This window comes from Peptoniphilus lacrimalis DSM 7455, from assembly GCF_000378725.1.
Lineage (GTDB): Bacteria > Bacillota > Clostridia > Tissierellales > Peptoniphilaceae > Peptoniphilus_A > Peptoniphilus_A lacrimalis.
This window is the reverse complement of the sequence record NZ_KB900367.1, coordinates 230,687-288,357: the sequence shown is the minus strand read 5'-3', so window position 1 is coordinate 288,357 and position 57,671 is coordinate 230,687. Positions and strand designations below refer to the sequence as shown.

At 30.2% G+C, this 57,671-nt stretch carries 53 protein-coding genes, 3 pseudogenes and 1 riboswitch (2 of these 57 running past the window's edge); of the genes and pseudogenes, 16 read left to right on the top strand and 40 right to left on the bottom strand.

The genetic code is table 11. The annotated features are described in order from the left end of the window. Window positions 1–2,216: the 3' portion of a YhgE/Pip domain-containing protein gene (locus F594_RS0101385; protein WP_019034303.1), read on the top strand. 202 nt of this gene lie to the left of the window's left edge; the window shows 2,216 of its 2,418 coding nt (coding positions 203–2,418); the start codon falls outside the window, past its left edge; the stop codon is at window positions 2,214–2,216. A gap of 149 nt (window positions 2,217–2,365) precedes the next feature. Here the strand turns inward: F594_RS0101385 and F594_RS0101380 are convergent, their stop codons facing one another. The 3 genes from F594_RS0101380 to F594_RS0101370 form a co-directional block, all read right to left on the bottom strand. Next, complete coding sequence (locus tag F594_RS0101380) at window positions 2,366–3,676, bottom strand: NCS2 family permease (protein WP_019034302.1); 1,311 nt, start codon at window positions 3,674–3,676, stop codon at window positions 2,366–2,368. A 145-nt stretch (window positions 3,677–3,821) separates the two neighbouring features. After that, entirely contained in the window at window positions 3,822–6,401 is a 2,580-nt protein-coding gene (gene clpB, locus F594_RS0101375) for an ATP-dependent chaperone ClpB (RefSeq protein ID WP_019034301.1), read from the bottom strand. 10 nt (window positions 6,402–6,411) lie between these two features. After that, window positions 6,412–7,344, bottom strand: a complete 933-nt coding sequence (locus F594_RS0101370; protein ID WP_019034300.1) for a J domain-containing protein — start codon at window positions 7,342–7,344, stop codon at window positions 6,412–6,414. Between the two features lie 272 nt (window positions 7,345–7,616). Between F594_RS0101370 and F594_RS0101365 the strand changes: the two genes are divergently transcribed. Beyond that, window positions 7,617–9,176, top strand: coding sequence for an IS1182 family transposase (locus F594_RS0101365; protein ID WP_019034299.1), 1,560 nt, complete (start codon window positions 7,617–7,619; stop codon window positions 9,174–9,176). 231 nt (window positions 9,177–9,407) lie between these two features. Here the strand turns inward: F594_RS0101365 and F594_RS0101360 are convergent, their stop codons facing one another. Next, window positions 9,408–11,054, bottom strand: a complete 1,647-nt coding sequence (locus F594_RS0101360; protein WP_019034298.1) for a M20/M25/M40 family metallo-hydrolase — start codon at window positions 11,052–11,054, stop codon at window positions 9,408–9,410. Between the two features lie 78 nt (window positions 11,055–11,132). On the opposite strand from F594_RS0101360, the gene F594_RS0101355 reads away from it, so the two are divergent. Continuing rightward, window positions 11,133–11,780, top strand: a complete 648-nt coding sequence (locus tag F594_RS0101355) for a GntR family transcriptional regulator (RefSeq protein WP_019034297.1) — start codon at window positions 11,133–11,135, stop codon at window positions 11,778–11,780. On the opposite strand, the gene F594_RS09155 is transcribed toward F594_RS0101355, so the two are convergent. The 10 genes from F594_RS09155 to metK all read right to left on the bottom strand — a co-directional run bounded on the left by F594_RS09155 (window position 11,777) and on the right by metK (window position 23,794). Continuing rightward, window positions 11,777–13,252 (bottom strand): alanine/glycine:cation symporter family protein, encoded by a 1,476-nt coding sequence (locus F594_RS09155; RefSeq protein ID WP_019034296.1) that lies wholly within the window; start codon window positions 13,250–13,252, stop codon window positions 11,777–11,779. The two genes, F594_RS0101355 and F594_RS09155, sit on opposite strands and share 4 nt — an antisense overlap. Before the next feature lie 32 nt (window positions 13,253–13,284). After that, a complete protein-coding gene (locus F594_RS0101345) occupies window positions 13,285–14,160 on the bottom strand; it encodes a dimethylarginine dimethylaminohydrolase family protein (protein WP_019034295.1) in 876 nt (291 codons plus the stop codon). A gap of 498 nt (window positions 14,161–14,658) precedes the next feature. After that, complete coding sequence (locus tag F594_RS0101340) at window positions 14,659–16,521, bottom strand: copper amine oxidase N-terminal domain-containing protein (protein WP_019034294.1); 1,863 nt, start codon at window positions 16,519–16,521, stop codon at window positions 14,659–14,661. Next, window positions 16,511–16,867: a DUF3870 domain-containing protein gene (locus F594_RS0101335; RefSeq protein ID WP_019034293.1), complete on the bottom strand. Its 357-nt coding sequence runs from the start codon at window positions 16,865–16,867 to the stop codon at window positions 16,511–16,513. The genes F594_RS0101340 and F594_RS0101335 overlap by 11 nt, the downstream gene beginning before the upstream one ends. 2 nt (window positions 16,868–16,869) lie before the next feature. Continuing rightward, on the bottom strand, window positions 16,870–17,658 hold the full coding sequence (locus F594_RS0101330; protein ID WP_019034292.1) for a serine hydrolase: 789 nt from the start codon (window positions 17,656–17,658) through the stop codon (window positions 16,870–16,872). 50 nt (window positions 17,659–17,708) lie between these two features. After that, complete coding sequence (locus F594_RS0101325) at window positions 17,709–18,887, bottom strand: DUF819 family protein (protein ID WP_004823903.1); 1,179 nt, start codon at window positions 18,885–18,887, stop codon at window positions 17,709–17,711. 23 nt (window positions 18,888–18,910) lie between these two features. Next, window positions 18,911–20,002 (bottom strand): dipeptide epimerase, encoded by a 1,092-nt coding sequence (locus F594_RS0101320; RefSeq protein WP_019034291.1) that lies wholly within the window; start codon window positions 20,000–20,002, stop codon window positions 18,911–18,913. A 14-nt stretch (window positions 20,003–20,016) separates the two neighbouring features. Beyond that, window positions 20,017–21,459, bottom strand: coding sequence for a dipeptidase PepV (pepV, locus tag F594_RS0101315; protein WP_211208577.1), 1,443 nt, complete (start codon window positions 21,457–21,459; stop codon window positions 20,017–20,019). A 461-nt stretch (window positions 21,460–21,920) separates the two neighbouring features. Beyond that, entirely contained in the window at window positions 21,921–22,613 is a 693-nt protein-coding gene (locus tag F594_RS0101310) for a CPBP family intramembrane glutamic endopeptidase (protein WP_019034289.1), read from the bottom strand. Next, on the bottom strand, window positions 22,613–23,794 hold the full coding sequence (gene metK / locus F594_RS0101305) for a methionine adenosyltransferase (RefSeq protein ID WP_019034288.1): 1,182 nt from the start codon (window positions 23,792–23,794) through the stop codon (window positions 22,613–22,615). The genes F594_RS0101310 and metK overlap by 1 nt, the downstream gene beginning before the upstream one ends. Before the next feature lie 47 nt (window positions 23,795–23,841). After that, window positions 23,842–23,933: riboswitch (SAM riboswitch) on the bottom strand. Between the two features lie 317 nt (window positions 23,934–24,250). On the opposite strand from metK, the gene F594_RS0101295 reads away from it, so the two are divergent. The 3 genes from F594_RS0101295 to F594_RS0101285 all read left to right on the top strand — a co-directional run bounded on the left by F594_RS0101295 (window position 24,251) and on the right by F594_RS0101285 (window position 27,574). Further along, entirely contained in the window at window positions 24,251–24,469 is a 219-nt protein-coding gene (locus tag F594_RS0101295) for a DUF1858 domain-containing protein (protein ID WP_004823894.1), read from the top strand. A gap of 87 nt (window positions 24,470–24,556) precedes the next feature. Then, window positions 24,557–26,497 (top strand): YcdB/YcdC domain-containing protein, encoded by a 1,941-nt coding sequence (locus tag F594_RS0101290; RefSeq protein WP_019034286.1) that lies wholly within the window; start codon window positions 24,557–24,559, stop codon window positions 26,495–26,497. A 66-nt stretch (window positions 26,498–26,563) separates the two neighbouring features. Continuing rightward, complete coding sequence (locus F594_RS0101285; RefSeq protein WP_019034285.1) at window positions 26,564–27,574, top strand: polysaccharide deacetylase family protein; 1,011 nt, start codon at window positions 26,564–26,566, stop codon at window positions 27,572–27,574. A gap of 208 nt (window positions 27,575–27,782) precedes the next feature. Here F594_RS0101285 and F594_RS0101280 read toward each other — a convergent pair whose 3' ends face one another. The 4 genes from F594_RS0101280 to F594_RS0101265 form a co-directional block, all read right to left on the bottom strand. After that, window positions 27,783–28,634, bottom strand: a complete 852-nt coding sequence (locus tag F594_RS0101280; protein ID WP_019034284.1) for a MerR family transcriptional regulator — start codon at window positions 28,632–28,634, stop codon at window positions 27,783–27,785. Window positions 28,635–29,634: 1,000 nt separating this feature from the next. Then, window positions 29,635–30,924: a DUF2254 domain-containing protein gene (locus tag F594_RS0101275; RefSeq protein WP_019034283.1), complete on the bottom strand. Its 1,290-nt coding sequence runs from the start codon at window positions 30,922–30,924 to the stop codon at window positions 29,635–29,637. A 968-nt stretch (window positions 30,925–31,892) separates the two neighbouring features. Next, window positions 31,893–32,495: a PH domain-containing protein gene (locus F594_RS0101270; protein WP_019034282.1), complete on the bottom strand. Its 603-nt coding sequence runs from the start codon at window positions 32,493–32,495 to the stop codon at window positions 31,893–31,895. A gap of 186 nt (window positions 32,496–32,681) precedes the next feature. Next, on the bottom strand, window positions 32,682–33,044 hold the full coding sequence (locus tag F594_RS0101265) for a hypothetical protein (RefSeq protein WP_019034281.1): 363 nt from the start codon (window positions 33,042–33,044) through the stop codon (window positions 32,682–32,684). A 946-nt stretch (window positions 33,045–33,990) separates the two neighbouring features. Here F594_RS0101265 and F594_RS0101260 point away from each other — a divergent pair. Beyond that, the gene (locus tag F594_RS0101260; protein ID WP_019034280.1) at window positions 33,991–34,218 is read left to right on the top strand and encodes a helix-turn-helix domain-containing protein; all 228 of its coding nucleotides are present in this window, start codon (window positions 33,991–33,993) and stop codon (window positions 34,216–34,218) included. A gap of 126 nt (window positions 34,219–34,344) precedes the next feature. Further along, window positions 34,345–34,584 carry a hypothetical protein gene (locus F594_RS09870; protein WP_019034279.1) on the top strand — a complete coding sequence of 80 codons (240 nt, stop codon included), beginning with the start codon at window positions 34,345–34,347 and terminating at the stop codon, window positions 34,582–34,584. 206 nt (window positions 34,585–34,790) lie between these two features. On the opposite strand, the gene F594_RS0101250 is transcribed toward F594_RS09870, so the two are convergent. The 7 genes and pseudogenes from F594_RS0101250 to F594_RS09705 all read right to left on the bottom strand — a co-directional run bounded on the left by F594_RS0101250 (window position 34,791) and on the right by F594_RS09705 (window position 39,089). Next, window positions 34,791–36,911, bottom strand: coding sequence for a heavy metal translocating P-type ATPase (locus tag F594_RS0101250; RefSeq protein WP_019034278.1), 2,121 nt, complete (start codon window positions 36,909–36,911; stop codon window positions 34,791–34,793). Window positions 36,912–36,930: 19 nt separating this feature from the next. Next, window positions 36,931–37,380 (bottom strand): CopY/TcrY family copper transport repressor, encoded by a 450-nt coding sequence (locus F594_RS0101245; protein ID WP_008901865.1) that lies wholly within the window; start codon window positions 37,378–37,380, stop codon window positions 36,931–36,933. Between the two features lie 115 nt (window positions 37,381–37,495). After that, window positions 37,496–37,591 (bottom strand): annotated as a pseudogene (locus tag F594_RS09790) (relaxase); the annotation flags it as partial. A gap of 366 nt (window positions 37,592–37,957) precedes the next feature. After that, window positions 37,958–38,203, bottom strand: coding sequence for a transposase (locus tag F594_RS09145; protein WP_233428275.1), 246 nt, complete (start codon window positions 38,201–38,203; stop codon window positions 37,958–37,960). Between the two features lie 66 nt (window positions 38,204–38,269). After that, entirely contained in the window at window positions 38,270–38,398 is a 129-nt protein-coding gene (locus F594_RS09925; RefSeq protein ID WP_019034277.1) for an LDCC motif putative metal-binding protein, read from the bottom strand. Window positions 38,399–38,493: 95 nt separating this feature from the next. Then, a complete protein-coding gene (locus F594_RS09140) occupies window positions 38,494–38,733 on the bottom strand; it encodes a macro domain-containing protein (protein ID WP_019034276.1) in 240 nt (79 codons plus the stop codon). A gap of 209 nt (window positions 38,734–38,942) precedes the next feature. Then, window positions 38,943–39,089, bottom strand: coding sequence for a hypothetical protein (locus F594_RS09705; protein ID WP_169501862.1), 147 nt, complete (start codon window positions 39,087–39,089; stop codon window positions 38,943–38,945). Window positions 39,090–39,259: 170 nt separating this feature from the next. Here F594_RS09705 and F594_RS0101225 point away from each other — a divergent pair, with 170 nt between their 5' ends. The 5 genes from F594_RS0101225 (at window position 39,260) to F594_RS0101205 (ending at window position 44,359) form a co-directional block, all read left to right on the top strand. Then, window positions 39,260–39,475, top strand: coding sequence for a helix-turn-helix domain-containing protein (locus F594_RS0101225; protein WP_019034275.1), 216 nt, complete (start codon window positions 39,260–39,262; stop codon window positions 39,473–39,475). Next, window positions 39,456–40,115, top strand: a complete 660-nt coding sequence (locus F594_RS0101220) for a response regulator transcription factor (RefSeq protein ID WP_019034274.1) — start codon at window positions 39,456–39,458, stop codon at window positions 40,113–40,115. Before F594_RS0101225 ends, F594_RS0101220 begins: the two co-directional genes overlap by 20 nt. Next, the gene (locus F594_RS0101215) at window positions 40,108–41,085 is read left to right on the top strand and encodes a sensor histidine kinase (protein WP_019034273.1); all 978 of its coding nucleotides are present in this window, start codon (window positions 40,108–40,110) and stop codon (window positions 41,083–41,085) included. The genes F594_RS0101220 and F594_RS0101215 overlap by 8 nt, the downstream gene beginning before the upstream one ends. Before the next feature lie 99 nt (window positions 41,086–41,184). After that, window positions 41,185–41,874 carry an ABC transporter ATP-binding protein gene (locus F594_RS0101210; RefSeq protein WP_017644351.1) on the top strand — a complete coding sequence of 230 codons (690 nt, stop codon included), beginning with the start codon at window positions 41,185–41,187 and terminating at the stop codon, window positions 41,872–41,874. Then, window positions 41,861–44,359 carry an ABC transporter permease gene (locus F594_RS0101205; RefSeq protein ID WP_019034272.1) on the top strand — a complete coding sequence of 833 codons (2,499 nt, stop codon included), beginning with the start codon at window positions 41,861–41,863 and terminating at the stop codon, window positions 44,357–44,359. The genes F594_RS0101210 and F594_RS0101205 overlap by 14 nt, the downstream gene beginning before the upstream one ends. A 50-nt stretch (window positions 44,360–44,409) precedes the next feature. Here F594_RS0101205 and F594_RS0101200 read toward each other — a convergent pair. From F594_RS0101200 to F594_RS0101150, 11 genes and pseudogenes are all read right to left on the bottom strand, one after another. Then, a pseudogene (locus F594_RS0101200) lies at window positions 44,410–44,622 on the bottom strand (hypothetical protein); the annotation flags it as partial. A gap of 1 nt (window position 44,623) precedes the next feature. Continuing rightward, window positions 44,624–44,962, bottom strand: a pseudogene (locus F594_RS0101195) (plasmid mobilization protein); the annotation flags it as partial. Window positions 44,963–45,037: 75 nt separating this feature from the next. Then, window positions 45,038–45,226 carry a helix-turn-helix domain-containing protein gene (locus F594_RS09440; RefSeq protein WP_257877040.1) on the bottom strand — a complete coding sequence of 63 codons (189 nt, stop codon included), beginning with the start codon at window positions 45,224–45,226 and terminating at the stop codon, window positions 45,038–45,040. A gap of 73 nt (window positions 45,227–45,299) precedes the next feature. Further along, entirely contained in the window at window positions 45,300–46,742 is a 1,443-nt protein-coding gene (locus F594_RS0101185; RefSeq protein ID WP_019034270.1) for an ApeA N-terminal domain 1-containing protein, read from the bottom strand. A 9-nt stretch (window positions 46,743–46,751) separates the two neighbouring features. Further along, window positions 46,752–47,147 (bottom strand): DUF4275 family protein, encoded by a 396-nt coding sequence (locus tag F594_RS0101180; protein WP_081620937.1) that lies wholly within the window; start codon window positions 47,145–47,147, stop codon window positions 46,752–46,754. Window positions 47,148–47,233: 86 nt separating this feature from the next. Next, window positions 47,234–47,470 (bottom strand): hypothetical protein, encoded by a 237-nt coding sequence (locus tag F594_RS0101175; RefSeq protein ID WP_248612679.1) that lies wholly within the window; start codon window positions 47,468–47,470, stop codon window positions 47,234–47,236. 18 nt (window positions 47,471–47,488) lie between these two features. After that, window positions 47,489–47,851, bottom strand: coding sequence for a plasmid mobilization protein (locus tag F594_RS0101170; RefSeq protein ID WP_019034267.1), 363 nt, complete (start codon window positions 47,849–47,851; stop codon window positions 47,489–47,491). Window positions 47,852–48,179: 328 nt separating this feature from the next. After that, window positions 48,180–49,670: a VapE domain-containing protein gene (locus tag F594_RS0101165; RefSeq protein ID WP_019034266.1), complete on the bottom strand. Its 1,491-nt coding sequence runs from the start codon at window positions 49,668–49,670 to the stop codon at window positions 48,180–48,182. Between the two features lie 117 nt (window positions 49,671–49,787). Next, a complete protein-coding gene (locus tag F594_RS0101160; protein ID WP_019034265.1) occupies window positions 49,788–50,150 on the bottom strand; it encodes a plasmid mobilization protein in 363 nt (120 codons plus the stop codon). Next, the gene (locus F594_RS0101155; protein ID WP_019034264.1) at window positions 50,143–51,267 is read right to left on the bottom strand and encodes a site-specific integrase; all 1,125 of its coding nucleotides are present in this window, start codon (window positions 51,265–51,267) and stop codon (window positions 50,143–50,145) included. Before F594_RS0101155 ends, F594_RS0101160 begins: the two co-directional genes overlap by 8 nt. A gap of 1 nt (window position 51,268) precedes the next feature. Continuing rightward, window positions 51,269–51,463 (bottom strand): hypothetical protein, encoded by a 195-nt coding sequence (locus tag F594_RS0101150; RefSeq protein WP_019034263.1) that lies wholly within the window; start codon window positions 51,461–51,463, stop codon window positions 51,269–51,271. 262 nt (window positions 51,464–51,725) lie between these two features. On the opposite strand from F594_RS0101150, the gene F594_RS0101145 reads away from it, so the two are divergent. From F594_RS0101145 to F594_RS0101135, 3 genes are all read left to right on the top strand, one after another. Next, window positions 51,726–52,157, top strand: a complete 432-nt coding sequence (locus tag F594_RS0101145) for a helix-turn-helix domain-containing protein (RefSeq protein WP_019034262.1) — start codon at window positions 51,726–51,728, stop codon at window positions 52,155–52,157. 684 nt (window positions 52,158–52,841) lie between these two features. Next, a complete protein-coding gene (locus F594_RS0101140; RefSeq protein WP_019034261.1) occupies window positions 52,842–53,216 on the top strand; it encodes a hypothetical protein in 375 nt (124 codons plus the stop codon). Window position 53,217: 1 nt separating this feature from the next. After that, window positions 53,218–53,643 carry a MarR family winged helix-turn-helix transcriptional regulator gene (locus tag F594_RS0101135; protein ID WP_002840511.1) on the top strand — a complete coding sequence of 142 codons (426 nt, stop codon included), beginning with the start codon at window positions 53,218–53,220 and terminating at the stop codon, window positions 53,641–53,643. Window positions 53,644–53,971: 328 nt separating this feature from the next. On the opposite strand, the gene F594_RS09860 is transcribed toward F594_RS0101135, so the two are convergent. The 4 genes from F594_RS09860 to F594_RS0101115 form a co-directional block, all read right to left on the bottom strand. Then, window positions 53,972–54,223, bottom strand: a complete 252-nt coding sequence (locus F594_RS09860; RefSeq protein WP_072071454.1) for a mobilization protein — start codon at window positions 54,221–54,223, stop codon at window positions 53,972–53,974. A 210-nt stretch (window positions 54,224–54,433) separates the two neighbouring features. Further along, the gene (gene guaA / locus F594_RS0101125; RefSeq protein ID WP_019034259.1) at window positions 54,434–55,948 is read right to left on the bottom strand and encodes a glutamine-hydrolyzing GMP synthase; all 1,515 of its coding nucleotides are present in this window, start codon (window positions 55,946–55,948) and stop codon (window positions 54,434–54,436) included. A gap of 122 nt (window positions 55,949–56,070) precedes the next feature. Beyond that, the gene (locus F594_RS0101120) at window positions 56,071–56,763 is read right to left on the bottom strand and encodes a V-type ATP synthase subunit D (protein WP_004824194.1); all 693 of its coding nucleotides are present in this window, start codon (window positions 56,761–56,763) and stop codon (window positions 56,071–56,073) included. 78 nt (window positions 56,764–56,841) lie between these two features. Next, a protein-coding gene (locus tag F594_RS0101115; RefSeq protein WP_009344852.1) for a V-type ATP synthase subunit B crosses the window boundary here: on the bottom strand, window positions 56,842–57,671 show its 3' portion. Its footprint extends 565 nt past the window's final position; only the last 830 of its 1,395 coding nucleotides appear in the window; the start codon falls outside the window, past its right edge; it ends in the stop codon at window positions 56,842–56,844.

Genomic DNA, 57,671 nt, shown 5'->3' with positions numbered 1-57,671 from the left:
TAAAAAAAGTTAAAAATTTAAAAACGGATGAACAAATAAAAGATAATAACGGTTATATTTATTGGGATGAAAATGTCAAAGATATCTACTACCAAGGAAAGAGTGAAAAAGAAATCCCAGTTGATGTTAATGTTGAATATTATCTTGATGGTGAAAAGATACAAAATAGTCAATTAAAAGGAAAATCAGGACATTTAAAAATAGTTTTATCCGCAGAAAATTATAAGTACGTCATCAAAAAAATCAATGGAAAAAAAACAAAAATTTATGCACCTTACACTGTTGTAGTAGCCATGACTTTAGGACAAGAAATTGCTTCAAATATAGAATCTGATGATGCAAAAATTATAAAAGATGGAAAAAATCAGGTTATAACTTCCGTTTTAACACCAGGTCTAAAAGAAAATTTTGAAACAATACTTGATGACAGACAAATGGAAGAATTTAGGAATGAAGTCGAAATTGAAATGGATATAAAAGATTACGAACCTGCTGAAATATACGCTCTTATATCAAATGAGTTATTCCAAAATGAAGTTAATATTAAATCTATTGATAAATTGCGTAACGGCGTAAGAGAGCTTGAAGATAATTCCCAAAAATTAGTTGATGCATCTGAAAAATTATCAGATGCACAACATAAATTAAATGACGGTCTTTCAGAAATGGGAGGAGGAGTAAAAAAACTTCATGACGGATCTGATGAACTCTATGAAAAATCCGGAGAATTTGAAGATAAATTTGATGAAGTAATTGAAAAAGTAAAACCTGTACCGGGATATGCCGAAGAAATGTATGAAGGTGGAAATAAACTTACTAATGGTATAAATGACTACACATCTGCTGTTGGAAAGATGAATGAGAAAACAGGAGAAATGAAAGATGGTGCAAAAAAATTAAAGGATGGATCAGTTGAATTAGATGATGGCATTGGAAAATTAAAAGATGCTACAACTAAACTTAGAGAAGGGTCAAGTAAATTAAGTAAAGTTGATGAACTTAAAAATCAAGCAATGACTAAACTTCTTGAGCTAAAAGATGGAATAGGAAAAATTTCTGCAGGAGCCAATAAACTAAATGAAGGTGCATCAAAAGCATCTGCAAGTGTAGCTCAACTTGCAGAAGGAGAAAAACAGTTTGATGCCGGTTTACAAATGCTAAATTCTAAAGTTCAAGAAATGACTATTCCTGACTTATCAGGACTTGGAACTATTAACGTTGAAAGTGATCTTAAAAGTATAGGCAATAGTGCAGGACAAATTGGAGGATCAGTTCAAGAAATACAAAATGCTATAGCCATTTTAAGTAGAAGCCAAGATCCTGCGGCTCAACAAGCTGTTGCAAAGTTAGTAGGAGCTGCACAAAATATTGGACAAAATGCACAAAATATCGGAACAAAAACCCAAACAATTGGAAACAACCTTCAAGGGCTTAAACAATTAAGTGGAATGTCAGCACATTTGCAAGGTCTAAAAGACTTACCAAGAGGAATAGGACAATTAGCAGAAAATTCAAGTAAAATAAATGCAGGTTTGTCACAACTGCCTGAAGGTCTTCAAGCATTGCAAACTGGAACAGAAGAACTATATATTGGTGCAGATAAAATTAACTCTGAACTTGAAAAAGCAATGGATGAGGCCTCTTCAAAATTAGATACTTCACAAATCACAAAATTGTCAGATTCTCTTATAAAACTAGATGATGCAACTACTAAATTAAAAGAAGGATCAACTAAACTTAGACAAGGTACGGAACAAAGTGAAGATGGTGTAAGTAAATTTACCGATGCCATAGCTGAACTCGACTCAAATTCTTCAAAACTTAATTCAGGAGCAAATGAACTATCAAATGGTCTTTTAGAATTTAAAGATAAATCAAAAATGTTTAATGATTTTCCAAGATTAAAAACTGAAGGTATTGTTCCAATGAGAGATGGAATAAAAAAATTAAATGATGGAATTGTTGAGTTGAATTCAGGAACTACCGAACTAAAAAATGGCAGTAATCTTATTGATAATAATATGAGATTTTTTACAGAAAAACTTTTAGAATTCAAACAAAAAGGCATAGATGAACTTGATAGAAAAACCCAAGAACTTCCTGAATTTAAAGAAATTGTTGATACAATGTCAGACCTTGCCAGGGAGGAAAATTCTTTTACAGGAACAAGTGTTGGCTTTGATACAAAATCGAGAATAATTGAAAAAATAAAATAATTTATAAATGAATTTATATGGACTCCCATATTTTTCCAATATAAAATATAAGATACTTTGTAAATTTAAAAAGGTCGGAAAAATCCGACCTTTTTTTGATAAAATAATTTAATATTCTAAAAAACTATATATTTAAATATGAGTTCTTTTTAGAACATTCTTATATACCTAACAATAAATACTATAGCTAAAATATACATAACAGGTGAAACATCTTTGTATTTACCAGTTGTTACTTTTAAAAATACATAAGAAATCATTCCTATAGAAATACCTTCAGCTATTGAATATGCAAAAGGCATCATTATTATTGTCAAAAATGCTGGTAATGATTCAGTATAATCATCAAGGTCAATATTTTTGATAGGACTCATCATAAATAGACCGACAATAATAAGAGCTGCTGCTGTTGCTTGAGAAGGCACTATTGAAAATAATGGGAATAAGAATAGGGATAAGAAGAAGAAAAATGCAACAGATAAAGAAGTAAGTCCAGTTCTACCTCCATCAGTTACCCCACTTGCACTTTCAACAAAAGTTGTAATTGTACTTGTACCTAAAAGTGCACCTACAACTGTTCCGATTGCATCTGATAATAATGCTTTTCCTATACCTGGAAGATTACCCTTTTCATCAAGCATATTAGCCTTTGTTGCTACACCTGTAATGGTTCCTAAGGTATCGAAAATATCAACAAATAAGAATGTAAACATTACTGAAAACATATCTAAGGTAAAAATATTATCCCAATGAAGTTTAAAAGCTACTGGTTTTAAACTTGGTGGCAAAGATAAAATCCCTTGTGAAGGTAATTGAGTAACTCCCAAAATAAGTCCTAAAATTGTACCGCCAATAATTCCATATAAAAGTGCACCTTTAACTTTTTTTGCTGATAAAATACCCATAATTAATAGTGAGAAAAATGTAACTAATACTTCCTTACTTACTAAATTTCCCAAAGCAAGAAATGTTGATTCGTTAGCTACAACTATTCCAGAATTTGTGGCACCAATCATTGCAATAAAAAGTCCTATACCTACTGATACTGCATTTTTAAGTTGCAAAGGAATCGCTTTAAATAAAGCTTCACGAACCTTAAAAATAGATAAGAAAATAAAAATAATACCTTCTAAAAATACAGCCGTTAGTGCATAAGACCAATCATGACCCATACCGATAACAATGGAAAAAGTAAAGAATGCGTTAAGTCCCATCCCAGCAGAAAGAGCAAAGGGGAAATTTGCATAAAGACCCATAAATAACATTGCAATAACAGATGAAATTATTGTCGCGGTGAATACCCCACCTTGGTCCATTCCAGCCTTACCTAGCATTGTTGGATTAACAATTAAAATATATGACATTGTCATAAATGTTGTTAATCCTGCAAGAAATTCTGTTCTAGCATTTGTTCCTCGTTTTGTTAATGAAAATTTTCTTTCCAAAAAACTAGAATTCAAATTAATACTACCTCCTTATAAAACAATGAATATATTTTATCATAATTTTATAAAATAATGAATTAAATAAAATATGTTTTTAATATAAAAAATAGCTGTCCCAGCATTTTTTAGGCTGCTACAGCTATTAATTATTATTTATTATTTATTTTTTTACAGTTAAGTCTAATTCATTATTTTTAACATCAACAATTACAGTGCTATTTTCTGTAACTTCTCCCTTTATTAAAAGTAGTGAAAGTTTTGTTTCAATACTTTGGTTGATGTATCTTTTTACTGGTCTTGCTCCATAATTGATATCAAAAGATGCCTTTAAAATAAATTCTAAAGCTTCTTGTGTAACTTCAATTTTTATTTGTCTATCAGAAAGTTTTTCTTCTATATCTTTTATAGTTTGTTTAATAATTTTATAGATTTGGTCCTTAACTAAAGGCTTAAATAATACTATTTCATCAACCCTATTTAAAAATTCAGGTCTGAATCTACTTCTAAGTTCTTTATCAACTTCATTTCTTGCACTTTGAGAAATTTGACCATTTTCTTCTATTCCATCTATCAAGTATTGACTTCCGATATTAGATGTCATGATAATAACTGTGTTCTTGAAATCTACAGTTCTACCTTGATTATCTGTAAGTCTTCCATCATCTAGGACTTGAAGTAAAATATTAAATGCATCAGGATGAGCCTTTTCAATTTCATCGAATAATATTACGCTATAGGGTTTTCTTCTAACAGCTTCTGTTAGTTGACCTCCTTCTTCATAACCTACATATCCTGGAGGTGAACCTACAAGTCTTGATACGGAGAATTTTTCCATATATTCACTCATATCAATTCTAATCATATTTTTTTCATCATCAAATAAGGCTTCTGTCAAAGCTTTTGCTGTTTCTGTTTTTCCAACTCCTGTTGGTCCTAAAAATATAAAGGAACCTATGGGTCTATTTTCAGCTTTTAAGCCTGCTCTTGCACGAATAACTGCATCTGTAACAACTTGAACAGCTTCGTCTTGACCTATAACTCTTTTGTGGAGAATATTTCCTAAATCTAAAAGCTTATCTCTTTGACTTTGATTCAACTTTTCTACAGGAATACCAGTCCATCTTGAAACTACATAGGCAATTTCATCTTCGGTTACTTCTTCTTTAACCATGGTATCATCTTTTTTGTTGGTTTGAAGTTCTTTTAACTCTTCTTCTAATTTAGGAAGGGTTCCATATCTAAGTTCAGAAAGTTTTTCTAAATTATAAGACCTTTGTGCTTCTTCAATTTGATGATTTACATTTTCAATTTTTTCTTTAACAACTTTTTCTTTGTCTATTTCTTTCTTTTCACTTTCCCATCTTGATTTTAATCTGTCAAAATCAGATTTTTCTTCAGAAAGTTCTTTTTCCAAATTTTCAAGTCTTTTCTTTGATGCATCATCTTTTTCCTTTTTTAATGCTTCTCTTTCAATTTCAAGTTGTAAGATTTTTCTTCTCACATCATCAATTTCTGTAGGCATTGAATCAATTTCTGTTCTTAGCATTGCACAAGATTCATCCATTAAATCAATTGCCTTGTCTGGCAAAAATCTATCAGTAATATATCTATTTGATAGGGTTGCAGCAGCTATAACTGCTGAATCAGAAATTCTTATACCATGGAAAATTTCATATTTTGATTTCAAACCTCTTAAGATTGAGATAGTATCTTCAACACTTGGTTCATTTACAATAACTTTTTGAAATCTTCTTTCAAGAGCAGGATCCTTTTCAATATATTTTCTGTATTCATCAAGAGTGGTTGCACCAATTGCGTGGAGTTCTCCTCTTGCAAGCATTGGTTTTAAAAGATTTGAGGCATCCATTGCACCTTCAGTCTTTCCTGCACCCACAATATTATGAATTTCATCTATAAATAAAATAATATTGCCCTCTGATTTTTCTACTTCAGAAAGGACAGCTTTAAGTCTTTCTTCAAACTCGCCTCTATATTTTGCACCAGCGACTAAGGCACCCATATCAAGAGAGAAAACTGTTTTTCCTTTTAAGCCTTCAGGCACATCTTCATTTATGATTCTTTGGGCTAGTCCTTCAACAATTGCAGTTTTACCTACTCCTGGAGGACCAATAAGACAAGGATTATTTTTTGTCCTTCTAGACAAAATTCTAATAACATTTCTAACTTCTTCATCCCTACCTATAACTGGATCCATTTTAGCTTCTTTAGCTTCTTTAGTTAAATCTCTACCATACTTTTTTAAAGCATCATAGGTATCTTCAGGATTATCAGTTCTTACATTTTGGTTTCCTCTAATTTTTTGTAAAGCAGAAAGAAAATTATCACTATTTATACCATATTTTTTAAAAACAGAAGATGAGTCTGTTCCCTTTAAATTTAAAAGAGCCATATAAATATGTTCAACAGATAAATAATCATCTCCAAATTTTGTCATATTTTTTTCAGCTTGATCTAGAGCCCTAGTGTATGATTCATCAGCACTCAAAGAGCCTCCACTTTGGCGAGGAAGTCTTTGTATAACTCTTAAAAGCTCAGATTTCACGGCTTCTTTATTTACATCCATGTAATCTAGAACCCTCGGTATAAGCCCATCATTATCATTTAAAAGAGCATAATTTAAATGAATTTCCTTAACTTGAGGATTGCCATATTCTCTTGCAATATCTGTTGCATCTTTTATCGCTTGAAGAGATTTTTGCGTATATTTTTCAAAATTCATAACATACCTCCTAGCTAATTTCTTCTAACTTTTTATATAATTCTAATTGTTCCTTAGTTAAATTTGTCGGATTTGCAATAGTAAATTCAATATACAAATCACCTTTATTGTTTTTCATATCCTTAAAACCCTTGGCTGGTATTCTCAATTTTTTACCAGGACTCAAATTTTTAGGGATTTTTATCTTAATTTTTCCTTCAAAAGTATCAATAGTTTTTTCTCCACCTAAAAGAGCAGTCCAAGGTCTAACCTCAACATTTTTATAAATATCAATACCTTTTAGTCTTAGATTGTCAGAATCATTAATATTTATTTTAAAAAGCACATCGCCTGGTAAATCAAACTTTGAGCCTTTAACTTTTATTTTCTTACCACGAGTAATACCGCGTGGAATTTTTACATTAATTTCCTTTTGTTTTCCATTAATGGAAAGTCCAACTTTTTTATCTACACCCTTATAGGCATCTTCAATGGAAATAGAAAGTTCAGATTCATATTTAGGGCTATCAGCTTTAGCATAATTGTGATTAGTTCTATTTGAGTTTCTTCCAGAAAATAAATCATCAAGATTAAAAGAAAATTTTGAACCCTTTGCTGAAGAAGCTCTCCTTGCATTTGAACCAAAAATCATATCAAAGAAATCTGAAAAATCTTCAGAAGAACCGCCGGTAGTATAAGTGTAGCCATAAGCACTTGGGTCAAAATTATAACCACCTGAAAAATCATAATTTGAACCAAAAGCATCATACTTAGCCTTTTTATCCTTGTCAGATAAAACTTCATAGGCCTCGTTAATTTCCTTGAATTTTTCTTGAGCCTTTGGATCATTAGGATTAAGGTCTGGGTGATATTTTTTTGCAAGTTTCCTAAAAGCACTCTTTATCTCTTTAGGACTTGAATCCTTATCTACTCCAAGTATTTTATAATAATCTTTGTACTCCAAAATTAAGCACCTCCTGTCAAATAGTTTGACTATCTTTGACATTTATATTATACAATATAATTTCAACTAATACAATACCTTTAAAAATAAAATTTACCAACTTCTCTATACTCGTTGTAAGAATTTTAATTTTAAATATTTAAATAATATCCTATTAATTTTATACTATATTATTATAATTAATAAAATACAAAGGGCTGTTGCAAAAGTCCCATCATAGAAAAAAGACGAGGAAACATAAAAATCCTCGCCTTTTTTGATACAATGTATTTATGAAAACCGTTAAAAATACATCATCATTAACTAACTATACACTAGTTAATGATACAATTCAACTAAGATTAAACTTTAATACAGAAATATATATAAAAGATGATGTTAAACTAAGGCTTGTAAAAAATATAATTGAAAGGATGAATCTATCAGAACTAAAAAAAGTCTACTCATCATTTGGAAGAAAACCTACTGTAAACCCAGTAACCATGCTTCAAATAATAATATTCTGCTATTCAGAAGGAATATTTTCATCAAGAGAAATAGAAAAATCATGCAAATATGATTTAAGAATTAAGTACCTACTCGATACAGAACTACCGCCAGACCATAGCACAATAAACAGATTTAGAAAGAAAATACAAGACCTAACACCAGAACTACTAAATCAAATGGTACAAATACTGATAGAAGAAAAACAGATAGACCTATCAAGCATCTATATAGATGGAACAAAGATAGAAGCCTATGCCAACAGATATAGTTTTGTATGGAGAGGAAGTATAGAAAAGTGGCAAGAAAAATTAATAGAAAAAATAAAAGAAGAACTAGGACTAAGTAAAAGTCTAATTCCAGACCAAGTACTTCAAGCAGTAACAACAATCTTTAACCAATTGAGAAAATATTGCAAAGAGAAAAAAATAAAATTCGTTTACGGAAAAGGAAAAAGAAAAACAAAAGAACAAAGGGACTATGAACATTTAAAAGAATGGAAAGAAAAACTAGAAAGCTACAAGAAACATCTAGAAATAATGGGAGACCACAGAAACTCCTACTCAAAAACAGACCATGATGCAACCTTCATGAGAATGAAAGAAGACCACATGAAAAATGGTCAACTAAAACCAGCCTACAATATCCAATTAGCAAGTGCATCAGGCTTCATCATAGGAGAAAACATATCCCACCATCCATCTGATATGAACACCCTAAAACCATTCTTAAAAGACCTTCTAGAAAAAAATCCAAATAAGCTAAACAAGATAGTAGCAGATGCAGGATACGAAAGTGAAGAAAACTATGTATTTCTAGCAGAAAAAAATTTAACATCCTACATAAAACCATCAAACTATGAAAAGTCAAAAACACGAAAATATAAAAAAGAGCAAGAAATTAAGAAAAGCTTAAAATACGATGAAAAACAGGACAAATACATATCACAAGAAGGCAAAGAATTCATAAGATGCAATGACAGATACAGAAAAAGAAAAAGTGGATACGTAACAACAACAAAAGTCTACAGATGCTTCGATTGGAACAAAGAAGGACAAAAAACCAAAGGAATCTACATAGCAGAAACATTTCAAAAATATAGAGAAGAATCCTTAAAAAACATAAAATCCGACCAAGGAATAGAAGAAAGAATAAATAGATCAATCCAAGCCGAAGGAGCATTCTCCAAAATAAAGTCAGGCCTAAACTACAACAGATTCCACCACAGAGGAAAAGAAAATATAAAAAGTGAAATATGCCTCTTATCAATAGGGCTAAACTTAAATAAACTGGCATCAAAAATAGAAAATAAGAACTTAGAAATCATAAAATACAAAGCTTCCTAAGAAAAAAATATTCATTAAAGCCAGCTTTATTAAGTGTACCCATTTTATAGGAAACAAGATAAATCTATCTAGAAAATAATTTAAAAACAAAAAACACAATGGCTAAACTTAAATATTTGATAAAAAAATGATGTTGCAGAGTAGAATCATCTAATCTGCAACATCACCTTGTATTTTATCTCTTTTATTGATTTTAATTATATCATGAACATTTTTAATTTTTACAATGAACTATTTTGATTTTAAAAATTCTCGAATTGTGAAATCGATTAATTTTGGAGTTCTGTTTACAAGATCTTCCTCTAAAACTCTTTCGGTATACTTGTGAAAATCTTTACCCCAGGCTCCTATATTTAAAACAGGAGTTGAATATTTCTTTATAAGATTTAATGGTATATTGTAGCTTTTACCCCACATTATCATATTATTTTCAATATAATCAATATCCTCTTGAGCATACGGGAACATAGAATATGACAAATCGCAAATTCCAGTATAATAATTTTGAATATCTACACCAATAGAAAGTTGTTCTTTACCGAAAGACTGAATTTTTTTAACAAGCAAATTCATCTTATCTTTATTTTCTAAATCCATATTGTTATTACTTGGATAATAAGGTGCTGATATTCCTAAAACTATTATAGGTCCTCTATATTCATAAAAGTTTAAAAGAGCTTCCATCATTTTATAACAAGCTTCTGCTCTTGAATATTTACTAGACATAACATCCTCAGTTAAATTACTTTCTATTTTTTTAATTTGGGATATAATTCTATCATCTCCTGAACTTATTATCTCGTTATATAAATCGGCATAGTACATAACCTTTGGTTCATATATTATTGGCTCATATTTTTCACCTGATAATTGACAATATTTTTTATAAGATTCATTAGTTCTTTTGATTACTATGTTGAAAGATTCTTTGGAAATATTATAAAGTCTTTCCATCAATTCTTTAGGTGATCTTCTTAATGGTAATATAGACATATAACCACCTAAATAAATTGGCAAAGATACATCATAAACATATTTTCTATCTTTAAAATAAAGCCATGTACAGGGAGGAGCTACTGTATTTCCAGCTTTTTCTAAAAATTCAGGATTTAATTCTGTTCTTGTTACTATCTCAGAAAGAATATGAATAGGATTTAGACCTGAATAAACTTGACCAACATGGGCAAGCTTTCCTCTAACCAAGAAAATTGGCATTATTTTTCCTATTGTTCCATCGTATATCATCATATTTTTAGGGTTCTTTCTCTCATGAGGCTCCCCATTAAGAGTTAACTTATATTCTAAACCAAAATCATTATGAAGTTTATCTAACAAATATGCAGCCGCTCTCATACCTGCAGAAGAATTTTCTTCATCAGGCAATCCCAATAATAAAATAGAGCCTTGAAAATCGATGTCAGTCATGTATTCTTCAAAAAGTGCCATATGCATAACACCACCAGATTTCATATCTGTTGCACCTCTACCCAATATCCATCCACCTTCTTGTAAATCTTTCTTCGCATTTTTATTTAGGTCTACACTTCCACTTAAATAAGCTTTATTTAATGCAACTGGGTCATAAGCTATATCTTTTAAATTTCCATAATCTTCAACATCAACAGTATCAGTATGATGTATTAAAATTATTGTATTTTTGGATTTACCTATAATAAATGCATAGGGAATTTTCCTATTTAATTTATCATTTGGTACTGCAAAAAAACCACAATGCAAAGGGAGTTTAGAACTTTTTTCTATTTCATTAAACCATTCACTAAAAAATTTTTCATTGTTTTTTTCTAATTCTGTGCTTGTATGGGTCACAGTTGCCACATATTTTAATAATAATTCTTTAATTCTACTTGATCTATCCATAATTTTTCCTTTCTTCTTGATATCATCAAAAAAATACACTATAATATATACATGTTTCCAATAAATAAGAATGATTATATGCAAATTCCATCATTAAAAGATATTGTTTACAATTATATATCAGATTCAATTCAAAATGGCACACTAAAGGCTTACGATAAAATTAATGAGACGGATATAGTTAATACACTTAATATCTCAAGAACTCCGATTCGAGAAGCACTTATTCAATTAGCAGCAGAAGGTCTGTTGGAATCAAGACCTCGTAGAGGTTTTGTCGTAAAACCTCTAACAATAAGAGAAGCTAAAGATATATATGCAATAATAGGTCGCTTAGACGCTTTTGCTATAGAACTAGCACTACCTAAACTAACAGATAGCGACATTACCTTGATGTCAAATTTAATAAACAAGATGTATAATAGTATTAAATTAAGAGATTTTAAGGCATATTATCAACAACAATTAGACTTCCATAATGTATATATTTTAAAATCTGACAATTCCGAGTTGATTGAAACTCTATCTCGCCTTAGACGTCGTTTTGTACGCCAATCTTACGATTCCACGGATCTTGAAGAATTGTCTAAAGCTCTAAATAACAGTAATGATGAACATTCTCTAATTATAAAATTAATTAAGCAAAAAGACTTAATCGCTTTAAAAAAATTATTAATTGAAGAACATTGGTCTTTAAATTATGCCAGTAATGACACGGTATATTAACTTATAGGCTCATCTACACCATTCTGCACATCTGTTCCTTCGTAAAATACAGGTATTCCTTTATTTTCTCCAATTCCTTTGTATCTAAACATATAATCTTCATAAACCTTTTTGAAAGTTGGAAATAAAATTATTAGGGCTATAAGATTGGCAAAAATTGGTAAAGCTGTTGACATATCTGAGAATATCCATAATGAAGCTCCTGGAAGACCCCATTTAGTAGCAACCAATACCATTCCTAAGCTAGGAATTGGGTAAAACCATTTATAAAACGTTAACAATTTAAATTTTAATTTACTTTCACCCAAAACATATCTTAGAACAACTTCTATTTGTGTATAAACTCCACTTGAAGTAGTTAGCCCAAAAAAGAATACACCAAAAGCTAAAATCATTCTACCGACTGTTCCTACTCCTGTTTCAAATGCATGAAGTGTTAAGGTTGCGCCATCATACCCTAATTCCCATTGTTGTGAAAGTATTATTACAAGTGATGTTAAAGTACATATAACAAAAGTATCAAAGAATACTTCAAATATACCCAATAATCCTTGTTTGAATGGATGATTAACTTTCGCTGAAGCGTGAATCATTGGAGCTGTCCCCCATCCAGCTTCATTAGAAAAAACTGACCTACTCATACCTGATGTTATTGCCAGTTTAAATGATGCTCCCGCAAATCCGCCAACCGCAGCAGTACCTTTAAATGCCGAATTTACTATAAGTCTTACTGATGGCACTATTTGGTCATAATTCATAATTATTATATATCCACTACCCATAATATAAAATAAACACATTATCGGAACAATAATTGTTGCTATTTTACCTAATCTCTTCATTCCACCACTTATCATCATGTATAAAAAAATAGTATAAATAATCCCGACAACATTTAAATTTATATTAAATGTATTGCCCACAGCTTCTGAAACTGTATATGTTTGTATGTTTATAAAAACTCCCATAATAAATCCAAAAGCGAATATGAAATTTAATATTTTAGCAAGTATTTTTTTTTGCTTTTCTATTGCTATTCCATTATGAATATAATAATTGGGTCCACCATACGTTTCTCCATTTTCCATCCTTGTTCTATAGTATACTGCAAGCGTTATCTCCACCGTTTTAACTACAAGACCAAAGGTCGCCGCAACCCACATCCAAAACACAGCACCAGGACCTCCAACAGCTATGGCAGCTGCAACTCCACCAATATTTCCAACACCAATAGTAGTTCCTAAAGCCATACTCATAGCCTCAAATGATGATATAACCCCATTATGATTATCAACGCTACTGGTACTCTTAAATTGACTTATTGCTTTTTTTAAACCTGTTTTAAAAAATCTAAACTGTAAAAAACCTGAACGCAAAGTAAAATATAAACCTGTTGCTAAAACTAATATTATTAACGGTGTTCCCCATAAGTAATCATAGACAACAGTATATATTAATTTTTCAAGATTCATGTTTGTCCCCCCTTTAAGCATTAAATTTTTCACTATTTTCTACAAATCGGATGAGTTAAACAAGTTGGACCTCCCGTTCCTCTAAATGATAACTCCTTACCTGGATAAGTATAAACAGTACATCCTTCATCTTCTAATTTTTTTTGTATTTCTGGAACTCCTTCAATAATAATACATTTTCTTTTATCTAATGCTAAAACATTGCTTCCTAAATAAGCGTATTCTTTATCATTAACCTCAAGCAATTTAATACCTCTTTTTATTAAATACTCTCTAAAAAATACAGGCATGAATTTTGAATAAACCACAGCTAAATCATCATCAACTAATGAAATAACGCTCATTAAATGTAAACATTCATCCTTTCCTTCCCCATGTGGCATTGGGACAATAATATATTCATCAATAAAATCTTTTGTTAGTTTCTTAAATTGTTCTATTCCTTCTTTATTTGTTCTGTATCCTAAGCCAATTGCAACAGTTCTTTCATCTAACCAAACTATATCCCCACCTTCCATTTTTCCTGGTGCCTCAATCCTACCTAGCGTTGGCACGCCGTGTGATTTTAAAAATTCTTCAGTAACTAATGATTCTTTAGATCTTAAATTTTTTCCCATAGGAAAATATATGGCACCTTTCTTTGTAACTTTTAAAGAATCATGCGCATAAATAGAATCTAATCCTGTTCTATCATCTTTCGGCAAATAATAAACGTTTTCTACATTCTTCTTAATAATTCCTTCAAAAATTTCATACTCTTTTAAAGTTTTCTCATAATTAGGACAACCTATATAATTAAAAGCCTCATAATTTCTTTCTAGGTTTTCTTGACTGATAAAAGCATCCTTTGGACTTTTCAATAATATATCAGTTATCTTTCCTACCATTGATTGACATCCATAATTCATAATAAAACCTCCATTTAAATATATATTGTATATTGTATACAATATATATTATACATTAAATACTAATGTTGTCAATACTAAAAATAATTTTTTTCAAATTTTCCAGGTTTTATATTTTAATTATTTAATTAGAGATGACATTAAAGTTATTAATAATTCATGTACTTTTTAGTGTTTTTTAAAAATGCATTTACAAAATAGAACCGTTATAGTAATTTCGATAAAATCTATACTATTTTGAAGAAATAAAAAATATTTAAAATTTGAAAACTTATAGAATAGCTAAAAAACAGAAATATATAAATATCCAAGTATAGGTAGTGTGAAAAGTTTTGTGTATCAGCCCTCCTGATAGGATGTGGCAGATATTTTTTATTGAAAAATATATGGACCAAGCTTTATGACTTAGACCATATATTCATACCTTCCCATTCAACAATAATATTTGAAAATTAAATAAAAAATAGTCGGACAAAATCCGACTAAATTAAAAATTTTTTATTTAATTTTTACACTTACTGTTCTTAAACTTCCATCCCATTCTATATCTTGACTAATTCCATCATTGATATTTCCATTTGTCATCTTAAATAGTTTAGAAATATTAGTCAAAGACAATAAAATCCTATCATTTTTTATTAATACTTTATTTTGCAACTTATATTCTTGTCCATTTGACAAAAGAATTTTTCCAGTGTCGACCTGAACAGAAACTTTTTCATCATTTTTTATAAAAGTAGCTGTTCTTGTATTCTTATCCCAATTTATTTTTGCTCCTAAAGATTCTGCTAAGTATCTTATTGGTAACAAAGTTCTATCTTGTTTTATAATGGGAGCCACATCCATATTAAAAGAAGATTCTTTTCCATCAATAATTTTCTTATACTCATTTTTATCTATTGTGAAAATGACTTCTTGTGCAGAATTTTCTTTTTCATTAAATAAATCCTTTAATATTTCTTCAGGAGATTTTTCAGCATATTTATCAGGGTCAGATAATATACCATTTTTTAAGTTCCAAGAAAATTTACCTGCGTCTGTATCTTTTTTAATAGTTGTGTAATCTTTTATATTTTTTAAAACTGCTCCATATCTTTCATCCCATTCAGGATAATATTTTTTCATGTAATAATCTGCTAACTTATAAGCCTTCGCATTTTTATCGTAGCCAAGCCCAGAAATTTGAACTCCTCCACCTGGTTTTCCATTTTTAGAATCGCTTGGTGTTGAATGCATTATTACAATAGAACCATCGCTACAAGTTCCCAAGCAAATCCAAACATGTCCGTTCATAGAAAAAATATCTCCGACTTTAAAGTCTGAATTTTTATCATTAGTAGGTATAGAGTAATCATTAGTATAAGTTCCCCAAGACCTAGATGCAAAATTCTTTGCCATCTTTGTTGCACTCATCACATAACCTTCATTACCACTTTTATCATTAAGAGTGTTATAAACTGACCAAGCAACATATCCTGAACAATCTATTCCTGCATAATAATATTGGTTCCAAGAACCATTAGGATAATAATCTTTTGCATTATCTTTTTTATCCAAACTGTATGAATAGTTTTGATCTTGATATTGGAAAAAATCTAACCAAGATTCACTAAGACCGATTGTCCTAGCATTTAAACTTGAACCATCATCCTGCCAATCCCAAGTACCACCATAAACATATAGCGTAGTTCCAACTGGTTGTAAAGCACTTGATAAGAAGTTTTTCAATGTTTTCTTCCCTGGTTCATAGCTCACTGGCGCTTTATAATCTTTTCTGATAAAAGTAATATAAATATTTTTAGCATTTCCATCTTTATCTAGAGTGACTTTTACTGAAGCGTTTTTAGCTTTATCAAAATCTGTTTCTTCAACTAATGTTCCACCAGCTAGCCAATTAATTTTATAAATTTTTGAGTCATTATTTAATTTAATGCTTTTACCATCGACTTTTAATTCTTTCGCACTAATATCTGATAATTTTCCTTTTATCATATCTTTAGAATTAGAATTTAAAAGTTCTGCATCAACTATTTCGTTATTATCAATTTTTACTTTATAAATATATCCTTCCCACAATTTATTTTGTGTTTGAAATTTTGGCAATCCATCATTCTTTGTTTCATCACTTTTTATTTTGAAGTTCTTAATTTGACCATCAATAAAAAATTTGTGTTCAAAATTTTTTAATGATTTTTCATCCTTATCTTTTTTCAAATTACCATAATTTTCTACACCCAAATAAACTGCCTCTTTAACTTCACTATTAGAATTATCACTTGCAGCATATAAATTCACTGAAAGTAATAAGATAGTTAAAACTATTGTGCAAAAAATTTTAAATTTTAAAAATCTATTCTTCACTGTATTTCTCCTTACTATTTTTTTCAAGAATATCTTTTTTAACTTTTTTATATTTTTGTAAGGCATCTCTATAAGCTACTACTATCGCCCTTGTTGATGATGCGTAATATCTCTCTGATATTTCTTCTATTATTTTTTCTTCGTCATCATCAAAGATTTTGCCTTCAAAAATTCTATTTATAAAATCTTTAGTGAGTTTCATTGTTCCGTTGCAATCAGTTCTAATAATTTTACCATTAGAAGCATCTACCTCAAAAGCCATGTAAAATGTGCCATAGATTTTTGTTATAGCATTGTCCATTGTTGTTCTTGCTTCTCCTGTGAAATAAATACTTTTAGTTTTCATATTCATCGCCCCATTTCATCATAAATATATTTTGAAATTTTACCAATTGTTTCTTGTGCCATGGCATTTGTCACAGCGTCATCAATAAGCACGACTAGAATATAGTTTTTATTTTCCAAGAAAAATATTCCCCCGTCATTTTCAAGCTTATCTAAATCTCCGGTTTTACTGGCTATTTTAACTTCCTCATCTAAAAATCTACCCAGTCTTTGTCTTTCGTGTTGTCTTAAAAGTATATCTAGCATAAGTTCAGAAGATTTTTCATCTACTAGAGTTTTTCTGTAAATTTTTTCTAAAATTACTTTTACATCTATGGCACTTATATAATTATCTCTTCCCTTTTCAAGTGCTTTTATGTCCATCATTTTTCTTTGCAAACTTGAAGATTTCAAATTTAATCTTTTACCCATTAGATTTATATTATCCATTCCCACCAAGTCTATTAATATATTTGTAGCTTGATTATCTGATACTATAATCATAAGAGTCATAAGTTCTTTAATTGAAAATTCATGTTCACAGTCAAACTCTTTAAGTATTCCTGAACCACCAACTTTATCTTTTTTACCAACTTTTATTTTAGTATCTAGAGAGATTTTTCCATTTTTAGATTGATTCATTATTTCTGCCATTATTAATAATTTTATCATACTGGCTGAACGAACTTTTTTATCTTCATTTATGGAAAATCCCTCTTCATCATCTAAATCATAAAAGCTTAGGCAAATATTCCCAGAACTTTCTGATATTATTTTCTCAATATGTTTCTTAATTTTTAAATAATCACTCATATTATATCACCTTTCATAATCATTCTAGAAATATTTATCCTCATTAAAATCTAGAACATCCTTAATATTTGTCCCATTCCTATACCAAAGAAGTTTCCGACTGCTGCTCCTAATACTCCCATTAGAACACCTATGCCTGCATAAGAAGCATCATAAGCTGATGCAACAATTGGTGCTGAAGCTGAACCGCCTATATTGGCAAGGGAAGCTGTTGAAACCATGCATAAATCCCAGTGGAAAATTTTTGATAAAACAAACATTAAAACTACATGGATTACTAATATAAATATTCCATATACTACCCACATTGGTGCTGATAGTAAATCTACAACTGATGCTGTAGATGCAAGTAATGATACAACTGCATACAAATATACATTAGATAATTCTTCTACTGCTGGAAGTTTTCCTAGTGGTGATAGAGCACAAATTAAGCCAAGTATTGTTACAAATAAAGTTACAACTGTACCTTTATCAAACATTGCTAATCCCATATTTGTAAAGACATCTGAAAGTTTTGCTCCTACTGCTTGAGAAATTGCTGATACAATTAATGATAAACCAATTAAGAAAATCCAATCGGCTGATGATGCAGTTTTCTTGCCCTTAGCAACTTCAGCTTCTGCTGCATCTGCAACTTCTTGAAGTTTTGATGTGTCAGCTTTTGTAGCCTTATTCCATTTTGGTGCAAATCTAACTGCTAGTAATAATAGTGCTATCCATAATGAGTAACATACTGTGTCAAGAGCTAGGGCACATGAGTATGCACCTGCATCTACTGGAAGTGCTGCTTGCATTGCTGCCATGTTTGCTGAGCCTCCAACCCAAGATGCGTATAAAGCTGCTACTGCTCCCCATGTATCTGTACCAAGTGTTGATTTAAATAATGGGTATCCAACTAAAAATCCAACAAATAAAGTAAATGAGCATCCTAAAAAGATTGCAACCATTCTGCCGCCTAATTTTGCAAGCTTACGAAAATCGCAACGTAAAAGCATTACAAATATCATTGCATAAAGTAGATTATTCTTAAGACCTGAATATGCATTTGAGCATGCTTCAGAAGAATATAATCCCATTGTGCAAAATATCATATTGAATACATAAATAAATACTAATGGTGGAACAACATTAAAAATTTTCCACTTTGTGTACTTTTCTAATGCAAGCAAAGCTCCTGCCAAAAACATTAAGAAGGCAATGTAAGTAAATCCATTATTAATTACCATAAATCTCATCCTTTCTTTTTAATTTAATCTAAGTATTTTATACCATCAATGCCAGATATACCTAAACCATAAGCATCGGAAACTGTAATTTCTTTTTCATTAAATACAGCTCCTCCATTAATGGGGTCTTCTGAACATAAAACTGGGCCGTCTAAGTCTACACGGGTAATTACACCTTTACCACATGCTAAATGAACTGCAGCATTAACGCTGATTTTTGCTTCAAGCATACATCCTATCATACATTCAACTCCGCAAAGTTCAGCCATTGAAGTGATTTTTAAGGCATTATATATGCCACCACATTTCATAAGTTTTATATTTATTAAATCTGCTGCTTTCATTTGTAAAATTGTCATTGCATCTTCTGCTGAAAAGACTGCTTCATCAGCTAATACAGGAACATATGAATGATCTGTAACATATTTTAAACCTTCGTAATCGTGAGCTGCTACAGGTTGTTCAACAAGTTCAATGTCTAAATTATTTTCTTGCATTTGATTTAAAAGTCTAACTGCTTCTTTAGGCTTCCATGCTTGGTTGGCATCTATACGAATTTTTACATCTTTACCCACAACATCTCTAATTGCTTGCAATCTTTTTACATCAAGAGATGGGTCAATTCCAACTTTAACCTTTAAAGTGTCATAACCTCTTTTTATTGCATTTATTGCATCTCTTGCCATTTCTTCAGGAGGATTTACAGAAATTGTAATGTCAGTTACAATTTTCTTTCTAGAACCTCCCAATAATTTATATACAGGAATTTTATAAAGTTGTCCGTATAAATCCCAAAGTGCCATATCACAAGCCGCTTTTGCAGAAGTGTTTTTAACTATTGAAGAATTTAAAGCTTTCATATTTTCTTCAAAATCATCAATATCTCTTCCTACCATTGTTTTTGTAATATGGTCCTTGAAAGCACCTATAATTGAAGATGTAGTTTCTCCTGTTACAGCTCCAGTTGGTGGCGCTTCACCGTAACCAATCTCTCCTGTATCTGTGTGAATTTCTACAATAACATCTTCTACACTATTAACGCTTCTTAAAGCTGTTTTAAAAGGAACCCTCAAAGGTACAGAAATTTTTCCTAGTTTAATATCAGTAATTTTCATATAATACCTCCCCCTTACATATTAGCTAGCCTATACATAGCATCTGCATAAATTTCCATATTTAAGAAAATTTTTTCAACTTCCCAATATTCATTTGGAAGATGTTCTCTAATATCATCTCCTGGGAAAATCGGTCCAAAAGCAACAATATTTGGTAGAGCCTTAGCATAAGTTCCTCCACCTATTGACTTTGTATGAGGCTTAAAGTTTGTATGTTCTTTATAAACATCTAACAAAATTTTTATAAATTCAGTATTTTCATCTACGAAAAGTGAATTTTTATGCTTTTCAAAAATCTTCTTAAAGCCTACTTGGTCAAATTGCTTATCCAATATTGGTGCACATTCATCATAAGACCTTGTTACTGGATACCTATAATTAAGTTTAACTTCAAGAAAATTTTCATCTCCTTCAATTACACCCATATTTAATGAAAGTTTTCCGGAATTGTCATCATAAATATCAATTCCTAAAGATTGTCCAAAAGTTTCAAGACCAATTTTTTCAGCCAAAAAAACTACAGCTTTTTTAAGTTCTTTATCCATAGGAAAATCTTTTATAGCTATAAGTAAATTTCCTATTGCATTGTTACCTTTTTCTGGAGTTGAGGCATGAGCTTCAAGACCCTTTGCTTCAACTATAAAGCCCTCTTTAGTTTCTTCTATTTTAATTTTTTCAGAAAACTTTTTATCTGCTAAAATTTCTTTTTTTAGAGATTCTTGGCAAGTAAATTCTGCTTTTGCATGAGCAGGAACTACATTAAAAGCTGTTCCTCCGCTGATTTTTTTAAGTATTAAATCAGATTTTTGGTCTAAATCTTTTTTAAAAGTAGCATTAATTATGCCTTTTTCTCCATTAATAACTGGATATTCTCCATCAGGTGTAAAACCACAAAATGGAATTTCTCCCCCGTTTTCACGATAATATTTCATATCATCAGAACCAGTTTCTTCATTAGTACCAAATAAAATTCTAATTCTTCTTTTTAAAGGAAGTCCTGATTCTTTAATGGCTTTTAAAGCATAAAGACAAGCTACGGTAGGACCTTTATCATCCATTGTTCCACGACCATAAATATTTCCATTTTCAACTTGTCCAGAAAAGGGGTCTTTGTCCCAACCACTGCCTTCTGGTACAACATCTAAATGACCCATTACAGCAATCATTTCAGAGCCTTCGCCTAGTTCAGCCCAGCCCATATAGTTGTCCATATTTTTTGTCTTAAAACCTAATTCTTTAGCTTTTTCTAAAACAAAATTTAAACATTTTTTAGGACCTTCTCCAAAAGGAGCATCAGCTTTTTCTTCCCCTCTAACGCTATTAATGCTTACAACGTCAGACAAAGTTTTGAGCATATTATCCTTTTGTCCATCAACATAATTTTTTAAGTCCAACCTACTACCATCCCTTTCATAAAAATGTAACCACATAAGATTTATTCTAGGAATTTTAAGCATTATCTTAATAAAGTCTAAGATAATAAAAAAAATCCCAGAAAAAATCACAAACTCATTTGTAGATTTTACCGGGACTCAAAATGTTTCTTGAGTTAGTGTTAATAACTCACACAAATTGATGCAGCTAATCCTTATATTGATATACTAATCATAACTAAAATAGACGTTTTTGTCAATATTTTAATAGATTTTTGCATTAATATTAACTATAAGAAACTTATGGTTGAAATTTCAAAAATTTTATTTTCTATATTTAGTATAATAAAAAAATAATAAAAAACTTGCATTAAACTATTTACTGTGCTAATATACTATTAGATTATTTAAAACACTTTTAATTAATCTCCTTTTATTACCGAGAGTTAATCTCGGTTTTTTTATTTTAGTTAAGAGATATTCATATGGTAAATAAAATATAAAAAACCTCACAAAATATTTTGCATATTTTGTAAGGTCTATTATCACATAGGACTATATTTAATTGCCATTAAAATTATTATCCAATCATACAAGAAGTGAACAATATAAGAAACTGTTAAATTTTTCCTGAAAATATAAGTTATTGTTATCCCTGTTCTAACTATACCTATTAATACTAAGGCTTGAACAATATTAAAATTATAAGTTGGTATATGCAACGCTCCAAATAATAAGGATGATATTATCACAGCCAAAAAAACTCTAATTATTTTGGGTGTTTTTTTAAATTTATTTATCACGAATAAAAATGGTAGGACAAACATCAATTCTTCTCCAATAAATTGAATTGCAGAAGATATTAGAAACTCGCTTTTAGAAAATTTATCCAGCAAGCCGAATATAGGGTTTACTTCTCCTCCTATTTTAAAATAAGTTGCTGCAAAAGAGGCAAATATTATAAAAATAAAAGAAATTATTAACCCAACAAATACAAATATAACATCTTTGAAATTTAGAAATAAAAATAATTTTCTTAAAATATTTTTATCAATTATTAAAGCTCCCATTATTGATAAAAAACTCATAATAAGAGCTGGAATAATTAAGTTTTCTATGTTAAATAAAAATATTATTAATGAGCTTACAAGTAAAGACCCATAACATACAAATATTCCGAGTATCCATCTAAACAATGAAGCGTTGATTTCAGGATATTTTCTTTTTCCTTCAAGCATTATAAATTTAAATCTTTCCTAATCTCGTCAACCTTATCTAATTTTTCCCAAGAAAGGTCTAAATCATTACGACCAAAATGTCCATAAGATGCTACTTGCCTATAAATTGGTCTTAATAAATTTAAATTTTTAATTATAGCCGCAGGGCGTGGGTCAAAATGTCTATTGACAAGTTTTTCAATTTCGTTATCAGGAATTTTTCCTGTGCCGAAAGTTTCTACATATATGGATGTTGGTCTTGCTAAACCTATGGCATAGGCTAATCCTATTTCAACTTTATCGCAAACTCCAGATGCTACTAAATTTTTTGCAATATATCTTGCATAATAGGCTGCTGATCTATCAACTTTTGTTGGGTCTTTACCAGAAAATGCTCCACCACCATGTCTTGCATAGCCTCCATATGTGTCTACAATGATTTTTCTACCCGTTAAACCAGCATCTCCCATAGGTCCACCGACTACAAATCGTCCTGTGGGATTTATATAAAATGATGTATTTTCATCTACTAAATTTTTTGGAAGTATTGTATCTATAACTTCTTTTTTAATATCATTTCTCAAATCTTTAATTGATACATCAGGCGAATGTTGAGCTGAAATTACTACATTTTCTATTCTCTTTGGAATTCCATTTTCATATTCAACACTCACTTGGCTTTTGCCATCAGGTCTTAAATATTCCAAAGTATTATTTTTTCTTATTTCTGATAATTTCCTTGACAATTTATGAGCTAGGGATATTGGCAAGGGCATATATTCATCAGTTTCTTTACAAGCATAACCAAACATCATGCCTTGGTCTCCAGCTCCTATTGCATCAAATTCATCTTCATCAAAGTTTTTATCTTTAAACCTATCAACTCCCATAGCAATATCAGCGGATTGGTCTTTAATTGCAGATAAAACTGCACAAGTTGTTGCATCAAAACCAAACTTTGCTCTGTTGTAGCCTATATCCTCTAAAACTTCTCTTGCAATTTTTGTGAAATCTACATAAGTTTTTGTTGTTATTTCTCCTGTTATTAATATTAGTCCAGTTGTTGCCATTGTTTCACAAGCAACTCTGGCATCTTTATCATCTTTTAAAATCTCATCAACAATTGCATCTGAAATTTGATCACAAACTTTATCAGGATGGCCTTCAGTTACTGATTCTGAAGTAAAAATCCATTTTTTCATTTATTCCTCCTATAAAAAAATCCTCTCTAAAAGAGAGGTTACAAAAAACCTCATCTTTCAGAATAACTCTGTGGGATTTAGCACCAATTAGGTTGCCGGGTTTCAAAGTGCCCATTCACTCCACCACTCTTAATAAGGTGAAAATATATTATCACTTATGAGTTCACAAGTCAAATTTCTAGCTTATAAATTTTTATTTCTTTTACATAAGAGAGCTTAAAAAAGTATAAGTTTGTGCAAATTTTATAATAAAAATGACTCTATTATTTTAAAATCATAAAAATTAAGACAATTTCTTGCAGGATAAAAAAGTGAAGTAACTATTTTTATATTTCTACTAAAATTAATTGATATAATATTTTTTATTAAAAGAAAATAATTTCAGAAAATTATCACAATTAAATTACAGATAATTTATATCCTATTGGGTATAATAATATAAATGGAGGTGTTAGGATGAAATTAAGAAAAGATATGCTAATTGGAGAAATACTTTCCGTTAAGCCACAATCTATTGGAACATTGATGAGTTTTGGTATGGGATGCATTATGTGCCCTGCTTCTCAAATGGAAACTCTTGAAGAAGCCGCTATGGTTCATGGCATTGATCCTGATATGATTTTAAATGCTTTGAATGCTGAAGATGATAAAAATAAAGAAGAAAGTGAAATTTAAATATTTTTTTGGGCGGATAGGTCTGCCCTTTTTTTATACTTATTTACTTTTCCAAATTAACACAAAAAAACAAAAGAGAGGTATATTATGAAAAAACTATTGATTCCAATTTTAATTTTTGTACTTAGTTTTTCTTTTGTCTATGGACAAAACAAGGAAAAACAAGATGTTTTAAGACTAAAAAGCATCTTTAATATTGATAAGGAATATAGCGACTTCAATTTTTCTGAAGAAGCTTATGAAAAAGGTGATTTACCAAAATTTCTTAAAGATAGGGTGAAAAATAATAATCTTTTAAATTACTATTGGTCTGATGAAAATCTTGGCAATATAAGTATTACAACTTCCCAAGATGGTCAAATTTTTAACTATAGAGCTTATTCTAATAGAGAAAATAATAATACAGAAAATATCAGTATAGATAGAAAAAAGGCAAAAGAAGTTGCAGAAGATTTACTTAAAAAAATTGATCCTAACTTTTTTAATAAATATAAATTTCAAGACATAAGTATTGAAAATGAGAGAAAGAATATTACATTTACCTACATCAGATATATAAATGATATTGCTTTTTTTGAAGATAAAGCTCAGATAACTTATTCACCAAGTGAGAATAAGATTATTAATTTCAGTAAATATGACGGATACAACTACGGATTATCTTTACTAAAAGATGAAGATTTTAAGATAGAAGATAAGATAAGCCTTAAAAAAGCCATAGAAATATCAAAAAAATACCAACCTTTACAAGAAGCTTATATGGTAAACTCCAAAAATGTAAATAAAGTTTATAGTGCTTTAGATTTTAGAGCTATATCAGCTAAAAATGGTCAGTTGCTAAAAAAAGACGATGTAAATTATGTAACAACTTATAAGGGCGCTGATGAAGCAGTAGATAAAGCTTCCTTAACTGATGTAGAAGAAAAAACCCTTGATAACATAAAAAATCTAAAATCAAAGGAAGATGCTTTAAAAATAGCTAAAGAAATTCTTGGTAAAGATATAAAAATATCTCAAGTAAAACTAACTTCTCAAAATGATAACTATACTTATTTCATTGAAAACTATAGCAAAAATAAAGGCGGAGAAGTTTCTATTGACGCCAAAAACCTAAATCTTTTGTCTTTTTACACTTCCTCAGATGATAAAAGTGGGAAAATTGAGGATCCAAAAGAAGTTATTAAAATCGCCAAAGCTTTTACTGAAAAATATTATAAAGATTCAGAAATTTCTCTTGATAAGGCTCAAGTTAATGCAAATACTGTATTTTTCCCAAGATATGTAAATAATAGATATGTAATAGGTGAAGGAATTAATATTGAAATAAACGGCAAGACTAAAAAAGTTCAATATTTCATGAGTAATAAAAGTAGGGCGAATTTCCCCAAGGATAAATATAAATTAAGTGTAGATGAAGCTCAAGATATACTTTATTCTTCCAATTATTTTACAAAAAAATATGTATTAGACTCCAAGGGTATTGATTTAATTTACCATACAAAAACTTCAGATAATCCAACGATTTCAGAAGATGGATTTATAATATCATCTTATGGTGAAATTGTAGATTTTAAAGACCAAATTTCCTATCCAGATTTAGATAAGGCAAAAAATAAGGATATTATAAATAACCTAAAAGATATGGGTATTGGTCTTATCAATAAAAAACTTAAAGACCCTATAAGTACCAGAGATTTTATAAATCTTGTATCTTTTCAAAATAATCCTTTTGAAGTTGATAATTATTTACTTAAAAAGTATGATATAAATGAAGAGGATTTAGATAAAAAAATAAAAGAAAAAGACCTTATAAAACTTTTGATATCTATTAATTCTAATGAAGAATTTTTAAAATTAAAAGGAATTTTCAAAGAAGATTTGTTTGAAAATCAAAAATCTTTAAAGGATTATGAAATATATTACATTTATGCCAAGGGATATGGAATTTTTAACCAAGAACCTTCACCACAATCTCCTGTTAATTTAGAAGATGCCCTTTATATGATTTATGACTTTTACAACAAATAAAACTGTAACCTATTTGTTCTTGCAACTTTTGCCTTTGTGGGTTATAGTTACTAACGGAGGCTTATAATGGATGAAGTAAAAGACGAAAAATATTTAAGAAGAAGAAAAAGAGCAAAAAAAAGAAAAAGAAAAAGACAAATGGTTTCCGTTGGAACTCTGATTCTTCTTATTTTTCTTATAGTATCTTGTACAAACAGAAAGATTCATAATGCAAAACTTTCTAAAGTTGAGTTATCTCAAGACATGACCTGGTATATAGGAAAAAGTCAAGGTATAAGAACTAAAAAGAAAATGTTTGACAAAAAACAAGATTCAATAATTCCACTTTTAAAAATTGATTCATTGAAAGACCATTATTTAGTTAAAAATTCTAATCACTTAAAAATCGCAAGCTCCTACGCTTACGATGCAAAAAAAATTAATTCCTATATAGAAAATAATTCTTATAAAGGTAATGACAAAATTGTATTTTTGACTTTTGATGATGGCCCAAATACACAAGTTACACCAAAAATTTTGGATATACTTAAGAAGAATAATGTACATGGAACCTTCTTTTTAGTAGGTAAATCAATTAACGAATCTCATGCAGGTATTATTCATCAGATATTAAATGACGGAAATGCAATTGCAAATCACTCTTTTAGCCACGACTATAAAACATTATATCCAGGCAGAGTTTGTGACCCACAAATTATAAAACAAGAAGTTGAACTAACTAACCAAAGATTGCAAAAAATTTTAGGAAAAGATTTTAAATCCAAAGTCTTTAGGTATCCCGGAGGACATATGTCTTGGGAAAATACAGACCAGGCTGATCTAGCCTTATCTTCAATAGATGTTCAATGGATTGATTGGAATACCCTAGTAGGAGATGCAGAAAAGAGAAGTGAAAGACCAACAACAATTGAAGGTCAAGTTGAATACGTTAAAAAGAATTTAGACAAAAATAAAAACACAAAAATTGCTGTAGTCCTCGCTCATGATTCAAAGGGAAAAGAGCTAACAGTCGAAGCCCTTCCTAAAGTAATTGACTATTTCAAGAACAACGACTATAAATTTGGAGTTTTAAAATAAGCTCCATTTCAAATAATTAAAGTCAATAAAAATGAAAAATATATGGTTTATGTCTTATAGCTAAAACCATATATTTTTTTATGGTACAAACATAAAATTCTAAAACAAAAATTATAATAGGAATTTGACCAATATACTTATTTTTCAAATCTCCATATAAAAATAGTACCGATGAATTATCACCAGCACTATTTATTATAGAACCTGATTATTGATATTTATTATTTAAATACTCTTTATTTGCCTTTAGCAACTTCTTATAATAATTATCATAGCTCTTGCTAAATTTTCTAATAAGTGGAATTGCTATTTCATAATATTGATTTTCCTTCATAAAGTTTTTAAGCTTATCCTGGATCTGTTTCATCATGCTATTTTGATACTCTTCACTATTTTTATAAGTTTCATATTGAGAAATTACATCTTCATTATCTTTCATCCACTTTTCAGGACTCTCAATAGCATCGACTTTAGCCTGATTTACATCTTTTAAGATTTTCATATCAAAGGGTGAGCTAATCTTCTCAATATATTTTTTCTCTTCTTCAGTTAATTCAAATGAAGGAAGCCTATCGAGATAAGCTATATATTTGTAAAAGGAAACCTTAACATCATTTTCTAATGGCTCATTCAAAAATGGTTGATAGGCAGCAAACAACATTTGTCCAAAATATCCCGGAAAAGCAATTTCTAGTTTTTCATAGATAGTTTCTTCCATCTCAAGTAGTGAAACTTTATCATTAATTAGTTCTTTACTTTCACCTCTAACAATCATTTCTAGTATTGCTTTCCTTTTTTCATCAAGATCCAATTGATGTTGCTTTTCCCTTAAAACAGAAGACAGACTATCACCACCTGATGATATACACTGATAAATATCTGAGATACTCATTCCCAATTTTCTAAATATAGACACCTTTTTCAGAATTTCTAAATCCTTTATATTATAATCTCTATAACCATTCTCAGATTTCTGAGGATGGATAAGTCCTTTATACTCATAATACTCTATTGCCTTCCTAGTTAGACCCGTTTCTTTTTGAATTTCACTTCTTAACATGGTTATCTACCTCCTTTGATTGAAGGATAACACTGTCCCCAACGGACATGTCAAGCCCTATATATTATATAAAATTCCCACTTATCTATAAACAAAACAGTGCCTCAAGATTTTTACGAAGTGCTTATTTTATTTTATATTAAGTCTTATTCAAACCGACACTAAAACCAACATTTATTGTCGCATAATTTACTTGTTTGCTATATAATTTAAATGTTTCCCCAAATATACTGTTATTACCTTTATATTTTTTAATATTTTATTCAACTTAATTAATGATCTAATTTATAACAACCTACCTAATTATATAAAATCAAGATTTTTAAAATAAAAATATGTATGCAAAAAGACCGCAGCCTAAAACTACGGTCTAATTTTTTGTCCTCATGTAAACCACTTGGAACTATTATTTTAATTATTCTTATTAACCAGTACCATTTGAGCCCCAATAGTCATTTTTTATTCTCTTTATAGCTTGTAATCAAGCCATTTTAGAAAATTTTGCGAATACTCCCATTCTTCTTTTCCAAACGTACGATATATCTCAAACCATTCAAAATACTAGGTTCTATTTTTTAGAGTATCACCAAATCCATCTAATTATAGGACATTTTCAAATTTTTAGTCCCGTCCCAGTCCCAGTACCGGAGAATTATAATTTGTAGATCTGTAATTATTAAATCTATCATATAGATTTTTTGGTTTGAAATCATTTTCTATTTTTTTAAAAAAAATTGTCCCATTTTCCTTTAATATTGAAACAGGTTCAAAATCATTGTTTTTCAATAGTAATTTTTCGTATTTTTTATTTAAAGATATTTATTTTTTGCTTATATTAAATGCATTAAGCTCAAACGTAAATATTTCATCATGTAAATATCAACCGAAAATGGGCCCAGAGTTATTATCGAAAAGTGGTCCACAAATACTAAACTAATTGACCACGTTTTTAATTTGATTTTGAATGCATTTAAATTCAAATGGATTCAGATGTATTTTCCTATAAGCTTACGTGCTCTTCCATATTGTTTTTTATTTTTTTAAAAATATCCAAATGAATTTCGTGAGTAAAATTTTCCATTAAAATTTCATAGCTATCATCAAAAAATCTTTTTATGCTTTTTTTAGCACCCATATCTGCCATTATGTATATGATATAAATCCCTTGTAAAATCGCTTTGGTAACCAAAGGATCACCTGCTGAATAGGAAATTATCTGGCTGAAACCAAGATATAGTTCGTCCTTTACAGAATAACTTTGATAAATTATTTTTACATCTTCGTCCTCTTTCAGGATTATAAAATGATTGCCTGTAGATAAGAGTTTCCCAAGCAATGATGACATTTTATTTATACACATTATTGCAGTATTTGGGTCATTTGTGCCAGGGCTTAGGGCCATATTAGCGATTTCGGTTAAGTTTACAATTCCACGGTGATAATCTTCTTCTCTATTATTGTAAGCATTTATTATAAACAATGGACTTAATTTTTCTTTTAATTCTTTTTTATCATTATCATCTAACTTGCATTGGAATATAATTAATTCCCCTACACTTTCTCCTTTGGTTGTGTATTCACCAATTCTCTTGTTTATAACAAATTCTGCTTTTATGCCATTAAGCTCTTTAAAAATATCATCTGATTTTATTTCAAATAAATAACCTGAGCTCTCAGCTACAATTGATAACTTTGTAGATTTGTCGCCTTCTTCATAATGCTTAGCTTTTTTTCTTAGTTCTACCTCTTTATCAATAAGTTTCTCGCAATCATTAAAAATATTTTCTATAATATTTGATACTTTTAGATTATCAAGAACCTGTCTTGAGAAAGCGATAAAACTTAGCATCGCAATTATGGAATAAGCAATTCCGAAACTTCCAGCGACAACATGTTGGTCTGGAGCAATATCTTGCAATAATAGGATACTGATTACTGAATAGAAAAAACCACTGACAAATATACCATATAAACCAAGAACTCCGGTCCTATCTATGAAACTCTGAAGCATCCTAGGTGATATGCTACTGCTATATTTATTAAGTACAGTGACAATAATTGTAAAACAAAAAGTACTTATAGTCAAAAATATTCCAGATATATTAGAAAGGAAATCTACCGAAACTTCAACCGACAACAATAGTTGTTTGGGAATATAAGATTTAATTGCAATATATTGATGATCAAAAATCCAGGTAACTAAAAGAAGCGACACTGTTAAAATTAAAAATCTTGACATCCTTAAAAAATTCTTATGATTAAAAAACCACAATTTAATTTTTGATAACATACATCAATCCTCCTGTTTAAATATTTTAATTATTGGACTATATTATCATATAATTGATCTTTATCCAATCTGAAATGGTATATTCATCTTTTTGTAATTGAAAAATCCTTTATGATTTTCTTGCTTATTTTCCCTAATCTATCTTCGATTAATCTCTAAAAGAAACTACTCAATTACGCCCAATTATATAATATTCAAAAATAATCTATGAGAAAATATGGTGAAATAGACTAAGTACAGAAAACCGATATGAGGCGTACGCGAGTCACGCCACAATGACGTATATTCGAAACGAGTATATTTGACCGTTTCATCTTCGGTTTACTATTTCCTAAGTATACTTGAAAATTATTACATAATTTTCAATCCCATTTAGCGAATCAGAAAATCCAACGCTCCTATTCGTCGCGTCGGCTTTTCTTCCCTGCAGAAGGGTTTCCATCCATCTATCTTCGCACTTCGTGCTCGATATATGGGGCTGACGTAAAAACATCGCTTGCGATGTCCTCTCGAAAACTCTCGTGAGTTTTCTCGCTTAGTTTTTCGGACTCAGCTTTGCTTCGTCTCGAAAATGACCGATGCAAAAGCATCGGTCACCCTTAGATGGTGGGACTATTCCCATTCTTCTTTTCCAAAGGTCCGATACATGCCAATCAATTCAAAATACTAGGTTCTATTTTTTCGAGTATCACTAAATCCATATAATTATAGGACATTTTCAAATTTTTAGTCCCGTCCCAGTCCCAGTACCGGAACAAAAACTAATAATATTTATGAAGGTAACATAGGATACGCATCACTTGTCAACTATTTCTTATAACTTATTATTTATTCTTATTTATTAAAAAATAACACAAAGAAGGCTCTATTAAAATAAAATATTACAGGAATTTCCCTCATTAATCAAAAGTCACTGAAAAAATTCTGAAATGAAAATTTTCTCAGTGACCTTTTTGTTGTCTTTTAAGTTATCTTTTATATTTTGTGTTGTAGCCTTCATTCTCTTTTGGTCTATAGGCATTAGGATAGGCTTGGTCTGTTGCAACATCGAGAGATACTTTTTTAAGAAGTTTGTAGACATCGTAGGGATCTTCAATGGAAATAAATTTATTTGCGTCAGCCTTAAAGCTGTAAGGTGAATTTCCCCCTTCGCCATTATAAACTAGGATAATTGTGCCAAGTCCCTTAATGTTTTCCATAAAATTTACATCTACTTTCAAGTTTGTAAGCTCTCTGTGCTCATAATTATTTACATCTCTTCCAAAAATCCCCTGGCTGATGTAAACTCTTTTGTCTGTAATTGCATATTCTATAGTCCCATAATTTAAAACCCTGTAAATCGGCATTAAAATTGCAAACCAAACAGGGAAAAGATGAATTATAAAGAAAATTATAAAAAATCCTTGTATAAAATTAAATTCTCTAAGAAAAGTAGAAATAAAAAAGAAGTCAAAGATCCCCCAAATTAATGCAATTAAATAAATGCTTGGGTTGCCTACAATATAAAGAAAGGCATTGGGCTTTCCTCGCCACAATATATTTTCATTGTCGTCAATAATTTTTTCAATCATAATTTCCTCCATTACTTTCTCTTTATTAAGATAAAGTATCCTTAATTAGTATTTTATCACAAATATACTTGTGAAAAAATATTTGAATGGCTGAATTTCACCTCATATCTGTAAATTTTTCTTTACATTTATTTGAATTAAAATTTTAAAAATCTATAAAATTTACTAACATAATTTTTGCTTATACTAGGCAACTATACATTCATCTTTGTAATTATTAGTTTCAAGAAATTCTTCAAGTTTAGATAGAGCTTTTTCTGAATATACATAACCACCATAATCTTTATCAGGATCACAAAGGGACAATTCTTCTTCAGTATATTGTTCTTCTCCATTTTCAACTCGCATATTATTTATGCTATCCCTCATATCATTAAGTTCTGATCCAAGTATTTTTCGATAGCAATCCTTTTGTGAGATTTCTTTAAGGAAAACTTTTCTTTCTTTTAAATCTGCGACGATTTTCCCTGGAAATTCAGTTTTTCCTTCCGGATAATATTCATAAACAACTTCCTCATTTGAAAATGAAATCTTCTTTAAAATAACCATTGCACACCTCTTTTCATATTATAAACAAAAAACTCTAGTCCCTAAGACCAGAGTTTTTATTTTTTTAAATCACTTGGAAACATTCCTCGAATTATTCTTTTAAATTTTTTTACCCAATTTTGTCCCAGTTGAACTTTTTAAGGCCTTAAAACCACTTATTTTAAACGCGTTTTACTTTTTTGTGCTTACCGAAAATCGCAGTTTCACTGCTCTCCGCGCTCTGCGCTATTTTTCGGGTAAAACTCACACACAGGGGAGTTTTACTCCCATTCTTCTTTTCCAAACGTACGATATATCCTAAACCATTCAAAATACAAGATTCTATTTTTCTAATATCACCAAATCCACCTAATTATAGGACGTTTTCAAATTTTTAGTCCCGTCCCAGTCCCAGTACCGGAGAAATATTGTTTTAATATAATATCTGTTAATCTTCTTTATCCAGTTTTCAAATTAATCTTACTTCGAATTTACTTCATTTTTACTTTTTGCTTTGTGAGTTTAAATCTAAATATATTACTTGGTAATTATCCATTCTATGGAGATAAGACAAAAGATTTAGAGAACCTTAAACAAGGAGATTTTGTTAAAATCTTCTGAGAAGTAAAAACTAATATTGGCAACAATGAAAGGAAACATAAAAATGTTCGTATTCTGTCTTCTAAGCTATTAAAAGCAAAAGAACAAGTAAGGAGTCAAGATAAAGATAAAAAGTCTATATTAGGGCAAATAAAAAACTTTAAGACAGATGATAAAGCCAAGTCAAATAAGAAAGGCCATAGCAAAGGTGCAGAAAGATAAATATCGGCAATCTTCGGACTGCCTTTATTTTTTTGCTAAGTTTAACGCAGTAAATTATATTATTGAAAGGAATCTGTATTATATGCTCTCATTAGATAGTTAATCTATACATTTAGAAAGGTAAAATATAGAATTGGAGAATGATATGGGATTTTCATATAACAAATTATGGAAGTTATTAATAGATAAAAATATGAAAAAAACAGACTTACAATGTGCAATCGCAACAACACCCAAGACAATAGCAAAAATGGGAAGAAACGAAAATGTAAGTCTAGAAACATTAGGAAAGATTTGTGAGTATTTTCAATGTGATATTGGAGATATTATTGAATATAAGTCAATGGAAATCAAGTATGATAACGGAATTTGATAGTATTCCATATTCCAATGCTGGTAGAGAGCTACAATGCTTATTAAAAACTGAGCTTGCTTTAATACAAATAAAGATAAAATAATTTTAATTGAAGAGCCAGAAAACCATTTGTCATATTCTAACATGAATAATTTAATTGATATTCTACAAGAAAATAGTAATAAGGAATCTAGTCAAATAATTATTTCAACTCATAGCAGTTTTGTTTTAAATAAATTAGGCTTAGAAAATTTAATACTTTTATCAAACAAAAAAAGCTCTAAAATTACAAATTTAAGTAGTGATACAGAAAAATATTTTAAAGCTATTTCAGGATACGACACATGTGGAGACGGTGGTGTTATTGTCAAGAAAATAGAATAACAAGCTATAAAACTGTCGAAATAGGTGGCTTTTAGGATTTTAAAAAAAATCAGTTCTATAATAAATTAAAAATCGTGTTGGTAGAAAAATCGTCTACTTCTACCAACACGATTTTACAAAGAGCCAGTACTTACATCTCTTTTTCTCCTGTAAAACTATTGTATCTTGATACTTTAAGGAGTTTCAATTATTCTATATGTTAATTGTCATTTTTTCGGATCTAATCTTAATAAAATAGCATTAATGGCGACTATGACTGTTGACACAGACATTAGGATTGCTCCTAATGCAGGGCTTAATGTGATACCAATAGGAGCCAAAATTCCTGCAGCTAGAGGAATAGCTATAAAGTTATAACCAGCTCCCCAAAAGAGATTTTGTTTCATTTTACGAGTTGTTTTGTGTGCTAATTCAATGAATGATTCAATATCTCCTGGATCAGATTGAGTCAAGATGACATCAGCTGAATCCAATGCCACTTGAGTTCCTGCACCAATCGCTATTCCAACATCTGCCAAGGCAAGAGAAGGAGCATCATTGACACCGTCACCTACCATGATAACTTTTTTCCCTTCTTCTTTAAGTGTTTTTACTAACTCATATTTGTCTTGTGGAGATTGATTTGATCTATATTCAATCCCTAAATCTTCCGCCGCTCCTTGAGCCGCTTTTTCATTATCACCTGTTGCCATAATTGGCTCTATATTGTTATTTTTAAGAGCTTCTATTAACTCTTTACTGGTTGCTTTTAATTCATCCCCCAAAGCTACAGCACCAATGGCATCATCGTTTTCTACTAAGATACTGAGAGTTGCTCCTTTTGGAATATCCATATCTAGATTACGTCCGTATGCTTTTTGACTGATTAATTGGTATTGGTGCCCATTGGCTTTACCTTCTACGCCAGCACCGGAAATTACATCAATGGAATCAAAGGATACTGGACTTATACCTTCTTGGTTGGCGAAGCTTATAATTGATTGAGCAATTGGGTGGCTAGATCCTCCTTCAATACCTGCCAGTAAGGCAATGATTTCCTCTTTTGTATATTTGTCATTAAGAAGTTTTACATCTAATACTTTAAACTCACCAGTTGTTAAAGTACCCGTTTTATCTAAAATCATCACATCTGCATCTTGAGCTATTTCTAAAGATTCTCGGTCTTTTACTAGTAAGCCACGACTTGCCCCTAAGCTTGTGCTACGAGCGGTGACCAATGGAATAGCTAGACCCAAAGCGTGAGGACAAGCTATAACTAATGTTGTGATAGCAAATTTTACTGCCGCTGGGATGTCCGCTATAAGCGTCCATACTACAAAAGCTATTAGTGCGACAATGACCGCAATATAGAAGAGCCATCCTGCAACCTTTTGAGCAATATTTTCTGCTCTGGAAGGCTGACTTTGAGCTTGGCTGATTAAATTCTGAACTTGAGAGATGAAGGATTGATCACCTGTCTCATTCACTTTAATATAAAGAACCCCTTCTCCATTTGTTGAGCCTCCGATTACTTCATCGCCAGGACCTTTTTTAACTGCTTTTGATTCTCCAGTCAAAAGAGCTTCATTTACACGTGATTCGCCACGCTCGATAATCCCGTCTGCTGGCACATTTTCTCCTGCTTGAACACGAATTAAATCACCTACCTTTAAGTCAGCAACTGGTCGTGTTTCTATTGAATCGTCATCTAATACTACATGAGCATCTTTTGGTACTAGCTTAGCCAGTTCTTCTTGTGCATCTCCTGCTTCTCCAATAGCTTTCATCTCAATCCAGTGACCTAATAACATGATTAATAGTAATGAAGCAAATTCAAAGAAAAAATCCATAATTTGTTCACCTGTTACGTAGCTTGCTATTACAGTATAAATACTATATAAATATGAAACACTTAAACCTAAAGAAACGAGAGCCATCATTCCAGGTTCTTTTTGTTTAAATTCGTCAACTGCCCCTTGATAGAATGGACGTCCACCATAAATAATTAATATAGTAGATAAAATAGCTACTACAATATCAGAATATGGAAAAGTAAACTGGAATGGTAGGTCAAACCCAGCCATAGGGGATAAGAGCATAATAATGATTCCTATTGGCAATGATTTTAAGAAAAGTTCCTTAAAGTTACCGTGATGATGGTGGTCATGCCCACTGTGTCCGCTGTGATCATGCCCATTGTGCCCGCTGTGATCATGCCCAGCATGATGTTCTTGATGTTGATCCTTATGGTCTTCATGTTCTTCCGTGCTTACGTGCTCATGTTTTGAATGATCCATGTCGCCATGATTATGGTGACTGTGGGATGAATGTTTGTTGTTATTGTTCATTTTAAATTCCTCCTTATTCTTAATGATGATGTAAATGACATTTGCATTGTCCTTCTGGACAATTGCAATCCACTTCTTCTACTGCGAAAGATTTTTTCATCTCTAATATTTTTTCTAGTCGATCTATATCATCGAAGCTTAAAACATGATCTTCAATGATGCTTCCTATTACATTTCCGACTTTCTTATTGCAAATACGGTTAAAAATATCTTCTGCATAATCCATTACGGCTTCTGTCTCTTCAATATTGGCAGTGTAAATAAACTTTCTACCTTCTTGCTCTGTATTTAGTACGCCTTTTTCAACTAATCGACCTAAGATCGTTTTGATAGTGGATTGTGTCCAGTCCATTTTTTCTTGCAATACGGTAATGACTTTTTTACTAGTTACTCGATCATTTGCCCAAACTACACGCATGACTTCCCATTCTGCATCTGTGATATAAGTATTAAGTTCTATTGTGCTCATTCTCCTTTCCACCTCGTAGTTTACAGATGTAAACAAATATGCTCAAAATAAGTTTACCATTGTAAACGAATTATGTCAAGTTTTTTTAATAAATGTAAGCAACGCTTATAGCTTTTTATCTCTCCACTTCTATCCCATAATAATTTTCATAGTTTTTCCTATACTGAACAAGGTCAGAAAATTGTTCTTTATTTAAAGAATACTCTTGCATAAAGGCTCATTGAATTAGGGATTTTAGAAAACTGATTTAGAGAGTCTTTAGGTGGCAAGTAGAAAGGCTATGAGTTTAATGCTCATAGCCGTTTTTGCGGGTCTGTAAATAATTTTGTGTATCAACCTAAATCCTGATATAAGGGTAAGGGTTGATACATTTTTTATGTATCAATATTTGTCCAGTCCTATAGGAATGGAGTTTTTTTAATTGTACACAACTTTAATAAACTGTCAAATTTTCATGAAAATTTGCAGCCGATTTCATACTAAATTTTTATCTTAATTAAAACCTTCCTTCAAAAAATATTGATAATTGGGATAAGATTTGATCCCAGCCTCGTATTCTATATGTCCATATGATGATCTAACTGTTTTTTTTACTAGTACCATTTCTTGTATTTAATGATAGTGGTTTTTCTCCATATTCATAGTCTAAATGCTCATCTAATTCTGCTTTTAAAAGTTCTTCCATTGTATCACCTAGAAGGTCTTTTAGAGCTTCTTGAATATCTTGTGCGCTTTGAGGCTGATATTCTTCAATTAACATTTTTGCTTCTTTTTGTTTCTGGTCTTTTTTTTGGCATAAAAATTCCTCCTGATTAGTTTTCACTTACCCTAATCAGGAGGTTTCTATACACAAAATTTTACACAGTCTCCGCCATGTTCATTTTTTTCTTTATTTATATTCTCTTTTGTTCATTGAACAACAATCTAATCTTTCATTTCCAAAAGATTTTTTATTTTCATCTGCTAGATTTTTCAAGAATTTTTTCCATCTATTTTTTATTGATTCAAAGATTTTCATATTTTACCTCCTCGGGTAATTATTTGTAAATTTTCTAAAATAATATTATACCAGAAAAAAATTATTTTTTCAATTTTTTATCTCCCTTTTTCCTATCACATAATTAAAGACAGGATATCTTTTCCAAAAGTAGAAAGATAAACTTCCATTTCATTATCTTTTAAAAATTCATCGATTGTTCTTTTTGCTACAAAAAACGCATCTTTTTCTGGAAATCCATAAATACCTGCAGAAATTAAAGGAAAGGCTATAGATTTTATTCCCTTTTCCTTTGAAAGCTTTAGAGAATTTCTATAAGCATCTGATAAAATTTTTTCGCAAGCTTCCTTGTACATTTTGTATTAGTTGCTTTTGCGATCTGGTTTATATTATTCGTAGCATTTGAAAGTAACCATTGGAGATGTCAAAATAAATTAATCCTCGTAATATGTAGGCAAAAAGACCGCAGCTTGAAACTACGGTCTAATTTTTTGTCCAAATGTAAACCACTTGGAACTATTATTCAATTTATTCTTTTTTATAAATGTTCCCATTTTAATCCCAGTTACAGTTTTTTATCTTCTGCAACCGTTGATTTTACAAAGTTTTTAATTTTTTTGCGACTACTCCCATTCTTCTTTTCCAAACGTCCAATATATCCCAAACCATTCAAAATACTAGATTTTATTTTTTCTAGTATTACTAAATCCACTTAATTATAGGACGTTTTCAAATTTTTAGTCCCGTCCCAGTCCCAGTACCGGAGAATATAATATATTATAAGAATCGACTTATTTAATGTACTTAGATTAAATCACTTATAAACATGGTATAATACTATAGAAATACTGCACAAAATAGAAGATTAGATTGAGGTGAATTATGGGATTTTCCTATGATAAATTATGGAAAAAATTAATTGATGAAAAGATGAATAAACTAGATCTACAAAAAGCCATAAACACAACTCCTCATACCATAGCTAAAATGGGACGAGATGAGAATGTGAGTATGGAAATACTTGGTAGGATATGTAGATATTTTAAATGTGATATATCAGATATATTGGAGTATAGAATTGAAAATACTAATAATTGAAGATGACAGCACAATTGCTTTTGCTGTTAAAACTTACCTAAACAAACATAATATTGAAACTATTATTTATAACAATCTTTCTCAGACAGAGAATCTTAATTTCAATGATTTTAATTTAATTCTACTTGATGCCAATCTTCCAGATGGATCAGGCTTTAATTTTTTAAAGTGGCTGAGGGGATTTTCTGACCTTCCTATAATAATGCTTACTGTAAAAGACGAAGATGAGTATGTAATAAAAGGTCTTTCTCAAGGAGCAGATGATTATATTACAAAACCTTTTTCTCTTCCTGTCCTAAAGGCGAGAATAGACAATGTTTTTAGTAGAAAAATTAAAAAAGTGAATGAGCTGACTTTTGAAAATTTATCTTTAGATCTTATATCAAAACAAGCTTCAATAGATGGAAAAGATTTAGACCTTAACTTAAAAGAGTTTGCTATATTGGAAATGCTTTTAGAAAACCAAAATATAAATCTACTAAGAGAGCGAATTTTAGATTATGTTTGGGGTTATGATTTTTATGAAGTAAATGACAATACCCTAACTGTCACCATAAAAAGACTCAGATCTAAACTTGGAGATTATGGCAGTCATATAAAAACTCTTAGAGGGATAGGATATAGGTGGGACAATGAATAAAAGCAAAAATATTTTATTTGCCTTAATTTTAAATATATTAATGTCTTTGTTTGTAGTTTATCTCAATCCAAGATTTGATATTCTAACACTTATAGGTTTTTTACTTATAAATATAATTCTGTTTCTAATTATTAGAAAATTTGAAAAGAAAAAAGAAATAGATCTAGAGGATAAGATTAATAATATATTTAGCCTCCTCCATTCACTTGATATAAACTCTGATAATTACGAAATTATAGACGATGAATTTGGCAAACTCAGAGATGAGATTATTAAAATTATTATAGAAAACAAGAAAATAGCTGAAAATGCAGAGAACAATAAGGAAACTTTAAAAAAATATACTGAAGACATTGCCCATCAAATAAAAACTCCGTTGACTGGATCACTATTATTGTTAGACTTATTAGAGGACGAAGATGACAACTTTTCCGAAGAATATATAGAAAGACTTAGAGATAATTTGATTAGACTACACAACTTATCTGATATTTTATTAAAACTTGCCGCCCTTGATTCTGGCACAATAGAAATGACAAAAGACAGGATATCTGCTCAAGAATTAATTGAAGACATCGCACAAAAGCTAAAAGATTATTTTATCAACGATAATATTGAAATTCCTTTTTATGGAGATGATTTTAATCTTATATGTGATAAGAAATGGACCTATGAAGCAGCATTTAATGTTATGAAAAATGGTCTAGAAGCAACAGAAGATAGGCATATAGAAATTCACTTAAAAGAAACGAACTTATATAAGAGCATATTAGTAGAAGATTTCTCAGATGGCTTAGATCGAGAAATGTTAGAAAAAGTTTTTAGACGTTTTTATAAAGCGAATCCAAATTCAAAAGGCTATGGTATTGGACTTCCTATGGCAAAATCTGTTATGGAAAGACAAAATGGAGAGCTTTTATATCATAAGGGGAAGAAATCAAATGCCTTTGAACTGAGATTTTATAATTAAATTTTAAGACTGTGTCTAAAAATAAGACACAGTTTTTTTCTAGTCACTTTCCAGTCACTTAAGCCTAATATTATATAGACAAGTTAAGGAGGATACAATATGAATATAGTAAAAACAGTTGATTTAACAAAAACATATAAGGGCGGAGTAGAAGTAAATGCCCTTTCAAATGTAAACTTTGAACTAGAAAAAGGAGACCTAGTTGCCATCATTGGAGACAGTGGATCTGGCAAATCTACACTACTTCATTTACTTGCAGGAGTAGATACACCAACAAGTGGTGATATATTTATTCAAGATAAAAATATTACCAAGTTTAACAAAGATGAAATGACAATCTTTCGCAGAAGAAATATTGGCGTTGTCTACCAATTTTTTAATTTGATTCCAAACATCAACGTTCGAAAAAATATTTTACTTCCTCTTTTGTTAGACAATAAAAAGGCAGATGAAGAATATTTAAAGGAAATTTTATCGATACTAGGAATAGAAGGAAAGCTTGATAGGTATCCAAAACAATTATCAGGTGGCGAGCAACAAAGAGTTGCCATTGCCAGAAGTTTGATTACAAGACCTGCCATAATCTTAGCAGATGAGCCTACAGGAAATCTCGATAGAAAAAATTCTGAAGAAATCACAGGACTTTTTAGACTCGTAAATAAGAGATTAAATTCTACAATTATGATAATAACTCATGATGAAAAAGTAGCAAATTCTTGTGATAAGGTCTATAGAATGGTAGATGGTAGGTTAAATTTCTTAGGAGATGAAACTTATGAAAATTATTAATGATCTAGCTGATGGAGCTGTAAAAGATAATAAGAAAGACAGTTTTGCTATTAAAATTTCCATACTTTTAGCAGTTATATTACTAGGTACAGTTGTATTTATTGTAGGATCCTTAAAATATGACAAGTATAACTACGTAAGAAAAACTATTGGAGACTACCATGTAGCAATTACTGAAGTTGATGAAAAACTATATGATAAATTAATAAATGATACGGATATAGAAAAAATTTCTTTTAATAAAATCATAGAGACAGATTTAAATGCAAATATTTATGAAAATGGAAAATATAGCAACCTATTAACTGGCTATGAAATTAAAAAAGGAAGAAAACCTAATAACTCAAGCGAACTATTAGTGCCAGAAAGATTTTTAACAAAGAATAAAAATTATGATATAGGCTCTAAAATTACTGCAAGTGATAAAACTTATATTATAGTTGGAGTCTATGATGATTATGGATATTCTTTTGAAAAGTCTATGTTTCTTACTTTGGCTGATAGTGATAAAAAGATAGACTTATTAAAAAACAATGGAGGTTTAGAAGCCTTAATTTGGTATAAGCATCCAAGAGATACTTATACAAAGACTAGGGAAATTTTATCTACTATGAATATAGACGAGAAGTCTTCAATAGACATAGGAAGACTATCTTATAATACAGATATTTTAGAGTATAAGTTGATTTATCCTCAAGGAATATTTCCGCCTAAGTCAGTGATAAAATCTGCTGTAGAAGAGTATAGTGCGTATTTTTTTCTAGTTCTTCTATTTGCTTTTATTATCTATGGTGCATTTAACGTATGGAACAATAGGGATTTAAAAGAAATTGCCCTATTAAAAAGCACAGGTATGACTGCAAAACAAGTTAAAAAAATGATAAAAAAGAAAGCCTTTAAGCTATCTGCATTGCCAGTAGCCTTAGGTACACTTCTATCCTGGGTTTTCGCAAACTTATTAATGTATTTAATGTGGCTTAATAACTCAGTATCCTATAAGAATATGTCTGAGATAATTGGAGAAAGTTTTAAGGCACCAGATTTTCACCTAGTTTATTTAGATCCTACTTCTATTTTAATAATTATTTTATTATCGCTTTTGACAGTATATTTATCTGCGACAATCCCTGCTAGGAAAAGTGCAAAATTAAAGATAATAGAAGGTTTAAATGGGATTACAGAAAAAAATATAAAATTAGGAAAATCAAAAATAAATGGACCTATAGAAAAGACTTTAGCAAAAGATTATTACAGGTCTTATCGCTCAACCTATCGAATTATTGTAATTTCAATGGCTCTTTCTGCATTTGTACTGACCACAGTCTTAGTTAGCCAATCATATAGAACTTTGAACGAAAAATATAACTCTTATAAAAGTCCTTACAATTTTAATTCAAGTATTTACACTGATAAGAATTTAGATGAAAACTTATTAGCTGATTTAGAAAAAGTTGACGGAATAAAAGAGCTTCACCTATATCAAAGAAATGACACTAAGTTTTACCTTGACGATAATAAAGACCTTATTTCTAAAGACTTAAAAAATTCTCTTGATAGTGGGGAAATAGCAAAAGATAGTCTATATGCAAGTTTATATGCTTTAACAGATGAAGATTTTGAAAAAATTTTAAAAGAAAATAACATCCCTAATGCATCTTATTTATTACTTAATAAGATAAGAAAAGATAATAAAACTCCGTATGCTTTTAGTGAGTATATAAAAATTTCTGATAAGGATACAGGAAAAGTAACTTTAAAATATAATGCACAGGGCAAACCAATAAATATAAAAATTGACGCAAGTATTGATGAAATGCCTTATGACTTAGAAGCTTATAATGACAATCAAATATCTATCTTTACAAGTGAAAGTACCATGAAAAAATTTATTGATGAATATGGAATAGATAAATCAGATCCTGTTTACTATTATTTTGTAAAAATAAAGGCTGAAAAAAACAAGAAAAAAGTATTTGAAGATGCCGAAAAAGTAATTTCAAATTATGTACCAAAGTCTGACCATGGAACAGCTACAGAAATTTTAAGAGAAGCAACAAGTAAAGAGCAAACAAGGAATGAAAGACTTTTAAACCTAGCTATTCAAATCATTCTAATAACAATCGCTCTTTCCAATGCCTATAATAGCTTTAAGGGAAATCTACGAGCGAGATCAAATGACTTTAAACTTCTATCAACTACTGGCATGACAGAAAAACAGATTGAAAAGATGGTATTTTCTGAAGTAAAAATATTATTTAAAAATATTTTCTTAGTATATATCTTTATGTTTTCTATAGGCATTGTGTTAAGAGCCTATAGGAGTAACTATGAATTAGGCTTTGGAATAAAAGAACTGCTAATAAATATGAATTATACTCCTATATTAATAGTATTTGTCTGTATAATTGCAGGTGTCTTACTTGCAATAAAAAGTGGTCTTAAAACAATAAATGAAAACTCAGATAATACTTTTAAGAGTATATAAGAGAAATGCTGTGAGCATTAAACTCACAGCATTTCTATAGCACAAAACCACCCTAAAATAAAAGATTGTATTAGAATCCCAGACAAAACTGAACCATTAATATCATTATCTTCTCGTGTTTTCATAAACTGAATATGGTCAATATATGTATGACATTTGAATGAAGATACTAAAATTTTTTCATCAGTTTTTTCACCCTCGGTAATGTAATCTATTGCCAAATTTAAAGTTGATTTTATTGGATGTGTTTTTATAATTGCCATACTAATCACCAGAACTTTCTTTTGATTTATTAAGAAGTAGGGAATGGATCTGCCATATTTCTTTTGATAATTTTTCTATCTGATTATTCATAGATTCAATTTCATTTTTGTAAATAACACCAGTTGCATTAGTTGCTTTTACAATCTGATTAATATTGTTTGTTGCATTAGAAAGTAGCCATTGGAGATTTCTAAATGGTTCTAGGTCTACAATATAAATTTCTTTTTCTAATACACATTTCCTAAGAAAGTGGGACATGGTTTTGCAATTTGCAAGTTTCATTTTCTTTTCAAAAATTTCTTTTTCTTCATCTGTTAAATATATTTTTAGTTGATTTTTAAATTTATTTTATACTATATGTCGCTTTTAAGTGTACAACCTATCAAATAAAAAAGAGAGTGTATCAGAATTTAATCATTCTGACACACCCTCTTCATTTATATAGCTAACAATATCTCCCTCATCACATTTAAGACTTTCACAAATTCTTGCTAAAACATCCATGCTAACAATCTCATTCTTACCTAACTTATGAAGAGTTGCTGAGGACATCCCTGTATCTAGTCTTAAGTCTTCTTTATACATTTTCTTCTCGTCAAGCAACTTTCAAAGTTTGCTGTAATAAAATGCCATATTTTTCTCTTTCATTGCTATATTATTATTCACGCTTTTTAACTCACAGTCTCTCTTTTATCTCATGAGTTCCTTCTTGTAAAAATTTAATATCATTAAGCCTGTTCATCTCTTCTACTGTTTTCTTCCTTAATTCGTCAGTAGAAAAACCTAGAATCTTTAGAATATGGAACTGTAGTAATATCCTTAGTTCAGCATTTACTAAAGGCAATTCTTCTCTTGAAAGTGCCTTCTCTTCTTTTTCGATATTATAATGAGTATAGTAATTTCTCGTATCTACTACCTTACTGATATATTCTACTTTATTGTAAGAACTAGGCCAGAAGGGTAATATTCCTTCAGCAAAAATTAAATCAGCCAAGCGACTTCTTAGATGTATCTTTTTACTATTTTGCTGATGCTCATCAAGTAAAAAATCGTGCCATTGATTCTGATTCTCATTACCCCTACAAAAATTATAAGTAATTTTTTCAACTCTAGTAATGTAATCTTTTACATCATCAGTGATAAATCTTGCATGAAAAGTCTCTAAAGCTTGAACCAAGTTTAAAAACAAGACTTCTGGTGCTGTAATTTTATTAGAAAAAACAGTAAAGTAAAGATCCAAGACTGGTTTAAGTTTAGAATATCTATTATTCCAATTTAAAAAAATATTTTGATCATTTATATCTCTTAAAGTAAAGATAAATTTGAACGGTCTAATACTTGCAGTAGATTTTTTCTCTCCCTTTCCAAACAACAAATCAGCTTTTAAAAAATGTTTAGTAACAGATCCATCTTTGTTTTCAAATTCTGAATATATTGTTGGGTGTTGATATTTAATATTCTCAATAACTACCTCATTATCAATACCAAGGCCTATAAGATACTGAATAGATAAAATATCATCTAGTATTTCATCAATCTCTTTAGGTTGATTATAAACAAAGTCTACAAGAACACTTTGACGTGCAATAATCTCCTTACTATATGAATTGCTTTCCATACTTCCCTGTACAGGATAAAATTTTATAAGTAAACCATCTCCAAATTTAAAATTAACAGGATCTTCATGTTCCCAAATCAAATTCACACCATAATTTGAGGAATAGTCCCAGTTATATTTGCACAATCTAGACCAATTTATTATCTCCCCAAAGTCAACGGTAACATTTGAAAACATTACCTCATCTTCAGACTTTATTTCTAGCCCCCAGAAAGCAAAATCAGAGTAAATAATTTGTTGTGTATATGATAATAGATATGTGTGCTCTTTACCCGTTTCACATTTATATAACAAAACTTTTGCTCCAGAAAATAAAGTGCCACATATATATGGAATCTTTCCTTTATAAGGTGGTCTAGGCATTGGATTACTATCACTGGCTGGAATAATTAATTCAAGAACAATAAAATTTTTATCCGAATCAATATGCAGTTCTCCTTGAAAAGTTTTCTCACTATCAAAAAATTTCCATGTTCCGCCATATTTTTGTATATTTCTCATCTAAGCCTCCTAAATATGATTCTCTGCATTAGAGCAAAAATAAGGTCCTAATTCTTCTTCATGCGTTTTTATATTTGTCCATGACCAATCGGAAGCGACAAGATATACCTCGTCATATCTATCGAGCATGTCTGCAGTAATTTCTTCAATGTTATTTTCAAAAACTTTATTTTCATCCCAAGGGAAAAAATAAATTGGACCTACTTTATTTACCTTGTCAAAAGTTTTTCTCGCTTCATTTCCGACCAAGTAACTTCCCTTATCAATTAAATCCAAAAAAGCATGCCATATAAAATTACCTGAATCTCTAACTCTAAAATCTAAATCTTTTTTAGAGACATCTTTTGTAAAATGTTTTATCCATTCTTTCTCAAAATTCATAGAGATTCTCCGTAGCGTTTTCATCTTCAACTTACTAAAGATTATTATACCAGATAAAATCAAATTTCTCATTTAAAAAGGTGCCGTGTTTCTACGACACCTCGGTTTATTTATTCGATTTTATCAATCAAAGTTTCATTATTTCTAACAAAACTTTGATTAAACTTGAATAGTTCCTCTAACATATTTTTCATATCTGAGTGATAAACTTTCTCAAAATTCTCGTAACGATCTTGTACTTCCTGGAAGGTATCTCTCATGGCGTCTAGTTCCTTAATAAAATCCTCAATGCCTCCTAAACCTAAACATAATTCTCTTTCTTTTTCCAATAATCCTTGTTCATTCATATAAATTTTCATTCTTTCTTACTCCTGATATTCTTGTATTTTTTGAATTCTTTTTAATAATAAGCTGTGAATATCCCAGATTTCTTTGGATAACTTGTCTACGTCTTGCCTGATAGCCTGTATGTCATTTTTGTAAATAACACCAGTCATATTAGTAGCTTTTGCAATCTGGTTTATATTATTTGTTACATTTGAAAGTAACCATTGAAGATCTCTAAATGGTTCTAGGTCTACAATATAAATTTCTTTTTCTAATACACATTTTCTAAGAAAGTGGGACATTGTTTTGAAGTTTGCAAGTTTCATTTTCTTTTCAAAAATTTCTTTTTCTTCATCTGTTAAATATATTTTTAGTTGATTATTTCTTTTTCTATTATCCATATATTTCTCCTTTTCACTTATCTTTTGGGGTCTTAGGGTTCTCCCTAACAAGGAAAAAATCATAAAATTATATAGCCTTAAAAACTATTGATTTTTTGATTTTTTCGTAAGTGGGTACTCACTTACTGTGCTTGCTATTAATAACAAGTCTTTAATCTAATTCCCCATAATTTTCCAAATAGAAATTAATAAGTGTAACTGTAACTTATAAAATAAAAACTTCAAAAATTAGGCAAGCTTGTTTTAAGAGTCTGTGTTTGCCCCTTATTATCAAGCCATTAATTTATGTAATCCTAATTTAAGAAGATTTATAACGATTGGTTACAGGTTACAAAGTTACATTTGTATCTTTCACTTGTTTTGCTGTATCTATTTCTAACTGATTTTCTTTTTGCCATTCTTCTGGCAACAAATTCTTATCAACTTCTATAAAGTCATTTTTGTTTTCTGTTTTCTTTTCATAATATAGTTTTACTGGAATTGAGACTCCACTTGGTGAAATTCTCTGGGTCTTTGATGACCTAATTGGAATCCAGTCTTGGAAATAATTATCCATAATCTCTGAAAAAGATTTTGATTTTATTTGGTAGCCTTGCATGGTTAGTTCTTTGAAACAAGTTATATTTGGATCTGCACTTTTCGGCTTATATTCTTCTAAGAAATACCTAATGTCTTCCACATCTGGGTTTAGATATTTAAACTTTTCTTGTTCTTTATACAAGTCTTTTAAAAGATTTTTTGGTATAGTCCATGCATAAGTCTTGTTTTTAAAGATTTCATATCCCAAGGCTAGAGCCTGATTAAAATCTTCTCTTATGCGTGACATATATTCTTTGTCTGAAAGTTTTTCATTGTGATTTTTATCTGGATATATAGTCCTTATTCTTTGATTCGGGTTACATTCAACAGGCAAATATCTTCTTTCTCCAGTATGGTCATTAAGAAAAGTTCTTTCATTTAATGTGCCTATGAATATACATGTCCTAGGCACATCTGTTGCATATTTTTCGTAGGGTATTCTTATCCTATCGCTTAATTTTGATAAAAAAGATTTAGCTTCATTAGCCGATTTTGCATTTCTTAAAGCAACAAATTCTTCAATTTCAACGACAGTTTTACCCATAAGGTTCATGACGGCATCCTTACCTTGAATGTTTTCAATTGTACAAAACCAATCATCTGTTATGGACAAGTATCTTGCAAAAGTCGATTTGCCTATACCTTGTCCCCCAACTAAAACAATCATCTCATCAAACTTAGATCCTGGATTGAAAATTCTTTTTATCATACCTAATATCATATGTTCCATTATCCAATTGTTAAGTTCTGTATCATCCGCTCCCAAATACCTTGGTAAAAGTTTTCTAATGGCATTTTTATCTCCATTCCATTTTAAATTTTGAAGATATTGCTTTGGCGGACTCACTTCATATTGATGAGCTACAAATCGAATAGCTTCCCACATTTTGTTGGTGTTATAATTAATTCCAAAATGTTTTTCTATCTCTAAGCCTAGTCTATTATTTAAAGAATCATCCCAAAGTCGTATTTGATTTTCCTTTATATTTCTTTCTCCAATAATTTTCCCCTGGAATTTTATTTCATTGGTAAATTTATCAAAGAATATTTGTCCATCAATGATTTTTTGGTTTTGACAATATTTGGGATTTAAAATCGCTGTTACAATATTCCCAGTAATTTGTCTAACCATCCCCTTATCTGTAGTTTGTAAATCTAAAAAGGCATAAGTCTGATCTATTTCCGGGAATTTTAATTTAAAATCTGTCATAAGGCTTACTCCTTTTCTTTTTATAACCATTTAATCTCTTTTTTGTTTTATATTTGTTTTCCATTTTATCCTCCTGTCTGGTATAAATAAGACTCCTGTGGTAAAATGAACTTGTCTAGAGAACACTTCTCACAGGAGTGTATGCCTTTACTTTTTGTAGTAGGGGCTTTTTTCTTTTTTGATTTCTTCATATATTTCTAAAATATAAATTAAAATATCAACTTCATCGTCATTTAGTTTTCCAAACTTTTTAATAACTTTTGCTAGTTGAAATATCTCCTTGGCTATATTATCAGAAAGTCTGTAATCACTTACTAACTTAACCTCGTGATTTAATAACATTTGTAGAAAATAATCTTGTTTTTTAAGTCCGCTTATTGCAATCTTTTTGTTTATTAGGTCATATTCTTCTTCAGATACTCTAAAATTTAAAATGCGATTTCTTTTTCTATTTTTCTCTTTATTTCTAGTTTTTTGTGAAATTTCATCTAATGAATGTCTTCTAAACATCTTTATCATCCTCTTCTAATAAATCTTTCCAATCATTTGCCTTATTATTTCTCACTTGTGTTAAAGACAGAGCCATTTCTTTTTGCTTACTAGGGAAGAGATGAGCATACCTATAGGTGATGTCAATTGATTCATGTCCAACCCTATCAGCTATTGCCGTTGCTGAAAATCCTAATTCAATTAGAAGCGAAACATGTGAATGCCTTAAATCGTGTATTCGAATTCTTTTTACTTGAGATTTCTTAGATCCTCTATCCATTTCATGGTGTAGGTAGCTCTTAGAGAAATTAAATATTAAGTCTTTTGCTTTTAACTTATAAAAACTGTCTATATATTCTTTAATCTCTTCAGTTAAAAATTCAGGCATAACTACTGTCCTTATACTCTTTTTAGTCTTAGGAGCAGTTATTACATTTTTCCCATCGATTCTTTGTAAAGATTCATCAATTTTTAATGTATGCCTTTCAAAATCAAATTTCTCTTTTGTTAAGGCTAATAATTCTCCCATTCTAAGACCACACCAATATAAAAGTTCAAAAGCATAGAATGATTCAGGTTTATCTTTTATAGCTTCTATAAATCTTTCGTATTCGTCTTGAGTCCAAAAGAGCATTTCATCAGCTTCTTTTTCACCCATAGAACCGACATCACGAGCAACATTAGTTTTTAAATTGTAGTACCTACAAGCATGATTTAAGATACTAGATAACTGGGCATGAATAGTTCTCAAATAAGTAGGAGAGTAGTTCTTCCCATTCTTATCCTTAATCTTCATAAGCTCATTTTGCCATTGAATGATGGTTACATTATTAATCTCATTAAGCATTAAATCACCAATATATGGAAGTATTTTTTGATTTACAATTGCTTCTTTTGTCCTCCAAGTATTTTCTCTTATTCTTGGTTTTCTATCCCTCTTGTAAAGTTCAAAAAACTCCCTAAAGCTCATCTCAATTGATTCAGAATGTTGATTTAAAAATTCTTGTTCCCATTTTAATGCTTCTTTTTTTCTTGAAAATCCGCGTTTTTTCTTAGTTAATTTTTCACCTTTCCAGTTGGTATAATTAAATTTACAAAACCAAGTCTTGTTTCCACTTTCATCTCTAAATGCTGGCACTCTAAACCTCCTTTGTATTTGTTGGTTTATAGCAATACTTTTCCATAAAGTATTCTCTATTTACCTTTCCTCTTTGCACACGATAGCCTAATTTAAGTAGATCTTGATTCATATCGTTTATTATCTGATATGCTGTTGTCCTACTTACATCAAGAAATTCTTGTACATCTCTTGCATTCATAAAAATACCTTTCATAATGTCCTCCTTTTATAGTTTGTAAGGTTCTACATCCTCAAAAAAGGCGAGCATTAATTTATATGTCTTACAATTTCCGTTCAATATCGAACGGTATGTATATATAATAACAGTTCATATTTGTTCTGTCAAGTTTTTTCTATTTATTTTTTTCTAAAATATTCAGATACTTGCAAATATTTGCAACAGAACAGTTTTGTTGAGCTTTTGTTCGTTTTGTGATAAAATATTTATAGTTATTGTTAAATAAGGAGGAGTTAGTTTGATTTCTGGAGAAAAATTAAAAAAGTTAAGACTTATGCGAAACTTAACTCAAAAAGAACTTGCCATTAAGTCTGGTTTGACAGATGCTGCTATAAGAAATTACGAACTTGGAAATAGATCTCCAAGTAAAGAACAATTACAAAAAATATCTAAAGCACTTGATTGTGATATATCAGCATTAATTAATCATGAACCTAATTCTATTTTTGAAATAATGCATATAATTTTTGATTATGAAAAAGACATGAAGTTTAGACCATTAACAGGAGAAGGAGAAATTAATGGACTTTTATCAAATGATGTAGACTTCAATAATTTTCTTATAGAATGGAATGAGATGAGAAAAAAGCATTACAACGATGAGATAACAGACGAGGAATTTGAAGATTGGAAGTTATCTTATCCTAAAAAATCAAGATTTTTAAAATAAAAATATGTACTCAAAAGACCGTAGCTTGAAACTACGGTCTAATTTTTGTCCAAATGTAAACCACTTGGAACTATTATTTTAATTATTTTTTTTACTCCCAGTACCATTTGAGTACCAGTAGCTATTTTTTACAACTTTCCTCTCGAAAACCATTCTGGTTTTCTCGCTTAATTGGTATGGATACAATAAATAGCACAATTTATTGTATCCATACCAGATCGCCTGACAGATGATGATGATGTCATGCTGTTGTTGAAACTCATTTTTCACAGGCAGGACACGCAGGAACTATTGAAAAAACAGCTGTAAAGGGAGAAGCCTGAAATCCCTTAGTTTACTAAGAGCGTAATTATACACCACCCAGAGGTTGGTGCATTGTGTTCTCCGAAGGCTCCTCGCCAGAGGGCTGTGATTTTCCGCAGTCATGGTCTGTTCCAAATCAAAAAGAGGACGCTACGCTTCCCCTGCACTGGCTGCCGCCAGCTACCCTTTGAAAGGAAAAATTTATAGAAACAGTATTTACTACGAAATTCACCACTAAAATATTATTTTAAGAGATATAAACTTAAAAACAAATTAGTTGACGCATCAACTAATTTGTGATATACTTCAGTTATTCTTAAAAGTGAGGTAAGAGTAATGAAATATAAACGTTATATTTTCCCTATATTGATGGGGAGTACAATGAGTTGTATTATGTCTCAGATGAATACTGGAAAAATTGTTTTTCCGTCTATACTTGCAATGATGTTATTACAATCTATAGTTGCAAGTATAGCATCTTTGATTTTTCCGGCTGGACTTATAGGTGCAAAAGTAACAGAGAAACTATATACTGGAAAATCATATATTGTTTTTTTAGTTTTTTCATCAATAATTCCAGCGATATATTTTACTGCAATTATGTCTATAAGCGGATTGTTAAGAATGAAGGGATATGATGAGAATTTCTGGAAAATATATTTTTCCTCATTTCCTATTAATGTTGTATTTGGATATTTTTCTAGTATTTTTTGGAATGTGATATTGGACAAATTTTTAAGAAGAAAAGAGGCATAAAGTGAACAAAAGCATTGGAAAACTTATAACTTATTTATCAAGATGTATTCAGCAAGAATTAAAAAATGTAGTTGTTCCATTTGATATAAGTGTCGGAGAAGAGCCTTATTACATGGCACTTACAAAACAGGATGGATTGACTCAGGATGAATTAACAAAACTTGTGAAAGTAGATAAGGCTGCTACGACTCGAATGGTTAAATCATTAGAGCAAAAGGGATATATCACACGAGAAACAGACCCTAAAGATAAGAGAAACAAAAAAATATATCTTACAGAAAGGGGACGATTAAAATATGAACCTTTAAGTAGAGCATTAAAAGAATTTAATCAGAAGTTAACATCAGAATGGACAGATGAACAATATAAAATCGTTTATCAAAGTCTGGAAATGCTACAAAAAAAATTTGAGATTGATAATAAATAAGTTTTAATTTATTGCCCCTCTACACATCGGGTCAACTTGCCTCGAACTTTTACACCTTGGATTGTCAACACTTATTTGTACAATTTAAAATCGAACGCACTAATTTAAGATTAAATGATAATTACTAGTTAATCTTGATTGTCTATATTTAACTGGGGCTGTAAATAATTTTGTGTATCAACCTAAATCCTGACATAAGGGTAAGGGTTGATACATTTTTTGCATTTAAATATCTATACACTCCTATAGAAATAGAGCATATCGTAGTATTATAAAACTTTAATTATTGAACTAGAAGTTTAAATATTATCATAATTTCTACATTTTTTCATTCCCTCCTTAATAATAGTGAATGCACATCCCACAACTCCTTGGATATTTTCTCTATTTTTTCTCTCATATAATCTATATCTTTCTTATAAATGACTCCCGTTGTATTAGTTGCTTTTACGGTCTGGTTTATATTATTTGTTGCATTTGAAAGTGACCATTGTAAATCTCTAAATTGTTCTAGGTCTATAATATAAATTTCTTTTTCTTCATATGTTGAGTATATTTTTAGTTGATTTTTTAAATTTATTTTATACTAGATGTCGCTTTTAATTGTACAACCTATCAAATAAAAAAGACCATAACACTTAAGTTATGATCTAATTTTTTGTCCAAATGTAAACCACTTGGAACTATTATTTAGTTTATTCTTTTTAGCTTCCAGTACCATTTGAGTACCAGTAGCCATTTTTTATTCTCTATATAGCTTGTAATCAAGCCATTTTAGAAAATTTTGCGATTATTCCCATTCGATTGTAGCTGGGGGTTTTGTTGTTATATCATAAACTATTCTATTTATATGGTCTACTTCGTTTACTATTCTTACTGAAATTTTATCTAATACTTCATAGGGGATTCTTACCCAGTCTGCTGTCATAAAGTCTGATGTTTTCACTGCTCTTAGGGCTAGGGTATAGTCATAGGTTCTGTAATCTCCCATTACTCCTACTGATTTATTATCTGTTAGAACTGCAAAGTATTGGCTTATTTCTTCTCTATCCATGGATTTTTCTAATTCTTCTCTAAAGATCTTATCTGCATCTCTTAGGATATCTAATTTTTCTTTTGTTATTTCTCCCATTATTCTTATGGCTAGTCCTGGTCCTGGGAATGGTTGTCTATCTACTAAATAATCTGCAAGTCCTAGTTCTCTTCCTAGTTTTCTTACTTCGTCTTTGAAAAGCATTCTAAGTGGTTCTATTAGTTCTTTAAAGTCTACTACATCAGGTAGTCCTCCCACATTATGATGAGATTTTATTACTGCTCCTCCAAGTCCTGATTCTATTACGTCAGGATAAATTGTTCCTTGTGCCAAGTAGTCTACAGATTTTATTTTTCTTCCTTCTTCTTCAAAGACTCTTATAAATTCTTCCCCAATTATTTTTCTTTTTCTTTCTGGGTCTGTTACTTTCTTTAATCTATTTAAAAATCTTTCTTCTGCATCTATTCTTATAAATTTCATGCCTGAGTTTTTAAAGGCTTCTTCTACTTCGTCCCCTTCATTTTTTCTCATAAGTCCATGATCTACAAAGATACATGTCAGATTTTCTCCTATTGCTTTTGATACTAAGGCTGCTGTTACTGATGAGTCTACTCCTCCTGATAGAGCTAGAAGGACTTTACCTTTCCCTACTTTTTTTCTTATGTCTTCTATTGCTATTTTGGCATAATTTTTCATAGTCCAATTTTGTTCTTCGTGGCATATGTTTAATAGGAAATTTTTAAGCATTTCTTTTCCATGTATTGTATGATTTACTTCTGGATGAAATTGAAATCCGTATAGGTTTTTACTTGTGTTTTCCATTGCTGCCACTGGACAATTTTTTGATTCTGCTATTATTTCAAATCCTTCAGGTAGTTTTTCTACTCTGTCATTGTGGCTCATCCAAACTGATTCTTCTTCATTTAAGTTTTCAAAAATTACAGATTCTTTTGTAATTATTTTTGTCTTTCCAAATTCTCTTTGGCTTGTTCCTATTACCTTTCCGCCTAAGGTATGTGCCATTAGCTGCATTCCATAGCAAAGTCCAAGTATGGGTTTATTTAATTCGAAAATTTCTTTTTCTATTTGAGGGGAATTTTCTTCATATACTGATGAAGGCCCTCCTGTGAATATTATTCCTTTTACTTTTTCATCTTTTGCTTTTTCTAATGCATTTTTGTAGGAAATTACTTCGCAATATATATTTAATTCACGTACTCTTCTTGCAATAAGTTCTTTATATTGACCTCCAAAGTCAACTACTAAAATCATGTACATTCCCTCCCAAATTATTTATTTTATTTTATAATAAATCTCTTAAAATTACCACTACTGTATTTAGCAAAAAATTTAGGGAAGCTATAAACTTCCCTAATAATTGAGTTATTTATTTATCATAAAGTATCAAAATTAAAATCAACCTTATCATACTTTACTGGTTCCTTTTCTTCTTCCTTAGAAATAATGTCTTTTACCTTCATCAATCTTGTTATATTAGCTCTTTCACTTTCATCAAGTTTAGCTCTTATATATTTTATAGTGTCTTTTAGATCAGGTATAGTTTTATATTCTAGTGCATTTACTCTACGCCTTGTTTTTTCAATTTCATCAGCCATAAGTTGTGAGGCTTTTTCTTTTTGGGCGAGTAAAAGGAGCCTATCCATTACTGTTTTTAATTTATCTATGGCACTATCAAGGTCTGATGTTGTCATTATATAACCATATGGATATTTTCTAGCATGTTGTGAGGTTTTCTCCACAATGAATTCCATCTTAGGAATCTCTACACTCATAACATTTTCTTTTGAGATTTTTACCATAGTTTTTATTGAGGGTAATACTATGGATTCCTCAAGCATTTCTGGACTCATAAGGGCTGAAGCCATAAGAAAATCTGAAAAACAATCGTGTAGTTCTTTTTCCACCTCAACTCTTAATTTTTTATTTTCTTTTATTAAATCAATAAACTGTCTCATAAGCTCATCTTGTTTATCTTTTAAAAGTTTATGGCCTCTTGTTGCTGTTAAGAGTCTTTTTTTAAGAGTTGTTTGAGTCATTCTTGTGGGATTAACTTTTAATATAGTCATATTATCCGCCTACTTTTTTCTTTTTTCCTCGTCATTTGATTATTGCAAATCACATGGACTCTTGTTTTTTCTTTATTCTTATTCTTCTTCTTTTAAGTCCTCTTCTTTTTCACCTAAATATTTTTCAATTAACTTATCGTCAATTCTCTTTAGTTCTCCTCTCGGAATTATATCTAATAATTTCCAACCTAGGTCTAGGGTTTCTTCTATATTTCTGTTTGTTTCAAAGCCTTGAGATACATAATTTTTTTCAAATTCATCTGCAAATTTTGCAAAAGCCTTGTCTGATTTTGTAAGGGCAGTTTCTCCTAAAATTGCAGAAAGTTCCTTAGCAGATTTACCTGAAGTGTATGCTGCATAAATTTGATTCATCGTATCTGCATGGTCTTCTCTTGTTTTTCCTTGACCTATTCCCTTGTCCTTAAGTCTTGATAGGGATGGAATTACATTTATAGGAGGTTCTAAACCTTGTTTATATAATTCTTGAGATAAAATAATTTGACCTTCTGTTATATATCCCGTTAAGTCTGGTATTGGATGAGTTATATCTCCCTCAGGCATTGTTAAGATTGGAATTTGTGTTATTGAGCCTTTGCGACCCTTAATTCTTCCAGCTCTTTCATAAAGTCCTGCCAAATCGGTGTATAAATATCCTGGATATCCACGTCGACCTGGTACTTCTTTTCTTGCTGCAGAAACTTCTCTTAAAGCTTCTGCATAATTAGTCATATCAGTCATAAGAACTAAAACGTGCATATCTAATTCAAATGCCAAATATTCAGCACAGGTTAGAGCCATTTTTGGAGTGGCTAATCTTTCAATTGCGGGGTCATCAGCTAGGTTCATAAATAATACAGACCTATCTATTGCTCCTGTTTTTGTCAAGTCATCAATAAAATATTGAGCTT

What these genes read in the sequence shown, in the direction of transcription:
- F594_RS09925 (WP_019034277.1), bottom strand. Translation starts at nt 38,398, where the DNA reads ATGAAAATCTTTGAATCAATAAAAAATAGATGGAAAAAATTCTTGAAA.
- F594_RS0101365 (WP_019034299.1), top strand. Translation starts at nt 7,617, where the DNA reads ATGAAAACCGTTAAAAATACATCATCATTAACTAACTATACACTAGTT.
- F594_RS0101215 (WP_019034273.1), top strand. Translation starts at nt 40,108, where the DNA reads ATGAATAAAAGCAAAAATATTTTATTTGCCTTAATTTTAAATATATTA.
- F594_RS0101245 (WP_008901865.1), bottom strand. Translation starts at nt 37,380, where the DNA reads ATGAGCACAATAGAACTTAATACTTATATCACAGATGCAGAATGGGAA.
- F594_RS0101165 (WP_019034266.1), bottom strand. Translation starts at nt 49,670, where the DNA reads ATGGTTATAAAAAGAAAAGGAGTAAGCCTTATGACAGATTTTAAATTA.
- F594_RS0101295 (WP_004823894.1), top strand. Translation starts at nt 24,251, where the DNA reads ATGAAATTAAGAAAAGATATGCTAATTGGAGAAATACTTTCCGTTAAG.
- F594_RS0101330 (WP_019034292.1), bottom strand. Translation starts at nt 17,658, where the DNA reads ATGAGTGATTATTTAAAAATTAAGAAACATATTGAGAAAATAATATCA.
- F594_RS0101210 (WP_017644351.1), top strand. Translation starts at nt 41,185, where the DNA reads ATGAATATAGTAAAAACAGTTGATTTAACAAAAACATATAAGGGCGGA.
- F594_RS0101265 (WP_019034281.1), bottom strand. Translation starts at nt 33,044, where the DNA reads ATGGTTATTTTAAAGAAGATTTCATTTTCAAATGAGGAAGTTGTTTAT.
- F594_RS0101355 (WP_019034297.1), top strand. Translation starts at nt 11,133, where the DNA reads ATGCAAATTCCATCATTAAAAGATATTGTTTACAATTATATATCAGAT.
- F594_RS0101260 (WP_019034280.1), top strand. Translation starts at nt 33,991, where the DNA reads ATGGGATTTTCATATAACAAATTATGGAAGTTATTAATAGATAAAAAT.
- F594_RS0101280 (WP_019034284.1), bottom strand. Translation starts at nt 28,634, where the DNA reads ATGTTAAGAAGTGAAATTCAAAAAGAAACGGGTCTAACTAGGAAGGCA.
- F594_RS0101120 (WP_004824194.1), bottom strand. Translation starts at nt 56,763, where the DNA reads ATGACTATATTAAAAGTTAATCCCACAAGAATGACTCAAACAACTCTT.
- guaA (WP_019034259.1), bottom strand. Translation starts at nt 55,948, where the DNA reads ATGATTTTAGTAGTTGACTTTGGAGGTCAATATAAAGAACTTATTGCA.
- F594_RS0101205 (WP_019034272.1), top strand. Translation starts at nt 41,861, where the DNA reads ATGAAAATTATTAATGATCTAGCTGATGGAGCTGTAAAAGATAATAAG.
- F594_RS0101290 (WP_019034286.1), top strand. Translation starts at nt 24,557, where the DNA reads ATGAAAAAACTATTGATTCCAATTTTAATTTTTGTACTTAGTTTTTCT.
- metK (WP_019034288.1), bottom strand. Translation starts at nt 23,794, where the DNA reads ATGAAAAAATGGATTTTTACTTCAGAATCAGTAACTGAAGGCCATCCT.
- F594_RS0101320 (WP_019034291.1), bottom strand. Translation starts at nt 20,002, where the DNA reads ATGAAAATTACTGATATTAAACTAGGAAAAATTTCTGTACCTTTGAGG.
- F594_RS0101250 (WP_019034278.1), bottom strand. Translation starts at nt 36,911, where the DNA reads ATGAACAATAACAACAAACATTCATCCCACAGTCACCATAATCATGGC.
- F594_RS0101345 (WP_019034295.1), bottom strand. Translation starts at nt 14,160, where the DNA reads ATGAATTATGGATGTCAATCAATGGTAGGAAAGATAACTGATATATTA.
- F594_RS0101160 (WP_019034265.1), bottom strand. Translation starts at nt 50,150, where the DNA reads ATGTTTAGAAGACATTCATTAGATGAAATTTCACAAAAAACTAGAAAT.
- F594_RS09155 (WP_019034296.1), bottom strand. Translation starts at nt 13,252, where the DNA reads ATGAATCTTGAAAAATTAATATATACTGTTGTCTATGATTACTTATGG.
- F594_RS0101310 (WP_019034289.1), bottom strand. Translation starts at nt 22,613, where the DNA reads ATGCTTGAAGGAAAAAGAAAATATCCTGAAATCAACGCTTCATTGTTT.
- F594_RS0101360 (WP_019034298.1), bottom strand. Translation starts at nt 11,054, where the DNA reads ATGGATAGATCAAGTAGAATTAAAGAATTATTATTAAAATATGTGGCA.
- F594_RS0101225 (WP_019034275.1), top strand. Translation starts at nt 39,260, where the DNA reads ATGGGATTTTCCTATGATAAATTATGGAAAAAATTAATTGATGAAAAG.
- pepV (WP_211208577.1), bottom strand. Translation starts at nt 21,459, where the DNA reads ATGCTTAAAATTCCTAGAATAAATCTTATGTGGTTACATTTTTATGAA.
- F594_RS0101185 (WP_019034270.1), bottom strand. Translation starts at nt 46,742, where the DNA reads ATGAGAAATATACAAAAATATGGCGGAACATGGAAATTTTTTGATAGT.
- F594_RS0101270 (WP_019034282.1), bottom strand. Translation starts at nt 32,495, where the DNA reads ATGATTGAAAAAATTATTGACGACAATGAAAATATATTGTGGCGAGGA.
- F594_RS0101325 (WP_004823903.1), bottom strand. Translation starts at nt 18,887, where the DNA reads ATGGTAATTAATAATGGATTTACTTACATTGCCTTCTTAATGTTTTTG.
- F594_RS0101180 (WP_081620937.1), bottom strand. Translation starts at nt 47,147, where the DNA reads ATGAAAACGCTACGGAGAATCTCTATGAATTTTGAGAAAGAATGGATA.
- F594_RS0101175 (WP_248612679.1), bottom strand. Translation starts at nt 47,470, where the DNA reads ATGAATGAACAAGGATTATTGGAAAAAGAAAGAGAATTATGTTTAGGT.
- F594_RS09870 (WP_019034279.1), top strand. Translation starts at nt 34,345, where the DNA reads ATGAATAATTTAATTGATATTCTACAAGAAAATAGTAATAAGGAATCT.
- F594_RS0101170 (WP_019034267.1), bottom strand. Translation starts at nt 47,851, where the DNA reads ATGGATAATAGAAAAAGAAATAATCAACTAAAAATATATTTAACAGAT.
- clpB (WP_019034301.1), bottom strand. Translation starts at nt 6,401, where the DNA reads ATGAATTTTGAAAAATATACGCAAAAATCTCTTCAAGCGATAAAAGAT.
- F594_RS0101140 (WP_019034261.1), top strand. Translation starts at nt 52,842, where the DNA reads ATGAGTTGTATTATGTCTCAGATGAATACTGGAAAAATTGTTTTTCCG.
- F594_RS0101285 (WP_019034285.1), top strand. Translation starts at nt 26,564, where the DNA reads ATGGATGAAGTAAAAGACGAAAAATATTTAAGAAGAAGAAAAAGAGCA.
- F594_RS0101150 (WP_019034263.1), bottom strand. Translation starts at nt 51,463, where the DNA reads ATGAAAGGTATTTTTATGAATGCAAGAGATGTACAAGAATTTCTTGAT.
- F594_RS09140 (WP_019034276.1), bottom strand. Translation starts at nt 38,733, where the DNA reads ATGTACAAGGAAGCTTGCGAAAAAATTTTATCAGATGCTTATAGAAAT.
- F594_RS0101335 (WP_019034293.1), bottom strand. Translation starts at nt 16,867, where the DNA reads ATGAAAACTAAAAGTATTTATTTCACAGGAGAAGCAAGAACAACAATG.
- F594_RS0101275 (WP_019034283.1), bottom strand. Translation starts at nt 30,924, where the DNA reads ATGTTATCAAAAATTAAATTGTGGTTTTTTAATCATAAGAATTTTTTA.